This window comes from Streptosporangium vulgare, assembly GCF_042428775.1.
Taxonomy (GTDB): domain Bacteria; phylum Actinomycetota; class Actinomycetes; order Streptosporangiales; family Streptosporangiaceae; genus Streptosporangium; species Streptosporangium vulgare.
Genome location: NZ_JBHMBS010000038.1, coordinates 1 through 56682, shown reverse-complemented (window position 1 = coordinate 56682; position 56682 = coordinate 1). Strand labels below are relative to the sequence as shown.

50 protein-coding genes and 5 pseudogenes are annotated in these 56682 nt (G+C 70.9%); 19 read left to right on the top strand and 36 right to left on the bottom strand.

Features of this window, described 5'->3' with window-relative positions:
- The first annotated feature begins 324 nt into the window (after positions 1-324).
- Positions 325-1199, top strand: a protein-coding gene (locus ACFFRH_RS40420) for an IS5 family transposase (RefSeq protein WP_386163040.1) whose coding sequence is annotated in 2 segments (ribosomal slippage) — positions 325-715 and positions 715-1199 — 876 coding nt in all. Because the reading frame shifts where the segments join, the coding sequence is not laid out codon by codon here.
- Between the two features lie 24 nt (positions 1200-1223).
- Here the strand turns inward: ACFFRH_RS40420 and ACFFRH_RS40415 are convergent.
- Together ACFFRH_RS40415 and ACFFRH_RS40410 are read right to left on the bottom strand one after the other, a co-directional pair.
- Entirely contained in the window at positions 1224-1679 is a 456-nt protein-coding gene (locus tag ACFFRH_RS40415; protein WP_037937626.1) for a GNAT family N-acetyltransferase, read from the bottom strand.
- A gap of 189 nt (positions 1680-1868) precedes the next feature.
- Entirely contained in the window at positions 1869-2681 is an 813-nt protein-coding gene (locus tag ACFFRH_RS40410) for a hypothetical protein (RefSeq protein WP_386163036.1), read from the bottom strand.
- 220 nt (positions 2682-2901) lie between these two features.
- Between ACFFRH_RS40410 and ACFFRH_RS40405 the strand changes: the two are divergent.
- The 4 genes and pseudogenes from ACFFRH_RS40405 to ACFFRH_RS40390 form a co-directional block, all read left to right on the top strand.
- Positions 2902-3141 (top strand): annotated as a pseudogene (locus ACFFRH_RS40405) (hypothetical protein); the annotation flags it as partial.
- 218 nt (positions 3142-3359) lie between these two features.
- Entirely contained in the window at positions 3360-4235 is an 876-nt protein-coding gene (locus ACFFRH_RS40400) for a DUF4158 domain-containing protein (RefSeq protein WP_386163034.1), read from the top strand.
- Positions 4174-5115: pseudogene (locus ACFFRH_RS40395) on the top strand (Tn3 family transposase); the annotation flags it as partial. The gene ACFFRH_RS40400 and the pseudogene ACFFRH_RS40395, both read left to right, overlap by 62 nt.
- A 61-nt stretch (positions 5116-5176) precedes the next feature.
- A complete protein-coding gene (locus ACFFRH_RS40390) occupies positions 5177-5494 on the top strand; it encodes a Tn3 family transposase (RefSeq protein ID WP_386163076.1) in 318 nt (105 codons plus the stop codon).
- Here ACFFRH_RS40390 and ACFFRH_RS40385 read toward each other — a convergent pair.
- Together ACFFRH_RS40385 and ACFFRH_RS40380 are read right to left on the bottom strand one after the other, a co-directional pair.
- The gene (locus ACFFRH_RS40385; RefSeq protein ID WP_386163031.1) at positions 5481-6416 is read right to left on the bottom strand and encodes an alpha/beta hydrolase family protein; all 936 of its coding nucleotides are present in this window, start codon (positions 6414-6416) and stop codon (positions 5481-5483) included. The two genes, ACFFRH_RS40390 and ACFFRH_RS40385, sit on opposite strands and share 14 nt — an antisense overlap.
- Positions 6417-6431: 15 nt before the next feature.
- Positions 6432-7514: an amidohydrolase family protein gene (locus ACFFRH_RS40380; RefSeq protein WP_344746082.1), complete on the bottom strand. Its 1083-nt coding sequence runs from the start codon at positions 7512-7514 to the stop codon at positions 6432-6434.
- 150 nt (positions 7515-7664) lie between these two features.
- Here ACFFRH_RS40380 and ACFFRH_RS40375 point away from each other — a divergent pair, with 150 nt between their 5' ends.
- Together ACFFRH_RS40375 and ACFFRH_RS40370 are read left to right on the top strand one after the other, a co-directional pair.
- Complete coding sequence (locus tag ACFFRH_RS40375) at positions 7665-8045, top strand: MerR family transcriptional regulator (protein ID WP_386163027.1); 381 nt, start codon at positions 7665-7667, stop codon at positions 8043-8045.
- Positions 8046-8220: 175 nt separating this feature from the next.
- Complete coding sequence (locus ACFFRH_RS40370) at positions 8221-8727, top strand: recombinase family protein (protein WP_344746084.1); 507 nt, start codon at positions 8221-8223, stop codon at positions 8725-8727.
- A gap of 51 nt (positions 8728-8778) precedes the next feature.
- Here the strand turns inward: ACFFRH_RS40370 and ACFFRH_RS40365 are convergent, their stop codons facing one another.
- Positions 8779-10074: an MFS transporter gene (locus ACFFRH_RS40365; RefSeq protein ID WP_344746085.1), complete on the bottom strand. Its 1296-nt coding sequence runs from the start codon at positions 10072-10074 to the stop codon at positions 8779-8781.
- A 77-nt stretch (positions 10075-10151) separates the two neighbouring features.
- On the opposite strand from ACFFRH_RS40365, the gene ACFFRH_RS40360 reads away from it, so the two are divergent.
- Entirely contained in the window at positions 10152-10622 is a 471-nt protein-coding gene (locus ACFFRH_RS40360) for a winged helix-turn-helix transcriptional regulator (protein WP_344746086.1), read from the top strand.
- A 351-nt stretch (positions 10623-10973) separates the two neighbouring features.
- Here the strand turns inward: ACFFRH_RS40360 and ACFFRH_RS40355 are convergent, their stop codons facing one another.
- Positions 10974-12056 carry a protein kinase family protein gene (locus ACFFRH_RS40355; RefSeq protein WP_344746087.1) on the bottom strand — a complete coding sequence of 361 codons (1083 nt, stop codon included), beginning with the start codon at positions 12054-12056 and terminating at the stop codon, positions 10974-10976.
- 187 nt (positions 12057-12243) lie between these two features.
- On the opposite strand from ACFFRH_RS40355, the pseudogene ACFFRH_RS44785 reads away from it, so the two are divergent.
- Positions 12244-12372: pseudogene (locus ACFFRH_RS44785) on the top strand (zinc finger domain-containing protein); the annotation flags it as partial.
- On the opposite strand, the gene ACFFRH_RS40350 reads toward ACFFRH_RS44785, so the two are convergent.
- Complete coding sequence (locus ACFFRH_RS40350) at positions 12354-12608, bottom strand: FAD-dependent monooxygenase (protein WP_344746088.1); 255 nt, start codon at positions 12606-12608, stop codon at positions 12354-12356. The pseudogene ACFFRH_RS44785 and the gene ACFFRH_RS40350 overlap by 19 nt on opposite strands.
- Complete coding sequence (locus tag ACFFRH_RS40345; RefSeq protein WP_344746073.1) at positions 12605-13468, bottom strand: SDR family oxidoreductase; 864 nt, start codon at positions 13466-13468, stop codon at positions 12605-12607. The genes ACFFRH_RS40350 and ACFFRH_RS40345 overlap by 4 nt, the downstream gene beginning before the upstream one ends.
- A gap of 95 nt (positions 13469-13563) precedes the next feature.
- Here ACFFRH_RS40345 and ACFFRH_RS40340 point away from each other — a divergent pair, with 95 nt between their 5' ends.
- Together ACFFRH_RS40340 and ACFFRH_RS40335 are read left to right on the top strand one after the other, a co-directional pair.
- A complete protein-coding gene (locus tag ACFFRH_RS40340; protein ID WP_386163021.1) occupies positions 13564-14520 on the top strand; it encodes an Lrp/AsnC family transcriptional regulator in 957 nt (318 codons plus the stop codon).
- A gap of 134 nt (positions 14521-14654) precedes the next feature.
- Positions 14655-14945, top strand: a complete 291-nt coding sequence (locus ACFFRH_RS40335) for a helix-turn-helix domain-containing protein (RefSeq protein ID WP_344746071.1) — start codon at positions 14655-14657, stop codon at positions 14943-14945.
- A gap of 518 nt (positions 14946-15463) precedes the next feature.
- Here ACFFRH_RS40335 and ACFFRH_RS40330 read toward each other — a convergent pair.
- From ACFFRH_RS40330 to ACFFRH_RS40255, 15 genes and pseudogenes are all read right to left on the bottom strand, one after another.
- A pseudogene (locus ACFFRH_RS40330) lies at positions 15464-16209 on the bottom strand (SDR family NAD(P)-dependent oxidoreductase).
- Entirely contained in the window at positions 16206-16583 is a 378-nt protein-coding gene (locus ACFFRH_RS40325; RefSeq protein WP_344746070.1) for a GntR family transcriptional regulator, read from the bottom strand. The pseudogene ACFFRH_RS40330 and the gene ACFFRH_RS40325 overlap by 4 nt, the downstream one beginning before the upstream one ends.
- Positions 16580-17386: a hypothetical protein gene (locus ACFFRH_RS40320; protein ID WP_344746069.1), complete on the bottom strand. Its 807-nt coding sequence runs from the start codon at positions 17384-17386 to the stop codon at positions 16580-16582. The genes ACFFRH_RS40325 and ACFFRH_RS40320 overlap by 4 nt, the downstream gene beginning before the upstream one ends.
- A gap of 549 nt (positions 17387-17935) precedes the next feature.
- A complete protein-coding gene (locus ACFFRH_RS40315; RefSeq protein ID WP_386163016.1) occupies positions 17936-18058 on the bottom strand; it encodes a hypothetical protein in 123 nt (40 codons plus the stop codon).
- 514 nt (positions 18059-18572) lie between these two features.
- Positions 18573-18767, bottom strand: a complete 195-nt coding sequence (locus tag ACFFRH_RS40305) for a hypothetical protein (RefSeq protein ID WP_344746067.1) — start codon at positions 18765-18767, stop codon at positions 18573-18575.
- A 232-nt stretch (positions 18768-18999) separates the two neighbouring features.
- Positions 19000-19236, bottom strand: coding sequence for a transposase domain-containing protein (locus tag ACFFRH_RS40300; RefSeq protein ID WP_344746065.1), 237 nt, complete (start codon positions 19234-19236; stop codon positions 19000-19002).
- 178 nt (positions 19237-19414) lie between these two features.
- Positions 19415-20992 carry an aldehyde dehydrogenase (NADP(+)) gene (locus ACFFRH_RS40295; protein ID WP_344746064.1) on the bottom strand — a complete coding sequence of 526 codons (1578 nt, stop codon included), beginning with the start codon at positions 20990-20992 and terminating at the stop codon, positions 19415-19417.
- A 62-nt stretch (positions 20993-21054) separates the two neighbouring features.
- Positions 21055-22785: a dihydroxy-acid dehydratase gene (locus ACFFRH_RS40290; protein WP_344746063.1), complete on the bottom strand. Its 1731-nt coding sequence runs from the start codon at positions 22783-22785 to the stop codon at positions 21055-21057.
- A gap of 57 nt (positions 22786-22842) precedes the next feature.
- Entirely contained in the window at positions 22843-23766 is a 924-nt protein-coding gene (locus tag ACFFRH_RS40285) for a hypothetical protein (RefSeq protein ID WP_386163011.1), read from the bottom strand.
- Positions 23767-23827: 61 nt separating this feature from the next.
- Positions 23828-24067, bottom strand: a complete 240-nt coding sequence (locus ACFFRH_RS40280) for a hypothetical protein (protein ID WP_386163008.1) — start codon at positions 24065-24067, stop codon at positions 23828-23830.
- The gene (locus ACFFRH_RS40275) at positions 24064-25842 is read right to left on the bottom strand and encodes a hydantoinase B/oxoprolinase family protein (RefSeq protein ID WP_386163005.1); all 1779 of its coding nucleotides are present in this window, start codon (positions 25840-25842) and stop codon (positions 24064-24066) included. The genes ACFFRH_RS40280 and ACFFRH_RS40275 overlap by 4 nt, the downstream gene beginning before the upstream one ends.
- A complete protein-coding gene (locus tag ACFFRH_RS40270) occupies positions 25839-27977 on the bottom strand; it encodes a hydantoinase/oxoprolinase family protein (RefSeq protein WP_386163002.1) in 2139 nt (712 codons plus the stop codon). The genes ACFFRH_RS40275 and ACFFRH_RS40270 overlap by 4 nt, the downstream gene beginning before the upstream one ends.
- Positions 27974-29515 (bottom strand): sugar ABC transporter ATP-binding protein, encoded by a 1542-nt coding sequence (locus ACFFRH_RS40265; RefSeq protein ID WP_344746101.1) that lies wholly within the window; start codon positions 29513-29515, stop codon positions 27974-27976. The genes ACFFRH_RS40270 and ACFFRH_RS40265 overlap by 4 nt, the downstream gene beginning before the upstream one ends.
- 5 nt (positions 29516-29520) lie before the next feature.
- Positions 29521-30588, bottom strand: coding sequence for an ABC transporter permease (locus ACFFRH_RS40260; RefSeq protein WP_344746055.1), 1068 nt, complete (start codon positions 30586-30588; stop codon positions 29521-29523).
- Positions 30589-30660: 72 nt separating this feature from the next.
- Positions 30661-31674, bottom strand: coding sequence for a sugar ABC transporter substrate-binding protein (locus ACFFRH_RS40255; protein WP_344746054.1), 1014 nt, complete (start codon positions 31672-31674; stop codon positions 30661-30663).
- Between the two features lie 269 nt (positions 31675-31943).
- Here ACFFRH_RS40255 and ACFFRH_RS40250 point away from each other — a divergent pair, with 269 nt between their 5' ends.
- Entirely contained in the window at positions 31944-32735 is a 792-nt protein-coding gene (locus ACFFRH_RS40250; RefSeq protein ID WP_344746053.1) for an IclR family transcriptional regulator, read from the top strand.
- Between the two features lie 134 nt (positions 32736-32869).
- Here the strand turns inward: ACFFRH_RS40250 and sigJ are convergent, their stop codons facing one another.
- From sigJ to ACFFRH_RS40235, 3 genes are all read right to left on the bottom strand, one after another.
- Positions 32870-33763, bottom strand: a complete 894-nt coding sequence (gene sigJ, locus ACFFRH_RS40245) for an RNA polymerase sigma factor SigJ (protein ID WP_344746052.1) — start codon at positions 33761-33763, stop codon at positions 32870-32872.
- The gene (locus tag ACFFRH_RS40240) at positions 33760-34959 is read right to left on the bottom strand and encodes an NAD(P)/FAD-dependent oxidoreductase (protein WP_344746051.1); all 1200 of its coding nucleotides are present in this window, start codon (positions 34957-34959) and stop codon (positions 33760-33762) included. Before ACFFRH_RS40240 ends, sigJ begins: the two co-directional genes overlap by 4 nt.
- Before the next feature lie 283 nt (positions 34960-35242).
- Positions 35243-35845, bottom strand: coding sequence for a TetR/AcrR family transcriptional regulator (locus ACFFRH_RS40235; RefSeq protein WP_344746050.1), 603 nt, complete (start codon positions 35843-35845; stop codon positions 35243-35245).
- Between the two features lie 104 nt (positions 35846-35949).
- On the opposite strand from ACFFRH_RS40235, the gene ACFFRH_RS40230 reads away from it, so the two are divergent.
- A complete protein-coding gene (locus tag ACFFRH_RS40230) occupies positions 35950-36888 on the top strand; it encodes an NADP-dependent oxidoreductase (RefSeq protein ID WP_344746049.1) in 939 nt (312 codons plus the stop codon).
- Between the two features lie 90 nt (positions 36889-36978).
- On the opposite strand, the gene ACFFRH_RS40225 is transcribed toward ACFFRH_RS40230, so the two are convergent.
- The 3 genes from ACFFRH_RS40225 to ACFFRH_RS40215 form a co-directional block, all read right to left on the bottom strand.
- Positions 36979-38124 carry an RNA polymerase sigma factor gene (locus ACFFRH_RS40225; RefSeq protein WP_344744723.1) on the bottom strand — a complete coding sequence of 382 codons (1146 nt, stop codon included), beginning with the start codon at positions 38122-38124 and terminating at the stop codon, positions 36979-36981.
- Positions 38121-38528: a YciI family protein gene (locus ACFFRH_RS40220; RefSeq protein WP_344744722.1), complete on the bottom strand. Its 408-nt coding sequence runs from the start codon at positions 38526-38528 to the stop codon at positions 38121-38123. Before ACFFRH_RS40220 ends, ACFFRH_RS40225 begins: the two co-directional genes overlap by 4 nt.
- A gap of 228 nt (positions 38529-38756) precedes the next feature.
- A complete protein-coding gene (locus tag ACFFRH_RS40215; RefSeq protein ID WP_386162993.1) occupies positions 38757-40025 on the bottom strand; it encodes an FAD-dependent oxidoreductase in 1269 nt (422 codons plus the stop codon).
- A gap of 53 nt (positions 40026-40078) precedes the next feature.
- On the opposite strand from ACFFRH_RS40215, the gene ACFFRH_RS40210 reads away from it, so the two are divergent.
- Positions 40079-40771 carry a TetR/AcrR family transcriptional regulator gene (locus tag ACFFRH_RS40210; protein ID WP_386162990.1) on the top strand — a complete coding sequence of 231 codons (693 nt, stop codon included), beginning with the start codon at positions 40079-40081 and terminating at the stop codon, positions 40769-40771.
- 203 nt (positions 40772-40974) lie between these two features.
- Here the strand turns inward: ACFFRH_RS40210 and ACFFRH_RS40205 are convergent, their stop codons facing one another.
- Entirely contained in the window at positions 40975-41658 is a 684-nt protein-coding gene (locus ACFFRH_RS40205; RefSeq protein WP_386162987.1) for a TioE family transcriptional regulator, read from the bottom strand.
- Between the two features lie 90 nt (positions 41659-41748).
- On the opposite strand from ACFFRH_RS40205, the gene ACFFRH_RS40200 reads away from it, so the two are divergent.
- Positions 41749-42906 (top strand): erythromycin esterase family protein, encoded by a 1158-nt coding sequence (locus ACFFRH_RS40200; RefSeq protein ID WP_344744719.1) that lies wholly within the window; start codon positions 41749-41751, stop codon positions 42904-42906.
- A 146-nt stretch (positions 42907-43052) separates the two neighbouring features.
- Here the strand turns inward: ACFFRH_RS40200 and ACFFRH_RS40195 are convergent.
- The 3 genes and pseudogenes from ACFFRH_RS40195 to chrA form a co-directional block, all read right to left on the bottom strand.
- Positions 43053-43205 (bottom strand): annotated as a pseudogene (locus ACFFRH_RS40195) (VOC family protein); the annotation flags it as partial.
- A gap of 31 nt (positions 43206-43236) precedes the next feature.
- The gene (locus tag ACFFRH_RS40190; RefSeq protein ID WP_386162983.1) at positions 43237-43680 is read right to left on the bottom strand and encodes an HIT family protein; all 444 of its coding nucleotides are present in this window, start codon (positions 43678-43680) and stop codon (positions 43237-43239) included.
- 11 nt (positions 43681-43691) lie between these two features.
- Complete coding sequence (chrA, locus tag ACFFRH_RS40185; protein ID WP_386162980.1) at positions 43692-44882, bottom strand: chromate efflux transporter; 1191 nt, start codon at positions 44880-44882, stop codon at positions 43692-43694.
- 121 nt (positions 44883-45003) lie between these two features.
- Here chrA and ACFFRH_RS40180 point away from each other — a divergent pair, with 121 nt between their 5' ends.
- The 3 genes from ACFFRH_RS40180 to ACFFRH_RS40170 all read left to right on the top strand — a co-directional run bounded on the left by ACFFRH_RS40180 (position 45004) and on the right by ACFFRH_RS40170 (position 48517).
- Complete coding sequence (locus ACFFRH_RS40180; RefSeq protein WP_386162977.1) at positions 45004-45780, top strand: arsenate reductase/protein-tyrosine-phosphatase family protein; 777 nt, start codon at positions 45004-45006, stop codon at positions 45778-45780.
- Positions 45777-46169: a VOC family protein gene (locus ACFFRH_RS40175; protein ID WP_344744716.1), complete on the top strand. Its 393-nt coding sequence runs from the start codon at positions 45777-45779 to the stop codon at positions 46167-46169. The genes ACFFRH_RS40180 and ACFFRH_RS40175 overlap by 4 nt, the downstream gene beginning before the upstream one ends.
- Positions 46170-47158: 989 nt before the next feature.
- A complete protein-coding gene (locus ACFFRH_RS40170; protein ID WP_344744714.1) occupies positions 47159-48517 on the top strand; it encodes a S1 family peptidase in 1359 nt (452 codons plus the stop codon).
- 144 nt (positions 48518-48661) lie between these two features.
- On the opposite strand, the gene ACFFRH_RS40165 is transcribed toward ACFFRH_RS40170, so the two are convergent.
- The 3 genes from ACFFRH_RS40165 to ACFFRH_RS40155 form a co-directional block, all read right to left on the bottom strand.
- A complete protein-coding gene (locus tag ACFFRH_RS40165; RefSeq protein WP_344744713.1) occupies positions 48662-51487 on the bottom strand; it encodes a helix-turn-helix transcriptional regulator in 2826 nt (941 codons plus the stop codon).
- Between the two features lie 707 nt (positions 51488-52194).
- Positions 52195-52494, bottom strand: coding sequence for a hypothetical protein (locus ACFFRH_RS40160; RefSeq protein WP_386162972.1), 300 nt, complete (start codon positions 52492-52494; stop codon positions 52195-52197).
- Positions 52488-52631 carry a hypothetical protein gene (locus ACFFRH_RS40155; RefSeq protein WP_386162969.1) on the bottom strand — a complete coding sequence of 48 codons (144 nt, stop codon included), beginning with the start codon at positions 52629-52631 and terminating at the stop codon, positions 52488-52490. Before ACFFRH_RS40155 ends, ACFFRH_RS40160 begins: the two co-directional genes overlap by 7 nt.
- 671 nt (positions 52632-53302) lie before the next feature.
- Between ACFFRH_RS40155 and ACFFRH_RS40150 the strand changes: the two genes are divergently transcribed.
- On the top strand, positions 53303-56682 hold a 3380-nt coding region (locus ACFFRH_RS40150; protein WP_386162966.1), incomplete at its 3' end, for a type I polyketide synthase.

Sequence of the window (56682 nt, the reverse complement as noted above, 5' to 3'; positions counted from 1 at the left end):
AATCGTCGTCAAGATCGACTCTCTAGCGCCAGAATCCGGTCCGATCCCCCCGGAGGCCAACCGGGCGTGCTCACGGGCGTGACGGGCCGGCTCGGCCGCGCGAGCGGCACGCTACCCCGCGGAGGCCTTGGCGTCCGGGAGCAGCGCCGCGGAACGGGGGAGCCGTACTTCCTCGCGCGCCTGCGCGTAAGGGTGTCGCGAAAGTCGCGAAACACCCCAACCCGCACTAACTCTAAGTGCCTGATTACTCTCGTATCGTCACGAGGTGACGATACCTTAGGGCGTGTATCGGAAGAGACCTTGAGCGTGAGATGATCTTGGTTCGTGGCGCGTGGGGATCTGACGGACGCACAGTGGGCCCGATTGGAGCCGCTGCCGCCCAGGGGCGGGAAGCCGGGCCGGCCGCCGACATGGACAAAGCGGCAGCTGATTGACGGCATACGGCGGCGGACCCGGACCGGGACGCCGTGGCGGGATGTCCCGGAGCGGTATGGGCCGTGGGGCCGGGTGTACGACCTGTTCCGGCGGTGGCAGCGGGACGGCACCTGGAAGCGGATCTTCACCGATCTGCAGGCCCAGGCCGACGCGAAGAACCTGATCACCTGGGACATCAACGTCGACTCCACCGTCTGTCGGGCCCACCAGCACGCCGCCGGGGCGCGGAAAAGGGGGATCTACAGAAGGAGCCGCCCGGCGGCGTCGCCACCGAGCCGGACGACCACGGCCTCGGGCGCTCGCGAGGCGGCCTGACCCCCAAGCTGCATCTGGTCGCCGAGCAGGGACAGAAGCCGATGTCGATCGTCATCGCAGCCGGACGGCGCGGGGACTCCCCGCAGTTCGAGCCCGTCTTGGAGGCGATCTGCGTGCCCCGTATCGGACCGGGCAGGCCCCGCACCCGGCCCGACCGCGTGCGGGCCGACAAGGCGTACGCCTCCTGTAAGAATCGTGCCTACCTGCGCAAGCGCGGGATCCGCTACACCATCCCGGACAAGGCCGACCAGGTCCGCAACCGCAAGAAGCTCGGCTCCCGCGGTGGTCGGCCGCCGAAGTTCGACAAGACCGACTACAAAGAGCGCCACGCGGTGGAGTGCGGGATCAACCGCCTCAAGCGCCACCGCGCGGTCGCCACCCGCTACGAGAAACTCGCCGTCCGCTACGAAGCGACCGTCCTCGTCGCAGCCATCAACGAGTGGCTGTGACGCGGTGTGCCGTGGTTGTAGCGGTCACGCAGGCGCGGCATAGCAGTGCACGGTCACTGTCTGAGCCGGACTCCACCGCTGGTCGACCGTGGCCAGCAAGCGCCAGCCCAGACGTTCGTACAAAGCGGCTGCCGCCGTGTCAGTGGCCACGACGTCGAGAACCGGGTACAGATCACGCTCCTGTGCCTCCCTCACGACCTCGGCCATCAGCAGGGCGCCAATTCCGTATCCACGAGCCGTGGGGGAGACGAACAGACGGCTGACCACCGCAGTGGACTGAATAGGCTTGCCCTCGAGACGGCTCCAGTGGATCGGTGCCACGTCCCCGGCCCCGCCACAGGACAGACCGATGTGTCCGACGACGCGCCCGTCCAGTTCGGCCACCCAGGACGCGAACTGGGAGGGCTCCATCAGCCACTCGCTGGGCCGGTCCGGCCAGTTCACCGGATAGCCGTCACCGTCATGGACTTGAGCGAGCACCCGGACGCACTCATCGATGTCAGACGCATCACGCGGCCTGACAACGCAAGCCGCCGGAGATCCATCAGCCGTGGAAACAGTCAGTCGAATCACCGAAGCATCGAAGCACACACGGGCGCCTGCATTGCCACTCCCGACCAGCACTTCCGATACACGCCCTAGATCGCACCCCGATTTTCGAAACAGAACCTAGCGGTTTGGAGCCTTGGGCAGGAAGGGGCCGTCGGCTCCCTTCAGCTTCGTGGTCACCGTGGCGGCCGCAGGGGCTTTGATGGAGACGTTGCGTCCCCAGCCCGTGTAGCGGATCTCCACACGCTTCTTGTTGCCAAAGGAGCTGTAGGTGGTCAAGCGGTGGGGCAGGCCTGAGGCGCTCACGACCAGCTTCCAGCGCACGACCGCCTTGTCGTTGACGCCCCACCATATGGTGCTGCGTGCCCAGGGCGAGAGCTTGATGAGCTCCTTGAGGGTGATCTCCCCAGCGTAGGTACTGCCGCTGCGCTTGGATTTGGCGAGCATCATCTTCAAGGTGCCCGGGTCGGCGGCGTTGATGAGCTCACCCAGCATGGCCGAGCGGCCAGAGGTCCATCCGGGTGACTGCTTCCACCAGACCTTGCCCTTCGGCATGAGCGTTTCGACGATGAACCCCCGGACGTAGGAGGTCCTGCCGATCCTGATGGTCTGCTCGGGATCCCTCATGAAGGAGAGGTCCTCTTTGTCATCGGTATCGAAGGAGTCTTTGGGAGGTTCGTCCTCGACGTTGAGTCTCGCCGTGATGTCGGAGGCAACGATCCCGCCCCTGCCGTACTGCAGCAGCCCCTTGCGTTCGAAGAACGATTTGTCACCGGCTCGCGTGGCGTCTCGTTCGGTGTAGGAGACACCCCGCCCCTGGGCGAGCTGCTTGGCCAGCGCCTTAACCGGATCCGCGGGGGCGGCCTGAACGGGGGTGGCGGTCATCACGGTAGCGAGCACCGTGGTGAACGCGACCGCAAGCGTTTTCTTCATGTGACGAGATCTTGGTCTACGCCGATCACGCCCATGTTTCGATTCCACACGTGATCAGCCAGAGTCCGGTCGCTGGTCGCCAGTCGGCCTTGGGGGAGAATCGGGGGTTGAGGAACATCGGAACTGTGATTCCTGGCCTGCGGCCCGGTTGGGCCTGCCACGCTCGATGCCGCACTTGGTGTGACCCGTATGAGACAGGGTCTGTGGGGCTGCCGCCCACCGGGGCCAGGGCCTCGGCCGGCGACTCGCGAGGGCCGGACGACACCTCCTCGGCGCCGGGCAGGCGGTGTGGGCACAGATAGCACCCGGCAACGCCGCCAGCGTACGAGCCTTCCTGAGCGCGGGTTTCCTTCCGGCCGGCGCCGAGGCCCTGCTCACCCGTCAACCAACAACGAGCACTTCCCCGGACGCGCCGGACCACCGCGCCGACGGCGTGGCAGGCGGTGCGCTCCGGGCCTGAGCGCGAGCCGTCAGCAGGTGGGTCGAAGGCGCGAGTGCTGCGCCAGGAAGCAGTCGGTGATGATGTCGGTTCCCGTGAAGCGTCCGATCAGAGCCAGGGCCGAGCCGATGCTCTCCCTGCCTCGGGGAACATCGGTACAGCGGTTGGCGCTGAGATTGATCATGGTCGGCTGGCACACCGGCTAGGGGCTCCGCTGGGGTTCGCGGAAAGATCGCCGGGTGGGTCCCGGTACTGGCTACGGTCCGCTCGTGCCGGTGGAGTTTCTGACTGATGAGCGGGCCGAGGCGTACGGGAAGTTCGCCGAGGAGCCGACCCGCCCCGATCTGGAGCGGTTCTTCTTCCTGGACGACGTCGACCGCGATCTGATCGCGCTGCGACGCTCCACGCACCACCAGCTCGGCTTCGCGCTCCGGATGTGCACGGTGCGCTACATCGGCCGGTTCCTCCCGGACGACCCGCTCGACGCGCCGTGGCCGGTGGTCGAGCACCTGGCGGCGCAGCTCGGCATCGAGGACCCGTCGGTGGTGAAGCGGTACACCGAGCGGCCGAAGACGGCGTACGAGCACGCGTGGGAGATCCGGGACGCCTACGAGTACCAGGACGGACCGGATGGCGGCGCTGGCCCGGTACGCGCTGGGGTCGAAGGCGCCGCTGCTGGAGCGGGCGGCGGAGCCCAAGCGCACGGCGATGCTCACTGCGGTGATGCGGCACCTGGAGGCGAAGGCGATCGACGAGGCCCTGGACCTGTTCCAGGTCCTGATGGCCACCCGGCTGCCGAACGCGGCGAAGCGGAAGACGGAGAAGGAGCGGCTGTCCACGCTGCCGCAGTTGGAGAAGGCGTCGCGCACGCTCGCGCGGGCGGCGAAGGTGCTGTTCGAGGAACTGGAGCTGGTCGGGGAGCAGGAGGCGGACCTGGACGTGGCCGCGCTGTGGGCGGCGCTGGAGGAAGTCGCCCCGCGCGCCGCCGTGATGACCGCGGCGGCCACGGTGGTCTCGCTGGTGCCCGAGGACGAGGGATCGGCCGAGATCGCCATGCGGGCCGCGCTCGCGACCCGGTACGCCACGGTCCGTCCGTTCCTGTCGCTGCTGGGTGAGTCGAAGGTCCTGGACGCGGCGAGCGCCGGCAAGCGGGTCCTGGCCGGGGTCCGCGGCCTTCCGGCGCTGGCTCGGCGGAAGGTGGGCGTCAAGCCGCTGCTGCCGCGCGAGGTGGACGACAAGCTCGTGCCGCCCGCGTGGCGCAAGGCGGTGTACGCCAACCCCGACCTGCCGCAGGGCGCGGTGGACCGGGACGCGTACGTGGTGTGCGTGCTGGAGCAGCTGCACCGGGCCCTGAACAACCGGGACGTCTTCGCAGCCCCGTCGCACCGCTGGTCCAACCCGCGGGCCCGCCTGCTGGACGGGCCCGACCGGGACGCGGTCGAGGAGGACGTGCCGGCCGGGCTGAGCCTGGACGTGCCCGTCACCGAGCATCTGGCGGAGCTGGTGCGGGGCCTGGACGCCGGGTGGAAGCAGCTCGCCGAACGCCTGGAGGAGGCGGGGCCGGCGGCGAAGGTCTCCATCGAGGTCCAGGACGACGGGCGGGTGAAGCCGAACGTCGACAAGCTCGGCGCGCTCGGCGAGCCGAAGTCCCTGACCTGGCTGCGTAAGCGGGTCGAGAAGATGCTCCCGAAGATCGACCTGCCGGACCTGCTGTTCGAGGTGAACGCCTGGACCGGGTTCCTTGACGCGTTCGTGCACCTCGGCGACGGCACCACCCGGATGAAGGACCTGTCCACCTCGGTGGTCGCGCTGCTGGTGTCGGAGGCGTGCAACATCGGCCTGGCCCCGGTGGTGAACCCCGGCTACGAGGCCCTGACCCGGGCCCGGCTCGTGCACGTCGACCAGTACTACCTGCGCGCCGACACCATCGCCGCGGCGAACGCGCGGCTGATCGCCGCCCAGGCCGAGGTGCCCATCGTGCGATTCTGGGGCGAGGGGCTGCTCGCCTCGGTGGACGGGCCGCGGTTCGTCGTCCCCGTCCGCACCATCAACCACCATCAACGCGGCGCCGTCGCCGAAGTACTTCGGGTTCAAGCGGGGCATCACATGGCTCAACGCCGTCAACGACCAGGTCGCGGGCATCGGGCAGATGGTGGTCCCCGGCACCCCGCGCGACTCCCTGCACATCCTGGACGCGCTGCTGAACCTGGACGGCGGGGTGAAGCCGGAGATGGTGGCGACCGACAACGCCTCGTACTCCGACATGGTGTTCGGCCTGTTCAAGATCCTCGGCTACAACTTCAGCCCCCGGTCCCGCGACCTGGACGACCAGAGGTTCTGGCGGGCCACCATTGGCGGGGTCACTTGGTTTTGAGGTGCCCCAGCGGGTGGTCCGTGAGGACCGCTCGGGCGTTGTTCCAGTCAGTGTGGTCGATTCCGGTGATGTGACGCAGGTAGGCGAGGGTGACCTGCTGGACGAGGGCGACACGGTCGGGGTTCTCGTCCGTGGTCTCGGCTGCCTGGTAGCCGGAGATGCCGCCGAGGAAGTGCTCGCCGTCGTGGACGGTCAGGAGGCTCTTGTTGCCGCGGCTGAGGGTGTAGGGGTCGGTCGTCCAGGCCGGGCCTCGGGTGGTGAGCGGGAGGTCGTCCTTGTCGCCGGCGACGACGAGGCCGGGGGCGGTGATGTGGGAGAAGTCCTGTTCGCGCAGCCAGGGAAGGTTGTCGCGGGCGAAGGGGGTCAGTTCGTCGCCGCCCTTGCCCGCGGTGGCCAGTTGGATGCTGGCCATGACCCGGGCATCGGACAGGTCCTCGGCGGCGCCGGTGTCCGGGTCCGTGACGCGCAGGCCCACCAGGATGCCGGCGGTCTGGCCGCCGAAGGAGTGCCCGGCCGCAACGATGTGGCTGTGGTCGATGCGGCCTTCCAGCCCCGGCACGCTCGCCTCCAAGGTGGTGAGCTCGTCGAGGATGCGCCGCATGTCCTGGACGCGGTAGCGCCACATCCGGGGTCGGCGGGGGTCGTCGGCGGGGAGGGCGAGCCGCTTGGAGTCCAGGTGGGTGGCCTGGACGACGACGAAGCCGCCGGCGGCCCAGTGATCGACCAGCGGGGCGTAGCCGTCCAGGTTGGAGCCGAAGCCGTGGGCGAAGAGCACGACGGGCAGGCTTGTGCCGGTGGTGGGGGCGGTGACACGGACGTGCAGGTCCTCGCTGCGCCATGGTGCGCTCAGCACGAGCGGCTTGACGGACACCGTCGCGGTGGGGGCAGGGCCGGTGAGGCCGGTGGTGTGGTGCGTGGTCATGCGTGTGTCTGCCTTTCAGGAGGTAGCGGGCCGGGGGAGGCGGAGGATGCGTTCGGCGTTGAGGTGGCCGAGCTTGTCCCGGCCCCGCTCGTCGAGCGGGGCGTGGTCGACGAAGGCGCGGGCGCCGCCCGGCCCGCCGAACGCGCCGCGGGAGTCGACGCCGCCGAGACCCCGGTGCTCTTGGCCGTCGCCTGTTGTGGGGGCGCCGTAGGGGGAGTCGGCTCCGAACATGATCCGGTCGGGGCCCAGCACGTCCACGGCCGCGCTGAGCATGCGGTGGCTGTAGAGGCCGCCGGCGGTGACAGCGAGGTTGCCGGTGATGTAGTCCAGGACGCGGCGCTGCAGGTGCGGGGCAGCGGTGCTGAGCAGATCGGCACGGTCGGCGAAGGGGACGAGCATCTCGCCCCAGTGGCCGAGGATGATCTGCAGGTCCGGGTGCCGGTCCAGGGTCCCGGCGAGGATCAGGCGCAGAGTCGCCAGACCGGCCTCGGAGTGCCATCCCCATCCTCCGGTGGACAGCAGCAGGCCCGTCATCTCGTCGAAGCCGCTGTAGGCGGTGTCGATGAGCTTTCGGGGCGGCATGGCCGGGTGAATGTACAGCGGCACACCGAGGTGGGCGGCGGCTTCGAAGACGGGCCGGAAGCTGGCGTGGTCGAGAAAGATCTCGCCCGTTCGCGGGAACAGCATCGCCCCGACATGTCCCAGGCCGGTGACCGCTCGCTCGAGTTCCGCGGCGGCGGCCTGGGGATCGGACGTGGGCAGCGTGGCGAAAGCCGCGAAACGGTCGGGTCGGCGGCGCACCGCGTCAGCCAGTACGTCATTGGCCTCCCGGGCGAGCGGGACGGCGACCTGCGGCGGCAGGGGCTGGGTCCCGGGCGTCGTGATGGACAGGACCTCCATGGCCACGCCGCTGGCGTCCATGCGGGCCTGGCGTTCCTCGCCGACGTCGAGCAGGCGCAGGTTCACCTCCCCCCGGCTGCTCATCTTGTTGACGGTCGCGTCACCGCCCCACCGTAAAAGGGCGCGGCGCAGTTCCGGGGTCCAGGCGTGCTCCTCGACGCCGATCACCCGCCGGGCCGTTGCGGTGTCCTCACTCATGGATATTCCGTCCGTTCGTCGTTTACCTCATCCCGACAAGGGATCTGACAGGCTCATTCGCCCACTAACGGGCGCATGAGCTACCGTAAAACTTGACGTTGACGTGAAGGGCAAATGCGTGTGACGCAGAACACGCGAGAAGGGGCAGATGTGCGGATCGGGGAACTCGCCCAACGCACGGGAGTCACCACCCGGGCCCTGCGGTACTACGAGGAACAGAACCTGCTCACCGCAGAGCGCAGCGGCAGCGGCCAGCGCCACTACGCGGAAACCGCCGTCGACCGGATACACCTCATCCGCCAGCTGTACGCCGCCGGACTGAGCAGCAAGGCCATCGCCGAGCTGACGCCCTGCGTCATCGACGGCAAGGCCACCCCTGAACTCCTCCAGCGCCTGGCCGCGGAACGCGACCACCTTGACCGGCGCATCGTGGATCTCACCCAGACCCGGGACAGGCTCGACTCCGTCATCGACGGCGCCTCATCCAACATGCACACAGGCGCCCCCTGCTCACGGGAGGCGAGTGCATAGACCTGCGCCAGACCCGTCGGAAAAGGATCGAATGACGACAGGCGCCGCGGACGTCCGATGAACCCGGATGTTCCGGGGCCTGACGACGGCGCAGATCCAATCAGATCCGATGAAAGCTGATGACAGGGTTTGCTGACAGCCAGGGTCGAATGCGATCACCACCACGGGGAGCGGCATGACCAACCTGGTCTACAAGCGGGTGTCGACCGACCAGCAGTCGACTGCCCGTCAGAACCTCGTTCTGGACGAGGCCGGGATCGAGGACCCGGTCGCGTTCGAGGAAGCCACGGGCACCTCCAGCCGCCTCCACCCGCTTCAGCGGCCGAGGTTCGCCGAGCTGCTCGTGTACGCGCGGCCGGGCGACACCGTGCACGTCTCCGAGATGTTCCGCCTGGTGGGTGGCACCGGGCGCATCCTCGATGTGCTCGACGTCCTGCACCAGGGCCGGCTCGCCCTGCGCATCCACGACGGTGCGTTCTCCGCGATGGACCTCACGGCCCGCCACCCGCGCACCGGGGAGCTGCTGTCCACGGTGAAGTTCATGGTCCAGACCCTCGCCGCGGCCGGCGAACTCCAGCGCGATCTTCAACGGGAGCTGACATACGACGGACTGCGGGCCGCCGAGGCGAAGGGCAACAAGGGCGGCCGCCGCCCTTACGTAAAGCCGCACGCCAGGCCTTGACCCCGAGATACAGCAGGTAGCCGGCCCCGACGACCTTGACCACGGTGAACGTCACGGCTGAGGTCGCCAGCAGAGCCGTGATGCCGCTCGCCGTGGCCGGCACCCAGACGAATAGGGGTCCGGGGTGCTGTGTCGAGTGAACGCCCACAGCACGAGCCCGAGGCAGCTGAACGCGGCACCCAGTGCGCATACGGCGCCCCATCCGGCCACCGTGTAGAGGGAGGTCGCGGCGATGGCGCCGGTGGCGCTGCCGATCGAGTAGAAGACCATGTATCCGCCGATCAGCCGGCTGCCCGCGTCCGGGTGCAGCGCGTAGATCAAGGTCTGGTTGGTGACATGGACCGCCTGCACGGCGAGGTCGAGAAGGATCACCCCGACGACCAGGGCCCAGAGCGAGCTGCGGGTGAAGGCCAAAGGTAGCCACGAGGCGGCGAGCAGTGCCAGGGCGATGCCGGTGGTCCGTCGGGAGAGGCCGCGGTCGTTCAGGCGGCCCGCCACGGTCGCGGCCAGGGCGCCGGCGACACCGATCAGCCCCAGCGCCCCGATCGCGCTGTGGGACAGGAAGTACGGGGCCTCGCTGAGCGGCAGCGCGACGCTGCTCCACAGGGTGCTGAAGGCGGCGAAGATCAGCAGACCGAACAGGGCCCGGAGCCGCAGCAGTCGTTCCCGTGCGAACAGGGTGATCGTGGAGCGCAGGAGCTGTCCGTAGCGCAGGGTTGTCGGCGGAGCGTCACTGTGGCGCGGCAGCACTCGGTACATGACCAGGGCGAGCAGAGCGGTGAGCGACGCCGAGGCGAGGTAGGCGGAGCGCCAGCCCGCGAGATCGGCCATGAGGCCGGATGCGGTGCGGGCGAGCAGGATTCCGATGACCACGCCGCTGGTTACCAGACCGACGACCCGTCCGCGCCCGGCGGGAGGGGCCAGTGATGCCGCGAAGGCCACCAGCGTCTGCGTGACGACCGCGAGAAGCCCTATCGCGGCCATGCCCGCGAGCAGGATCGCCGCCGTGTGGGCGGCGGCTACCACGGCCAGCGCCACCACCAGGAGCAGCAACTGGGCCACGATGAGTCGTCTGCGGTCGGCCACGTCGCCCAGCGGCACGAGGAAGAAGAGCCCCAGCCCGTATCCGACATGCGTGAGGGTGACCACGCTGCCGACAAGTGCCGGGCTCATGGCCAGGTCGTGGCCCATGGTTACCAGGAGCGGCTGGGAGAAGTAGACGTTGGCCACCGCGGCCCCGCAGGCGACGGCGAACAGCATGACGACGCCACGGGACAGGACGAACGCGGAACCTTCCCCGCTTCGGGCCTCGGTCCGTCGTGTCACAGCCTCACCGTTGTCGAGCATCGGCGCTCCTCCGCACATCTGGTTTCATCTTGCCACCAATGGTGACGGTAACTTTTTTGGTAGCATGTTGCAACCGCGTGAGAGAGAGGGACGTCATGGTGACCAGGACGCGCTTCGACGACAGCGAATGTCCCGTCGCCCGGTCGGTGGACGCGATCGGCGACTGGTGGTCCCTGCTGATCGTGCGGGACGCCTTCGATGGAAGCCGGCGCTTCGGGGAGTTCCAGCGCAGCCTCGGCGTGGCGAAGAACATCCTCACCGCGCGTCTGCGCGCCCTGGTCGCTGGCGGTGTCCTCGAATCCGTCCCCGCCTCGGACGGCAGCGCCTACCGCGAGTACGTACTGACTCCGAAGGGCAAAGCGCTCTTCCCCGTCATCGTGGCACTGCGGCAGTGGGGCGAACAGAATTTCTTCGCCCCCGGCGAACCACACTCACAGTTGGTCGACCGCCGGCAGGGACATCGCCTCCGCGTACTGGAAGTGCTGTCCGCGGACGGGCGACGGCTGAACCCCGACGACACCACCGTCCACAAGATCTCCACCCAGTGATCTGAGCCGGCGACCCGGTGCCGACACGCCGCTCTGCCGATGATTCCAAGGCCGGGTGGGATGAACGGCACAAAGGGTTGCGGCGCGTGCCGACCATCATTGTCGACGTCATGCCGAAGGCCGAGATCCTCGACCCGCAGGGCAAGGCGGGTCACCGGCGCGCTCGCGCGCCCCGTAGAAGAATCAGCGGGGTGAGACATGTGACACAGAACTTAAATTATCTGTCACACGGGGCTGCTTCGGGTGAAGGCAGACGTGCGAGACCGCAGGCCATCGCCGAGAGGCCCGTCGGTAGGCAGCGGCCGTGGCAGCCGATGCCGTACTGCCGGACAGCCGAGGCGAGGGCGTGGATCAGCTCGGGGTTGTGGCGCCAGCGCCCAACTGCCGCTCGATCTCCGCGGCCGGGAACGGCGTCTGCTTGCTCTCGGTGAACAGACGACGAAAGAAGGAGTCCAGGACGACGGTAGGGCGTGCGTGCCGGTCGATGATGGCCGTGATCTCGGGCGGGATGTCGCCAGGTCGCCGGCCTGCGATCCAGTCGTGCAGGAAGACTTCACGTTCCGTGTCACCGCGCACGCCGTCGAGCAAGTGGTATTGGAGCAGGTGGCTCGCGGTGTAACAGTGGTCGTACGCGAGGTGGTCCGAGAGGAAGTCGGACTCGTCCGCCGAAAGGTCGAAGCGGGAGCTCAGAGCGAGTCCGAAGTCAGCGAAGTAGAGCTGGCGGCCATCGGTCAGGATGTTGGCGAAGTGAGCATCGAAGTGGACGAGTCCGCGAGAACTCATGAAGGCGGCTCCGCTCGTCAGAGCTTCCTCCACCCAGCGGAAGGGCGAGCCGTCCCCGCCTTCCGGTACGGCGGTTTTGCGGTGGTCGGCCAGCCATCCGGCGAGTGTGTGCGGCACGTGCTCCAGAAAGAGCACCAGGCTGCACGAGGACCGGCCGATGGCCTCCAGCCGGTCACGAACGGCGGGTGATCCCTCCCAGTGCGCGACGGCCCCCTCCAGGCCCCCGAACTCGTCGGTGAATCCTTCGGGAGGAGAGTCAGGCAGAACCCGCCAGTGGTACATCAGGGGGAATCCCGCATACTCGTCGCTGAGAACCCAGTTCGTGGTCATGGTGTGCACGGCAAGCTCCCGCCAGGCACCGAACCCGGCCGAGCCCACCCCGTACTGGTAGAACATCGGCAGTCCGAAGACGTTCGCCGTCGACCGCGCGTTCTCCGGGCGTAATTCGGTGTCCGTCAAAGGGATCCGCTTGACGAAGACGCGCGCTCCGTTGATGTCCAGCTCTGCCGACCTGCCGCCGATGCCCGACCCGAGCGGGGTGGCGGCTGCCACGACCTCCCCGAGCCGGTGGTCGCTCAGCAAGGACAGTTGAGTGCTCACGGTCCCGTAACCAGCCAGGCGCGCGGCGCGCAGCAAATCCTGGCCCGGCATCGACGGCTCCTCGGTGCCCGAACCAGGGCTTCGGCAATCCCACGTACGGCATCGACCTTACGCTGAAAAGGTCAGCCACTCTCATAAACGACCCTTTCTCGGAGCAAGACCAAGAACAGTCGGCGGAAGCGGTCCGGGTCGCGGATTCACCGTCACAACTCGTTCTCACTCAAAAGTTGAACCAGGCATGTGCTGGGAAATGTCTGTGACAGCATCCGGGGTCATGACGGGCCCTCAGACCGCACTCACGTCCGAAGCAGACGACGTCGAGCGCCACCCCTGCCCACGCTGTAACGCTCAGCCAGGCTCACCCTGCCGCTCGCGCTCCGGCGCGGGCTTGTGGGCGGTGGCCCAGAATGCCGCTCGCCGCTGCGGGGCCATCACGCTGGTCAGCGCGTCGATGCCCACGTCGCTCAGGTGCAGGCGGTAGCCCTGGCGCCTGATGAGGGGCGACTGGGCCCGCTCGTAGACGGCCACGTCGATCCCGGCCCTGCCCAGCCCGTTGGCCAGGGCCAGCCCGCCGAGGCCGGCCCCGATGACGATCACCTTCATCGCTGCTCGCCGCCGAAGTTCGCGGCGTGCTCGGCGGCCCAGGCCGACAGCGTCGTGGCGGGCGCCCCGGTGATGTCGGGGATCGCGGAGGTGACCTCCGGAAGCGGGGCGGCGGCCATCTTGGCGTAGCCGGCGAGCAACTCCTCGACGAAGCCGTCGGGGAAGTCGGGGTCGGCCAGCAGCCGGGCGCGCTCCTGCTCCAGCGTCAGCTCCTGCCAGCGCAACGGGCGGCCGATGGCCTCGCCGATCAGCCGCACCTGCTCGGCCTGGGGCAGCACCTCGGGCCCGGTGAGCGTGTAGCGGCGGCCTTCGTGCCCGGGTTCGGTCAGCGCGTGGACGGCCACCGCCGCGATGTCGTCCTCGTGGATCGGTGTCATCGCCAGCGAGCCGAAGGACCCGCGGACGATGTCGCCCGCCTTGATCTGGTCGCTCCACCACAGGGTGTTGGTCATGAAGGTGCTGGGGCTCAGCACCGTCCACTCCATGCCGGATTGCTCGATCAGCCGCTCGACGGTGGCGTGCCAGCGGGCGACCGGGTTGGGCTGCTCTTTGGGCGCGACTCCGGGCAGGGCGCCGCCGCCGGTCATGAAGACGACGTGGCGGACGCGGCGCTTGAGCGCGTCGACGATGGGGCGGGCGGGTTCGGCGGAGTGGAAGGGCCACATGAGGAAGGCGGCATCGACGTCGTCGAGGGCGCCGGGCGCGTCGAGGTCCGGGGTGATCACTTCGACGCTGCGGGGCAGCTTCGCGCCCTCAGGGGTGCGGCTCGTCGCTCGTACGGCGGCGCCACTCCAGGCCAGCCGCTCGGCCACCCTTCTGCTCACGTTGCCCGTTGCGCCGAAAACCAGGTAAGTGCTCATGCATCAAGAATCCTGTGGCCCCGGCAGCCACGCACCTCACGTGTCACTTTGTGGCGATAAGTAGCGTGTAATCATGATCCATGGAGAAAACTAGCGTGCTGGATGAAATGGACTACGCCCTCGTGCACGCGCTCCAGATCGACGGCCGCGCCTCCTTCCGGACGATCGCCGACGTCCTCGACGTCTCCGAACACACCGTCGCCCGCCGCTACCGGAAGTTGCGCGCGCAGGGCGTCCTGCGTGTGGTCGGGTGGCTCGACGGCCGGCGCTTCGGCCGAACCTCGTGGTCGGTGCGGCTCGTGTGCACGCCGGACGCGGCCGGCCAGGTGGCCGAGGCCCTCGCCCGCCGCGACGACACCGTCTGGGTCCGTCTGCTGTCCGGCGGCACGGAGATCGCCTGCGGCGTCCAGGCGGGCGGCGACCTGGACGGCGACGCCCTGCTGCTGAAGAAGCTGCCGCGCACCCCGCGCATCGTCGCCATGTCGGCGCACGCGACCCTGCACATGTTCGCCGGCTGGCGCAGCCGGGTCGCGGTGCTCACCGACGAGCAGGCCGAGCGGATCCGGCCCGCCTCGCCGTACGAGAAGCCGCCGGAGGAAAGGGGCGTGTCGCTGAGCGCCCAGGACCACGCGATGCTGCGGGTGCTGACCCAGGACGGGCGGGCCGGGTACGGCGAGCTGGCGGCGGCCAGCGGATGGTCGCACACAACCGTGCGGCGCCGCCTCGACGAGCTGCGCTCCAGCGACACGCTCAGGTTCGACGTCGAAAGCCCCCCACAAGCCCTGGGCTACCACGCCGAGGCCTGGCTGTGGATGAAGGTCGAGCCGTCGGCCCTGGCCTCCGTCGGCGAAGCCATGGCCGCCCATCCAGAGGCCGACGTGGTGGCGGCCACCACCGGCCCCACCAACCTCATGGCCGGGGTGACCTGCCGTGACACCCGCGATCTCTACCGCTATCTCACCGAGCGGGTGGCGCCGCTCCAGGGCGTGCGCGAACTGGAGACCGCGCCCGTGATCCGCACGGTCAAGCGGGTGGGCACCCTCCTGTCCTGAAACTCAGCCCACGCCTGGCCAAATGCCTCACTCGTTGCCGTACGAGCCCCCAGCAGAGCAGATCTTGTACGGAATCGATCGTTCGCGATACACAAAGATCAATCTGGCGTTCCCGCAGGTCGCCGCTGTAACGCATGCCATGTACGCGCCTACGTAACGCGCAGCCCCCTTCGCGTTGCACTTCGATCACGAGAATCGGGGTAGCGCGCGGAGTTCGAGCACGCCCTGATGTCGGAGCGGACGATGGACGGGCTGGAGGCCGTACCGGCGGGCAGAAACCCAAGCTCGGCCCCCGCCAGGTCCGGCTCGCCCGCGAGATGTACGACTCCGGCGACTACACCGTCCAGCAGATCGCCGACGAGTTCGGCGTCACCCGCCCCACCATCTACCGCCACCTCACCGCCACGGCCACCGGCTCGAAATGAGTTGCGGCCAGCGCCGCGGGGAGTGGCCGGGAGACCACCCGGCCGTCTGTGCGCTCACGGGAGCGGCAATCGGGTGCGGTGCCCCGCACTGACCTGGGCTAACGCGCTCGCGTGTACCTGGTGACAGCTTCCTTGTTTCTGTTGCTTGCAACGGTGTTCTCAACGCGCCTGGAGCGAGCACCGACGAGTCCAAGTAGAACCCCACCTCCCGGCCCAAGCACCACTGATACCCCTCAAGCGCCACTCACGCCGATTACTGAGAGTTACTTTGGGGTTCATCGCACCGACCCGAGCAGAGGGCCGGGTACGGGTGGCGAGGTCCAGGCAGAAGGCCCGGGCGAGGGCGTCGAGGTCCGCGCCCTTGATCCAGATGGCGCTGAATCCCAGCTCCCACAGGTCCGGCTCAGCGTCGAGCCCTTCGGTGAAGAGGGTCTCGTGCGGGTAGGCCGGTGACCGCATGGGCGCCTCCGACAGCACCCTGGCTCCGACGCCGTGACACGCTGAACCGCCCGGGTGGGTCAGCGGGCGACGTAGCCGCCGTCGACGGGCAGGGCGACGCCGATGACGAAGCTCGCGCCCGGGCTGCACAGCCACAGGACCGCCTGGGCGATCTCCTCGGCGGTGCCGAGCCGGTTGATGGGCTGGTTGGCCTCGGCCTCCGCCAGATCGAGTTCACCTTTGGCGATCATGTCGGTGACCATCGGGGTGTCGATGGTGCCCGGGCAGACGGCGTTGATGCGCACGCCGCGGGGGCGTATTCGAGGGCGGCGCTGGTGGTCAGGCCGATGACGCCGTGTTTGGAGGCGTGGTAGGAGGCCCGTCCTGGGATGCCGACCAGGCCGCCGAGGGAGGAGCAGTTGACGATGGCGCCGCTGCCCTGGGTGCGCATGTGCCGCAGTTCGTGTTTCATGCTCGCCCAGACGCCGCGCAGGTTGACGGCGTTGACGCGGTCGAAGACCTCGACGGCCTCGTCGGCGGCGTCGCTGGGCGGGATCTGGATGCCGGCGTTGTTGTAGGCCATGTCGAGGCGGCCGAAGATGGCAACGGTGCGGTCGACGGCGGCGGCGACCTGGTTCTCGTCGGTGACGTCGCAGGTGAGGGCGAGGACGTGGTGGCCCGCGTCGGTGAGCTCTTTCGCCGCTGTGTTCAGGGCGGTCTCGTTGACGTCGGTGAGGGCGACGGCGGCCCCGGACTCGGCGAAGGCGCGTGCGGTGGCCAGTCCGGCCCCGGACTCCTGTGACCCCCGCGGCCGGGTCGCGGTCATGACGAGGCCGGTGCCGCCGCACCGGCCGCCAGAGCCGCCTGCACGATGCGGAGCGCTTCGGCCGCGTCGAGGCCGACGCTGGCGATCACGGCGGCGTAGTCGGCGGCGGCCTGGCGGGCCCGTTCCCGGCCTTCCTCGCCGGCGGCCGACACGAACGAGCCCGCCCGCCCGCGCGTCTCGATCAGCCCCGCCTCCTCCAGCTCCCGGTAGGCCCGGCCGACCGTGTTGACGGCCAGACCGAGGTCGGCCGCCAGGTGGCGGATGGTCGGCAACCGGGCGCCCACGGCCAGCGTGCGCTCCTGGATCTGCCGGGCGAGCTGGGAGCGCAGCTGCTCGAACGGCGGTACCGGCGAGGCCGCATCGATGATGATCATCGGACGCTCATGGCCCGCCGGGCCACCGTCGCGCACGACGGCGTCCTGGCCTGGAGCGCGATGAGCGCGGCCAGGCTCAGGACGATGTAGGCGACCGCGGCGGCGCCCCACCAGCCGGGCGCGGTGCCGAACAGCACCACCGGCAGCGACCACTGCACGTTCGGCGTGGTGAGCTCGCGGGCGTCTTCGACGCGCATGATGACGTCGGCGGTCAGCGACTCCTCGTCCTCCGCCACGACCGGGAAGCTGAGCAGGTGGCGTAGCTGCATGGCGGTGATGGCCGTCGCGCCGAGCAGGCCGATCAGCACGACGACGGCGAGCTGCCGCACGACGGGGTCGGGAACGGCCAGGGCGCTTGCGGCCAGCACCGCCGCACCGGCGAACGTGGCGGCCGCGAAGACGGCGTACGGCCGACCGAGCACGGTCCGCCAGCCGGGCTGGATCGGATGGGCGGCCCTGCGCGACAGTGTCGCGCCCGCCCGCTGGTCGACGCGTCGCACCCACCGGGCGAGCAGGGACTGTGCCAGCAGTAGCCCGGCCACCGACGCGGCCAGGGCCAGCAGCGGGCGATACGGCGGGAGGTCGCCGAAAGCGGAAGTGGCGACGAGGGCGCTCACGATGATCAGCGCGGCCAGGATGACGTAGGTGGCCAGGCGGGCGCGTCTGCGGACCGCCAGCCGGCTGGCGAGCAGCGGGGTCGGGTGGGTGTCGGCCAGGTCGTGGTGGGTCAGCCACTCGCCTGCCATGCGCAGATCGGTCGTGCGTGTCGGCGGATCGGTGTCCGGTGACGGTTCGCGGGTCATGGCGCCTCCTTTGTCGCAAGCTTTGTAGCAAGATGATGCGTCATAGGTTGCGACAAAGTCAACGCCCGTGGACCCTCGTCGTTCCGGTGGCGCGAGCCCCGGCGTGGTGGCGGCCGTCGCCGTGGACCGTCAGGCCGGTGTCGGCCCGCCGCCGGTCGCGAGGCGGCCCGTGCGCGATGCCGCCCGCGTGGGTCCAGCGGCGAAGCACCTCCCGCGCCCCGTTCGAAGGCCTGCTGCCGGGGGCGGGCTCCTTGCCGTCGGTGCTCTGCCCCCGCCGTCCCTGGCTGATCTGTGCTGGTCACGTTCGCCGCCGGCTCAGGGATCAGAGTGATTGGGAACGGAATCCGGCGTCAACGATCGCCGTGCCGGTCAGCGCAGTGCGCACACAGTCGGCGGCATGAACGCGTTTACCACCGTAGGAGCACAAAGTCGGTGGACAACGCGTACCCCACGGTCATCGTTGGCGGCATGCAACAGGAGGAGATCTGGGATATCGATGCCGCCCAGCGCTATGACACACCGGGCGAGGGCATGTTCGCGCCCGAGGTCTTAGGGCCAGCCGTGGAGCGCCTCGCAGAGCTCGCTGGCGACGGACAGGTGCTCGAGTTCGCCCTTGGAACCGGCCGCGTGGCCGTGCCGCTCGCCGAGCGGGGGTGCCCGTCGCCGCAACATGGACCAGTACGCCATCGCGCCGGAAGCCGTCGCCCGCGCCGTCGCCTTCGCCATCGAACAGCCGCGTGACGTGGAGATCGGCGAGATCGTCATCCGCCCGGCGACCCAGAACTGAGCCGGTCACCCGCGTCCGGGGCGACGCCCTCCGATACGCGCCCCGGCCAGACGCCGCGCAAGCCCGCCTCCCGCGCGCCCGCGCTGTCCGTGGGCGGGTTGCCGCCCATCATCCAGCCGCCCTCGTCCGGGCCGGGCCCGCACCACCGGGCCGCGATGACGAACGGCTCCGCCGCTTGCGCACCCTCTCGGCCCCAAGTTGAACACGTCGTTGCCCTCATCGGCGCGGTCGACCAGGATCGCCCAGGCCCGCCAGGCGTCGGCGTAGAAGGCCAGGCGGCACTCGGCGCACCGCCAGGCGGCCACGGGGAGCTCCAGGCGCTCGGAGGTGGTGCGGCGGCAGGAGGCCCTCCCCTCCTACGGGAGGGGATCCACGGGGGAACGTCCCCGGCGCCGATGGTCATGGGGTCTGGGTCTCCTCGTGGCGTTGTCGGGCGGCCATCAGCTCGACCGGCCGGGCACGGTCGGCGGTGTAGTCGATGTCGGGCAGGTGCTCGGGCTCGGGCTCGCTGGCCCAGCGCGCAGGAGCCGGGACGGGCAGGGCGTGGCGGTCCAGGACCTCGCGCCGGAAGATCTCCTCCGGCTCGACCAGCACGGGCGATGGCGGCTGAGCGGCGATCTGCCCGCCCGGGATCCCAGCCCCACCCGTCGCTGCAGGCGCTTCACGGCGTTCTGGGAGCCCCGGGCTTGAGAGGCGTCGACCGGGAGGTGCGTCATGGTGGCTACGGCTGCGCGGCTCCTCGGCGCAGCGCCCACCCTGCGGCGCAGGTCGCGTGACGCCTTCGCGGCCGGTGGGACGACCGCGGGCAACCCGGCCAGGGCACCGGTCATCTGTCCCAGACAAGCCGGTAGCCGACTTCCGGAAACAGGCACATCGCCAGCAGGAAATAGCCCCCGCCCCGGAAGGGAAGCTCCCGGAGCCGCCGCTGGACCCGGCCCGTCTCCGCCGGCACCGCGTCCACCAACTCGAACGGCACGACCTGCGTGAGCTCTCCCAGATGCCCCGGCGCGAACACCCCCGCGGCCACCCGCACCACCCGGGAGATGACGGAGTGATCCCGCAACGGGACTCCACTCTTCAGATGATCTTCGCCGAACATCCGATCTGCGAGAGGCCCGTTGCCCGTCTCAGCCGGTTGACGAGAACCAAATCCCCTTAACTACCTGGCCTTGATCGATCACGACATCACACAGGCCCTGATGCGGCGTCTCCTACCGGATGAACCGCCAAGTCCCTCCTCCTCACCCGGCCGCCGGCTCGGGCCCCGTGCCGGCGGCGGGAGTCCACTCGGAGTCGACCAGGCGGGGGAGACCGAGCGGATTGAGCTCCCGCAGCGCTGCCGGCAGGACGGCGTCGGGCGTGTTCTGGTACGACACCGGTCGCAGGAATCGACGGATCGCCGCGGGCCCCACCGAGGTGTGGGCGGCCGAACTCGTGGCGGGGTACGGGCCGCCGTGGTGCATGGCCTCGGTCACCGCGACCCCCGTGGGGTAGTCGTTCCAGACGACCCTCCCGGCCCTGTCGGCGGCGAGGGCGACCACAGGGGCGAGGGCGTCCTCCGGTTCGGCGTGGATGGTGAACGTCAGGCTGCCCGGCAGGAGGTCCAACATCGACAGGAGCTCGGCCGGTGCACCGAACCGGACCACGACGGACGCGGGGCCGAAATGCTCCTCCCGGAGGTGCGGACCGGCGAAGAAGGCGTCGGCGTCCGCGATGACCAGGGTGTTCTCCACCTCGACGGCCGACAGCCGGTGGCCCCCGGCCGCGAGACGCACTCCCGGTGTCGCGCACGCCTCCTCGAGCGCGGAGGTCAGCGACCCGGCCATGCCCGCGCTCAGCATCGGCCCGCGGCCGCCGGCGAGCAGCTCCCGGCGGAGCGCGGCCACCAGCGCGTCGCCGGGCTCTCCCTCGGGAACGAAGAGGAGGCCGGGGCTGGTGCACATCTGGCCGGCGCGGGTCAGCAGCGATCCGGCCAGCTCGGTCGCGATCCGCGCGCCGCGAGCCCGCAACGCGGATTCGAAGATCACCAATGGGTTCACGCTGCCCATCTCCGCGTAGACCGGGATCGGTTCCGGGCGGGCCGCGGCGAGGTCGTGGAGCGCCCGGCCGCCGCCCGTCGATCCGGTGAAGCCCACGGCCTTGATCCCCGGCTCGGTGACCAGCCGGCGGGCGACCGCGTGGGAATCTCCCTGGAGCAGGGAGAACGTGCCATGGGGTGCGGCCACATCGCGCAGGGCGGCGTGGACGACCTCCGCGCACAGCGTCGAGGTGACCGGGTGCAGCGGGTGGCCCTTGACGACGACCGGGCACCCGGCGGCCAGAGCCGACGCCGTGTCGCCGCCGGCCACCCCGAAGGCGAGGGGGAAGTTGCTGGCCTCGAACACCGCGACGGGACCGATCGGCACGTTCGTCCGGCGCAGGTCGGGGCGAGGCGGGCGGGCACCGGGATCCGCGTGGTCGATCGTCGCCTCGAGGTGGCGACCGCTGAGCACCAGGCGGGAGAACATCCGGAGCTGGCCGACGGTGCGTACGGACTCTCCCTCCAGGGCGGGCACGGCGAGGCCCGTCTCCAGGTGGGCCGCGGCGACGATCTCCTGGCTCCGGTGCTCGAACGTGTCGGCGACGGCGTCCAGCAGGGCCGCCAGCCGGGACGGCGGCCAGGTCCGCAGGACCCGGTACGCCTCCGTGGCGGCCGTCACGGAGGCCGTGACCTGGGCCGCGGTGGTCTCGGGAATCGAAGGACCCTTCTCGCCCGTGAGGGGAGACGTCGCACGGAAGGTCGTCGGCCCGGCCGTCTGGCCGGGGGCATGAGAAGGCATCGGCGCTGTTTCCTCGGGAGTGCGATTCGGACGAGGCCGCGCGAAGGCGGCCTCGTAGATCTTCAAGAACGCCCTACGACGGGTTCCACGAAGCGGCGGTGTTCAGGGGTCGGCGCCTGGAGGAAGTCGAGATCACATCCTTCGGGCGCCTGGGTCACGTGGTCCTGGTAGAGGCGCGGCCAGCCGCGCAGATGCGGGGTGCGGAAGGGTTCGGCGAGCCGGCGGCGCGCCTCGAACTCCGGCTCGGAGACATCGACCCGGAGCAGGCCGGCCTCCACGTCGAGTTCGATCATGTCCCCGTCCTGGACCAGCCCGAGGGGTCCTCCGGCCGCCGCCTCGGGTGCCACGTGGAGCACGCAGGTCCCGAAACTCGTCCCGCTCATCCGCCCGTCGCTGATCCGCACCATGTCCTTGACCCCGGCCGCCGCCAGGCGCGCGGGAATCGGGATCATCCCCCATTCCGGCATGCCGGGCACGCCCTTGGGGCCGCAACCGGTCAGCACGAGGACGGTGTCCGCGCTGAGCGGCAGGTCGGGGTCGTCCAGCCGTCGCCGCAGATCGTGCCACCCCCGGAAGACGAGGGCGGGGCCACGGTGGCGGAACAGTTCGGGGCTCGCGGCGGAGGTCTTCAGGACGGCCCCGTCCGGGGCGAGGTTGCCCCGCAGCACGGCGATGCCGCCGCGTTCCCGGACCGGGGAGTCCAGGCTTCTGATCGCGCCGCGCGGGGATCCTCCGGTGGCGGCGACGTAGTCGCTCAGCGGGCCTCCGGTGACCGTCGTCGTCCGAAGGTCGAGATGGCCGGCGATCTCGGCGAGCAGGGCGGGCAGCCCGCCGGCCCGGTCGAAGGCGTCCATCAGGTATCGCCCCGACGGCGACACGTCGGCGAGGACGGGTACCCGAAGGCCCAGTTCCTGGAACCGTTCGAGGGGGATTCGCAGTCCCAGCCGGCCGGCAATCGCGCAGAGATGGATGACGGCGTTGGTCGACCCGCCGATCGCGGCGAGCACCGTGACCGCGTTGTCGAAGGCGGCCGAGGTCATGATCGCCGAAGGGCGGAGTCCCTCCTCCACCATGGCCACGACACGGCGACCGGCCTGTTCCGCCCCCACCCGGGCGCGCGGGTCGCCGGTCGGGATCGACGCCGTTCCGGGCAGGGACATGCCGATGGACTCGGCGAGCAGCGCCATCGTCGACGCCGTCCCCATCGTGTTGCAGGCGCCGGGACCGCAACCGAGGCAGCGTTCCAGCGCGGCCCAGTCCTGCGGGCTCAGCAGGCCGTTGCGGTACTCCTCCCAGAGCCGCCACAGGTCCGTCCCCGCGCCGATCTGCCTTCCCCGGAAGGTCGCGACCGGCCGGGACCCGCCGGCGACCTGGATCGCCGGGAGGTCCGCGCTCGCGGCGGCCATGAGCTGGGCAGGGATCGTCTTGTCGCAGTTGCCCAGCAGGACCACCCCGTCGATCGGGTGGGCCCGCAGGGTCTCCTCGACGTCCATGGCCATGAGGTTGCGGTACAGCATGGCGCTGGGCTTCATGAGGTCCTCGCCCAGGCTGATGGTGGGGAACTCCAGGGGAATCCCCCCGGCGGACCGCACCCCTTCCTTCACCGCCTCGGCGAGGTCGCGGAGTCCCTCGTTGCAGGGGTTGAGGTCGCTGACGGACTGCGCGATGCCGATGACCGGCCGGGGGTCGCCGGGCGAGACGGCGATCCCCAGCGACCCGAGGGCGGCCCGGTGCTCGACGGCGACCTCGTCGTCACCCTCGAACCACGCGGCGCTGCGCAATGACGGCGTCACGGCCGGGACCACCGCCTCCGGTCGTCCCGCACCCCTCGTCCACGGTCGGCGCGCACGCTAGACCACCCGGCGGGGAACGCCGAGCCCCGCCGCGTGAGGTCCGGACTGGACCGCGTCGGCACCGGAGCGGGCCAGCCATTCCAGGGCGACCGCCGCCCGATGGACCTTGGCGCGAACGTTGCGGACCGCGTCCTCGAGGACCTGCTCCCCGCACGGGTAGACGTCCCGGGCGTTGCGCAGGCCGAACTTCGCGTACAGCGGTGCCCCGATCGCGACCAGGTCGGCGATCTCATGACCCCGGACGACGCCCCCGAGGCCGTCGGACGACTCGAGATAGAGGTCGAGGGGGAGGTCGGTGACCGCCCGCATCTCGGCCAGGTCGGCGTAGGTCAGGTCCGAGGGGACGTTGACCGTGGACGCCCCGAGGTCCGCGAGCACCCGCAGCGCAGCCGGGTTGGAGGGGGCGAGGGAGACGCTGATCTTCCACACGCACTCCTCGGGGAGCTCACCGGTCCGCTGGAGGTCGCGCAGGGCGACGAGCAGTCCGATGTCGGCGATGAGGAAGCTCCGGATGCCCGCGTCCACGGCGCGGACGACGTCCTCGACCCCGTACATGAGCTGCCGCAGCCCGCGCAGCTGCCCGCCGCGGCCCATCCCCTCGGGGGTGCGCGCGTTGGCGCCGACGTCGAAGGACTCGCGCGGCCCCACGAACAACGACACCTCAAGGCCGTTCTCGGCGCCCATCGCGGCCATGTCGCGCAGCTCGGACACGGTGAGCAGCATGGCTCCCGATCCCTGCGAGACGCGGTTCACCACGACGTCGTGCTCGGCGGCGGCGGACAGGACCGCCTCGAGGACCGCCGGGCCCTCGACGCTGGGTATCTCGATGCGGAAGCCGGCGCCGTCCGGAAAGCGACCACCGCTCGAAGGGACGCCGTGCCGGTACGGCAGTCGGTAGGTCTGGTTCAGTAGCGCTGGCATTTTTCTCCTCGATGAGAACGCCAAGGTTGGGAGGGAAGACGGACGGCCGGTGGGACGGGTCTCACTCGCGCGCGTCGCGCGCGGCCGCCAGGCCGGCCGGTAGGGTGCGGTCGATCGGCGGGTAGTCGGCCCGCAGGCGCTTGAGGCGGTACCACAGTGCCTCGTCCCCCTGCCGGCAGGCCCGCAGGGTGGCGTCGCCGTCGGTGAACCGCCAGTACGTGTGGATCAGGAGGTTTCCACACACGTCGCAGTAGTCGACGGAGGTGTCCTGCCAGCTCTTGGTCAGATCCTGCCAGCTCATGCGGGTGTCCCTTCACGGAGACGGGCGGTGGCCACGGGGTCGACGTCGCCGGCGGCGTCCAGGCGGACCCTGTACACCGACTCCGCGTCCTCGGGGCTCACGTAGCCCTCACGGACGTCCTGTGCGACGAGCTCGGGGAGGCGCTCGGACGCCGGGCCGTAACCGGCGCCCGAGGGGGAGGTCAGGCGTACCCGGTCGCCCCGGTGCAGGCGGACGTTGGTGAACTTGGTCGGGCTCACCAGCCCGAAGTGCTGCTGGAAGCTGACGAACTCGTCGCTTCCCGCCGGGCTGATGTCGATCCTGGTGCGGCTGCCGTCGGACCCGCCGAACAGGCCCCACGGCTCCTGGTTGGCCCGGTCGGACAGCGCGCTCACCGAGATGGTGTCCGCGGCGACCTCCAGCACCCGGACCACACCCGCGCCGCCGCGCAGCCTGCCGGCCCCGACCTCGTCGCGCGCGAGCCGGTAGCTCTCGTGGATCCAGGGCCAGCGCAGCTCGAAGATCTCGACGGGCGTGTTGCGGCAGTTGGCGTGGGGAGGCATGGTCGCGTTGTTGCCGTCGGTGCTCATCCGGCCGCCCCAGCCGGTCGCCTCGAAGTGATAGTGGGCGTAGTAGTCGCCCGTCCGGGGGTCGGTGCCGCCGAACAGGAAGTTGAGCGAGGTGTTGCCGCTGGACGCGGCGGCCCGCTCCGGCAGGAGGGGACCGAGGACCTGACCCATGATCATCTCCATGACCCGGGGCTGGTACTCGGTCTGGCCGCCGACGCAGGCACCCGGCAGCTGGACGCAGCAGATGGTGCCGGGCTTGGTGACGATCCGCACCGGGCGGTTGAGCCCCGCGTTGACCGGCAGGTCGGTTCCGATCATGTACAGGAGCGCGTTCAGCGACGCGGACATGGTCACGACGTAGGGCGCGTTGATGGGCCCGGTCGCCTGGGGATCCGAGCGGGAGTAGTCGAAGACGATCTCGTCACCGTCGACGATCAGGCTGAGGCGGATCGCGTACGGGGTCGCGGTGATGCCGTCGTCGTCGAACCATTCCATCCCGTGGTAGACGCCGTCGGGCAGCGCCCGGATGTTCTCCCGAAGCGCCGCCTCGGTGTAGTCCTGGATGCCGCTGAACACGCCGGTCACCAGATCGGTGCCACGCTCCTCCATCAGTTGCTCCAGGCGCCGCCGGCCCACCTGGAGTGACCCGTACATCGCGTGGAGGTCGCCCCAGGAGTCGTTGGGCGTCCGGTGGTTGGCGAGCATGATCCGCCAGATGTCCCGGACGGGCTCGCCGCCCCGGTAGAACAGGACCGGGGGGAGCCGGAGCCCTTCCTGGTAGACGTCGGTGGCGGTGGCGGCGAAGGACCCGGGCGCCATCCCGCCGATCTCGGCCATGTGGGCGATGTTGCCGATGAAGGCGACGAGCTCTCCGTCGACGAACATCGGCATGACCATCATGTGCTCGGGCATGTGCGACCCGCCCCGGTAGGGGTCGTTGTGGATGTAGACGTCGCCCTCGGCGAAGTTCTCCGCGCCGACCTCTCGCACGATCCAGGTCGCCGCGTACAGTGACGCCCCGAGCATCGAGGGGTTCAGGCCCGCGTTGGCGACGAGGTTGCCGTCCCGGTCGAGGATGAGCGTGGAGAAGTCCAGCCCCTCCGAGAAGATCGGCGAGTAGGCGGTCCTCATCATGGACACGGCCATCTCGTCGCAGGTGTTGACCAGCTGGCGATGGACCAGGGTCAGGGTGATCTTGTCAACGTCCGTGCCCGTCCGTGTGCTCACGTGTCCGCTCCCGTGTCGAGGTTCTCCCCGAGACCCTTGACGGCCTCGATGATCAGGCAGTACGTCCCGTCCACTTCCATGCGGTACCCGGGAGGGACGAAGGTGGTGGAGTTGGGTTCCTCCACGATCGCCGGCCCGTTCAGCGTGTAGCCCGGCTGGAGCTCCTCGCGGTCGACGACCGCGGTGTCGGCCCAGACGCCCTCGCCGACCTGGACCCTCCTGGTGGAGATCCGCGGGTTCGGAGTGGTGCGCGTGTAGGGGACGAACCGCACCTCTCCTCCCGCGAGGAGGGCGGTCGCGCCGACGTAGACGCTCTGGACGGCCTGCTCGGGAAGGTCGTAGCCGTACACGCGGGCGTGCGAGGCGTGGAACATCTCCACCAGGCGCCGGTCCAGATCCGGGTCGTCCGGAGAGGCCGGGAGCAGCGACTCGTAGGAGCGGTCCAGGTGGCCCCGGTAGGTCCGGATCTCCTGCTCGTAGTTCTGCCCCACGTACCGGCAGCTGACGTAGGTGGTGACGACGATGTCGCCGGTCGCGTCTGCGCGGCGCTGCGCGGCCAGTTCCGCGTGCGCCTCGCGCGCGAGGCGGGCGAGGATGCCGGCCAGATCCGTCGCCTCCGGGGCGTCGAGCCGGCGGACGGCGGTCATCCTGCGGTCCACGCGCTGGTCGGAGATGATCGTTCCGAATGCCGACACCAGACCGGGCGTCGGCGGCACGATGACCCGCCGCATCCGCATGTGCCGGGCGATGGCCGCCGCGTGGAGCGGGCCGGCACCGCCGAAGGCGACCAGGTCGAACTCGCGGTAGTCGTGCCCCCGGTCGACGGTGACCAGCCGGACCGCGCCGGCCATGTTCTCCACGGCCAGGGTGAGGACCGCCTCGGCGGCGGCGTCGACTCCCAGCTCCAGGGAGTCCGCCAGTTCGGCGACCGCCGTCCCGGCGCGCTCCGCGTCCAGGGTGAGCTCTCCGCCGAGGAAGTGATCGGGATGCAGCCGTCCCATGACGAGGTTGGCGTCGGTCACCGTCGGCTGGGTGCCGCCCCGGCCGTAGCAGACCGGGCCGGGATCGGCCCCGGCGCTGGCCGGTCCCACGTGCAGCAGTCCGTCGTTGCCCACGTAGGCCAGCGAGCTTCCGCCCGCGCCGATCGTCGAGACGTCGATGATCGGTACGGCGATGGGCACGCCCCACTCCACCTCGAACAGCCCGGTGTACTGGAGCTGGCCGTCCACGACCACTCCGACGTCCGCGCTGGTCCCGCCCATGTCGAGGGTGACGGCCTTCTCCGACCCGACCGCTCGCGCCCAGTAGCCGCCGCCCATCATGCCGCCGGCCAGCCCGGACAGGACGAGCTCGATGGGACGGTCGGCGGAGTGCTCCAGCGGCACCTGGCCGCCGTTGGACTTCATGAGGGCGTGCCATCCGGACATGGCCCGCTCGTTCAGGCCCGTCGCGAGGGTGTGCGCGAACCGCTGGACGATGGGGCTCACGTAGGCGTCCATCGCGGTGGTCGCCGTGCGCTCGTACTCGCGCCACACGGGGGCCACCTCAGCGGACAGCGAGACCGCCACCTGCGGGAACGCCGCACGCAGCTTCGCCGCCAGGGCCCGCTCGTGGTCGGGGTTGAGGTAGCTGTTGAGCAGGGAGACCGCGATGGCGGCGTCCTCGTGCCCGGCCAGCAGGCCGCCGACGGTCTCGATGACCCGGCCGACCTCCTCGTCCGCCAGCGCGAGGCGGACCGTCCCGTCGGCGAGCACCCGCTCCTTGACCCCGACCGTGTTCCGGCGGGAGGCGTAGGGCTCCGCCTTGACCCACTGGAGGTCGTACCGGCCGGGCCGGTCGATGCGCTGGATGTAGAGAACGTCCTCGAAACCGGCCGTGGTCAGCAGGATGACGGGGGCGCCGCGGCGCATGATGACCGCGTTGGTGGCGATCGTGGTGCCGAGGACGAAGTCGTCGAGGTCGCGGGTGAGGTCCAGGCCGGTGCGCTCCAGGGCGGCGAACACGGCGTCCGAGGGGCGCCGCGGAGTGGAGCTGACCTTCCGCAGCAGCAGCTGTCCCTGGTCGGACAGGGCGACGAGGTCGGTGAACGTCCCACCGGTGTCCATCCCGACGCGCCAGCGGGGCGAGGTCGTCACGATGATTTCTCCGTTCTCTCGGACGGGCCGACGAGGGTCGTCAGGCCGGTCGAGGGCTGGTCCTGGGGCGTGTCGACGCCTTCGAGCAGCGCGAGGGCGTGCGCGAAGGCGTCGACGGTGTCGTAGTCGCGGACCGCCAGCTCCTGGACGATCCGGCCGCCTTCCAGGACCATCACCCGGTTGGCGACCTCGAAGACCTCGGGGGCCTCGGTACAGAACACGACGACGGCGCGGCCGTCGGCGGCGAATTCGTTGAGCATGGCGTAGATCTCGGCCTTGCTGCCGATGTCCACGCCGCGGGTGGGTTCCTCGATGACCAGCACGTCGGGCATGGTGGCCATCGCGGCGGCGATGGCCACCTTCTGCTGGTTCCCGCCGCTGAGCGCCGACAGGTTCTGGGCGGGTCCGGAGGTGCGGACCCCGTACCGCTCGATCATCTGACGGGACCGGGACTGGATCTCCCGTCGGCGCAGGCGTGCGAACGGCCCGCAGATCTCGCGCCGTCCGAGACGGAGGACGAGGTTCTCACCCACGGACATGTGCTGGAACAGCATCTCCTGGCGGTCCGCCGAGAGATAGGAGGTCCTCGCCCGCAGGGCCTTGGTGCCGTGCGCGCCGTCCAGGCGTGCCGTGCCGGTCGCGGGACGATGCCCGCCCAGGGAGGCCACCAGCTCACGCCCGCCGGACCCCTCCACACCGACGACCGCCAGCACGTCTCCCCGGCGGAGCGCGAGGTCCAGCGGGCGGAACGACCCGGCCCCGTCACTCCAACCGGTCACGGCCAGCACCTCCGCGGCGGAGGTCTCGCCGTCGCCGGGCCGGGAGGTCGCGCGGCGCTCGGTACGCACCGCCTGGCCTGCGACGAGTTCGACGGCGATCGCGGTCTCCGTGAGCGCGTCCCCGGTCAGGGTCGCCGCGGGCAGGCCGTCCCTGATCACCACGACACGGTCGCAGTGCGCGACCATCTCGGACAGGCGGTGGGAGATGAAGACCACGATGTAGCCCTGGTCCGCCAGGCCGTGCATGAAGGCGAAGAGCGCGTGGGACTCCTCGTCGGTGAGGGCGGAGTTCGGCTCGTCGAAGAGGAAGAACCGGGCCGACCTGACCAGGGCGCGAGCGATCTCCGTCCGCTGCCGCACCGCGAGCGTGCAACGTTCCAGCGGCTGGTCGGCGAGGTGGGCCACGCCGAGCGACCGCAGGATGCGCCGCTGCTCCTCTCCCGCCGCCGGGGCTCGCCAGCGGGAGCCCTCGTTCCCCACGAGCAGGTTCTCCTCAAGGGTGAGGTTGGTCCACACCTGGGGTTCCTGGTGGACGATGGCGATCGGGTCCGAGAGGTCTCCCGGCTGCCAGGGGCGTCCGTCGACGAGGATCTCGCCGGAGTCCATCGACTCCTCCCCGCAGAGGATCTTCGTCAGGGTGCTCTTACCGGCGCCGTTGGGCCCGGCGATGCCGAGGATCTCGCCACCGCGCAGGGTGAGGTCGACTCCGGCCAGCGCCTGCGTGCCTCCGAACCGCTTGCGTACCCCCCGGATCTCCATGGTGGTCACGAGGCCGCCCCCGCAACCGCGAGTCCTCGCCGGCGGCTTCCGAGGTCACTCGTCACCCGGTCGAGGATCACCGCTCCGATGGTCACGAAGCCCACGAAGAGCAACTGGGCGAAGGCTCCGATGCCGAGCAGGGCGAGACCGTTGGCCAGTACGGCGAGCAGCATCGCTCCCAGGAGGGTTCCCCAGATGGTCCCGCGCCCGCCCATGAGGCTCGCGCCGCCGATCACCACGGCCGCGATCACCTGGAGGTTGAGCTGGCCGGCGGAGTTCGGCCCGACCGAGCCGACGTAGGAGAAGTCCAGGATGCCGGCGATGGCCGCCATCAGGGCGCTGATCACGAATACCGCCATCCGGTAGCGCCGGATCGGCAGACGCGCGATCGCCGCGGCCTTGGGGTTGCCCCCGATCGCCAGGAGGCGGAACCCGGCGATGCTCCGGTGGCGGAGGAACCAGAAGACGCCGAAGAAGAGCGCGAGCCACAGCACCTGGATCGGGATGCCGAACGGAAGCCGCGTGCCGCCGAGAGCCTGGAAGAACTGCAGCTCCCATGACGGCGGGGGCGGCGTGTTGTACGCGGGGTTGAAGGTGGAGGCGTTGCTGATCAGCAGTTCCGTGCCGGAGGCGAGGCTGAGCAGCCCGAGGGTCGCGATGAATGAGTGGATCTTGAGGTAGGCGGTCAGGAACCCGCTCAGCGCGCCGGCGAACAGGCCGATGAGCAACGCCCCCGCCAGGGCGGGGAGGAACGGAAGCGTGAAGGGGAGGCTTCCGCCGCCCAGCCACAGCACCGCCAGGGAGGTCGAGACCAGGCCGTAGATCGCGCCCACGGCGAGGTCGATCTCACCCAGCAGGATGACGAGCAGCTGGGCGAAGGCGATGATGCCGAGTGAGGACATCGAGCGCAACAGGGTCAGCAGGTTGTCGCCGCTGAGGAACGTCGACCGTTGTGACTGGAAGAACAGGCAGATCAGAATGATCGCGAGCACCAGCCCGAGGGTTCGCAGGCGCTCCAAGGGCAGCGCCGCGCGTTGGGCGGGCGGGCTAGCGACGTCGGATGTGGCTGACATGTGACACCTCCTGGCACTCGATGCGCATTGGGTGGTTCGTCGGCATGACGACTGTTTCGACGAGACGCACGTCTACGGCGTCGTGGCGTCGGCGAGGCGCTTGCGTGCTTCCGCGGTGGTCATGAGCCCGGAGCCGCCGTCCTTGGTGATCACGATCGGGTCCAGGTACTGCAGGGGCTCCGCGGGCACCTTTCCGCTGGTCAGGTAGTCCACGCACGCCGAGACGGGCGCCTCGGCCTGGTTGTCGAAGCCCTGGTCGATGGTGACCAGCGTCCGGCCCGCGTCGATCGAGTCGAGGATCGGACCGCTGACGTTGAAGCCGGAGGTCCACACCTTGCCTGCCAGGTTCTTGCTCTTGATGATGTCGCCGACTCCCTCGACCCCCTGGTCGGTGTGGAAGAACAGGTTGACGTCGTTGTGGGCCTGCAGGAACGGGCCGACGCTGTTGAGCACTTCCTGGGTGGTGAAGTTGTCGCCGGTGGGGATGCCGCTCTTGGGATCGTTGAAGAAGCGGGTGTCGGGGAAGACCGAGGTGAACCCGGCGACGAAGCCGGTCATGCGGGCCTGTGCCCACGGCCCGGCCGGCTGGCCGCTGCCCAGGGCGACGGTGTCGAGCCGATACCCCTTGGCCTTGACGATGGCGGCGGTGGTCTTGCCGTTGATCTCACCGGACTGCTGCTCGTTCAGGGCGTAGAACGCGAACCGCTTCGAGTTGGGGACGTCGTTGTTCAGGGTGAAGACCGGGACGCCCGCCTGGACGTACTTGTCGATGATGCCCACGTACTGGTCGGGGAGGGGGGACTGAAGGCCCAGGCAGTCCACCTGGTTGCCGCTGAGCAGCGTCTCCAGCTCGGCCAGTTGCGCCGAGGTGTTGGTGGTGACTGGGCCGGTGAGCCGGCACGCGATCCCCAGCCGGGCCTTTTCCTTCTCGCAGCCGCGCTGCATGCCGATGCGCATCTGCGCGCCCTGGATCGGCAGCGCGGTGCCCTGGATGTCGATGACGATGTTCGCCTGCTCGCCCTTCTTGATCTTCTCGGCGATGCGCGGCGCGAGCTTGAACCCACCCCAGGGGAACGTGTGCGACATCGCCTCGGCAGGCACCTCGATCCCCGTGGAGGTCGGCGTTTCCGGGCTCTGACAACCTGCGGTCACGAGGACGGCCGTGAGGCCGGCGACGCCTAACGACCAGGAGCGATAGCGGAGCATACGTTCCACCCTAAATCTTGTTCGGTATCACCAAACGGGGTTATGTGATACGAAACTATGGCATTCGGAAATTACGGACGTCAAGGATGTACATGGCACTTTAGATGAGGAGCTTGACGTCTGCGTTCGGTGATACCGATAATCGTTCGGTGACTCCAAACACCGACAATGCCGACAAGTACCGCGTGAAGAGCCTGGACCACGCCATCGACGTCGTGGAGGCGCTCGCGGACGGCGGGCGCGACGGCCTCGCCGTCACCGAGGTCGCGACCGCCGTCGGCATGTCCAAGAGCAGCGCCTACTCCATCCTGCAGACACTGCTGAGACGCGGATTCGTGGCCAGCCAGGGGAGCGGCCCGACCCGGAGGTACCGCCTCGGCCTGAGTTTCGCCTACCTGGGAGACCGGGTGACCTCCCAGACCGGGCTCCGCGAGGTCGCGATGCCCTATCTGGAGGAGCTGACCCGAACCGCCGGCCTGACCTCACGTCTCGCCATCTTCGATGAGGGGTACGCCGTGGCCATCGGACGGGTCGACGGCCCCGGCACGATCCGCATCGCCCCGTTCCTCGGCCGCCGCGAGCTGCCGCACGCCACCGCGATCGGCAAGGCGATGCTCGCCACCCTCGGCGACGACGAGATCCAGGGGATCATCAAGACGACCGGCCTGCCGGCGCGTGGCCCCAACACCATCGTCGAGGTCGAGACCCTGCTACGAGACCTCCGCCGCACCGCCGAACGGGGCTACGCGGTCGACGACGAGGAGGACACGGCCGGAGTCGTGTGCATCGGTGCGAGCGTGCTCGACCGCACGGGCACCTGCGTCGGCGCGATCAGCGTGACGGCGCTCAAGCACGAGATGCGTGCCGACGCCGTCGCCGAGATCGGCGTCCTCGTCCGCCGCTACGCCGACACCATCACCGCCGAACTGGGGGGCCGCTAGGAGCTGTTCGGGGTTCGGACCAGGTGAGGCCCGGTGGCGGGCCGGCCGCGGCCGGTAGCACTCGGATGCGGCGGCGACTTCGCTCGCGCCAGACATGCGCGACCGCGACCCGTCGCGCCGCGGCTTGCCGACCCCTACCGGCTGATCTGACGTGGAACCGTCAGTGCGAGGAGTTTGTCCGGGTTGCGGATGACGTAGAAGTTGGTGATCCTCCCGTCGCCGACCTCGAACAGGCAGACGCCCACCAGGTGGTCGCCGTCGTAGGCGGCCATCGCGGGCGCGTTGTTGCAGTTGACCGTCTCGATCCGCGAGTCCGGCAGCCGCCCGGCGCGGAGGAGTTCCACGACGAGCACGGCCACCTTCTCCGCGCCCACCACCGGCCGGCGCGCCGCGGTGGCCTTGCCGCCGCTGTCGGCTGTCCAGGTGGCGTCCGGCGCGAGCAACGACAGCAGCCCCACCATGTCACCGGTGGTGGCCGCGGTCATGAACCGCTCGGTGATCCGCGTCGTCGTCGCGGCGTCGGAGGGCTCGAAACGCCTACGCCGCGCCCGGACGTGCCCGCGGGCACGGTGCGCCATCTGGCGCACCGTCACCGCGGACCTGCCCACCGCCGCGGCGATCTCGTCGTAGTCGAACCCGAACACCTCGCGCAGCACGAACACCGCTCGCTCATGGGGGGTCAGCGTCTCGAGCAGCACCAGCATCGCCATCGACACCGACTCGGCGAGCACCACATCGGCCGACGCGTCGTTCTCCTCCAGCAGCAGCGGCTCGGGCAGCCACGAGCCGACGTACTCCTCGCGACGGCGCGTGCTCGCCCGCAAGGCGTTGAGCGCCTGACGGGTCACCAGCCGCGCCAGGTACGACTTGGTGTCGCGCACCGTCGCGAGATCCACCCTGGCCCACCGCAGATAGCTGTCCTGCAGCACGTCGTCGGACTCGCTCGCCGAGCCGAGTATCTCGTACACGATGGTGAACAGCAGAGGCCGCAACACGGTGAACCGCTCGGCGTGCTCGTCGGAGCTCACGGGGAGGTGGCCGCCCGCGCCGAGGAGGACGGCTGTCCGGGGCGCGGCCCGCCCTTGGGCCAGCCCATGGAACCCGGCTTGCCCGCCTCCAGACGGATCCTCCTCGACACCACGAACCTGCAGGTCAATTCCTTGATTATCGCGCCCATGCGGCCGGGAACGTAGATGTTCACCGCGACGTCGTCCTTACCGGCGATCTGCCTGATGCCGGCGTGCCGGCCGAGGCTGACGCACGCGCCCGTGAAGGCCAGGTCGATCACCGCCGGTCCGGTCCCCGCGATGCGGCTCAGCACGGTGTCGGCGGCCCGCGCCCCGAGCGGCCCCGCGGCGTAGCCGCTCATCCGCAGCGGCCGGCCCGACGGTGCGGCGGCGTCGCCGGCCCCGACGACGCGGTCGTCGTCGACGCTGGTCAGCGTCTCGTCGGTGAGCAGCCGGCCGAGCGCGTCGGTGCGCAGCCCGCTCGCCGCCGCCAGCTCCGGCAGGCCGAAACCGGCCGTCCAGATGGTCAGTGCGCTCGGACGCACCACACCGCCGGCGGAACCGTCGGCCAGGACGACCGCATCCGGCCGGACCTCGGTCACCGTGCCGCCCTCGACCACGGCGACACCATGGCGGGTCAGCCATTTGGCGACGTATCGGCGCCCTCCCGCGCTCAGGTAGGGCGCCAGGGCCCGGCCGCACACCAACGTGACCCTGCGCCCTTGTTCGGCCAGTTCGGCGGCCGTCTCGACGCCGGTCAGCCCGCCGCCGACCACGGTGACCGAAGCCTTGAGGGGCAACTCCTCCAGCCTGGCGCGCAGCCGCTGCGCGGACTCCAACTCCGCGATGGGCCAGCCGAATTCGGCCGCGCCCGGCACCGAGGGGACCGCGCCGGTGCTGCCGACGGCGTAGACGACGTAGTCGTAGTCCAGCGCGCGGCCCGACGCCAGCCGCACGACGCGGGCGGCGGCGTCGATGCGCGTCGCGCTGTCGACGACCAGCCGGATCCCCTCGCCCAGCAGCGTGCCGTAGTCGATCGTGGCGTCGCCGGTACGGGCCACGAACTGGTGCAGCCGGATGCGTTCGACGAACTCCGGGCGCGGATTGACCAGGGTGATGTCGACGTCGTCACGCATCCGCAGACGGTTGGCCGCCAGCGTTCCGGCGTAACCGCCACCGATGACCACGACCCTGTGGGATGTGTTGTGTTCGGTCATGCCCTCAGGACACCGGGGATCGCGGAGACGTGACAGGACACGACGTGACGTGCGTCACTCCACCCAAGAGCGCGGAACACGCGCTCGCGGCAGAGCCTTCGGCCCATCCCGGCCGTGACGCAGAACCCAGATCATCTGTCACATGGGCCGCCATCGGGTCGACCCCCTCACCGCGGCCACCACCGGCGTCGGCTGTGCCGGGACCCTCGCCCGGCCGGCCACCGTCACAGGCCCGCGCCGTCCGGTCGCCGCGCCGACCGCCGAGCCGGGGAGATCCTCGCCCTCAACGTCGAGGACCTCGGCCTGCCGCGGTGACCGTCCGGTGATCGGGCGAGTGCAGCCCCGCCAGAAGCAGGTCCAGCAGGGTGCGGATCGCCTCGGGCCGCCGGGTGGCCTGCAGGGGGCGCAGTGAGGAGATCGCCATCAGGACGACGCGGACGTCCGCGAGGGAGGTCTCCGGCCGCAGGACCCGCTGCCGGTGCGCGCGGGCGACGAGTTGTTCCAGTGCCGCGGCGTGGGCCCGCCGGTCGTCGCGGAAGGCGTCGCCCGCCGCGTGTGAGCCCAGCAGGGCCTCGTTGAGGCCGGGGGACCGGATCTGGTGCTCCGCGAACCGGCGGATGACCCCGCTGAGCGCGACCCAGGCGTCCGGCTCCGCCTGCGCGGCCCGCATGTCGGCCCGGCAGGCCGCCACGTGCCCGGCGAGGGCCGCGCCGATCAGGTCCGTACGGGTGGGGAAGTGCCGGTACAGCGTCGCGATGCCCAGACCCGCGCGCCGCGCGATCTCGCGCATGGGGAGGTCCACGCCCTCCGCGGCGAAGGCCTCGCGGGCGGTCGCGACGATGTGCTCATGGTTGCCGGCCGCGTCGGCCCTGGTTTTCCGAGTCACTTCTCTCCGCGCCCCTCTCGTTTTCCGCTGGAGCGGAACAGGTGCTCCGGAACGATGTTTACCTCATTCGAAGCGCCCGGAGACTCCGGGCGGGAGAGGTGACCATGTTCGCCGTGCAATTCGAGCGGTTCGGCCCGCCCGAGGTCCTCACCCTGGGCACCGCGCCCGAGCCTCGTCCCGGCCCTCACCAGGTCCGTATCGCCGTCAAGGCCGCGGCGGTCTCGCCCGTCGATCTCGCCCTGCGCGAAGGCTCGTCCCCGACGGGCGAGAACCTCGCCCTGCCGCACATTCCCGGCGTCGACGCCGCCGGAGTGATCGACGAGATAGGCGACGAGGTGACGGGCTACGCCATCGGCGACGAGGTCTTCGGCGCGGTCGACGTGGCACGGCTGGGCGGTGCGAGCGCGCAGTACGCGGTCCTGGACTTCTGGGCGCGCAAGCCGCACGGCATGACGTGGGCCGAAGCCGGCGCGGCGGGCACCGGCGTCGAGACCGCGACCCGCGCCCTCGACCTGCTCGGCATCCGAGACGGCACGACACTGCTGGTCGACGGCGCGGCCGGCGGCGTCGGCAGCATCGTCGTGCAGCTCGCGGCGGCACGCGGCGCCCGCGTGATCGGCACCGCGCGCCCCGACAGCCACCGGTTCCTCAGGGAACTGGGGGTGGAACCCGTGGACTACGGGCGCGGCCTGCCCGCCCGGGTCCGCGCGCTGAGCGCCACTCCGGTGGACCGGGCACTCGACGTCGCGGGGGCCGGGTCGCTGAGTGAACTGATCGAACTGACCGGCACCGCCGACAGCGTCGTCACCCTGGCCGACTTCGGGGCATCGGCGTACGGGGTCCGGCTGTCCCTGGGCCGCTTCGGCGGCCAGCCCGACGGCGTCCACGGACTCACGTCAGCCGCGGCACTCGCCGACCGGGGCCGATTCCGCGTTCCGGTCCGGGAGATCTACCCGGCCCATCAGGCGGCGCGGGCACACGAGACGGCCGCGCGACCGCCCCGGCGGGGAAAGGTCGTCCTCGACCTGACGCGTACCGGTTAGGGCGCGACCGGCACGACCAGGCGCTCTGGCGGATTCGGAGCGGTGTCGGACCGGATTCGGAGCGGCGTCGGAGCGGTGAACGCCCGCCGCTCAACCGCGCAGCCGCGCGTTGAGCCGTGCGGCCTGCCGCGTGAGGTGGTCGCGTTCGGGGAGGCTGGGCGCCGATCGGGCGGCTTGGCTGTAGAGCCGGGCCGCGGTCACCGGGTCGCCGTCACGCTCGTGCAGGTACGCCGCGACGGCGTCGTGGCGGGGCAGGGCGGGGTCGAGCTCCGCCAGGGCGGCCAGGCCGGCCCGCGGGCCGTCGGCCTCGCCGACCGCGACGGCCCGGTTGAGGCGGGCCACCGGGCTGCCGGTGAGGCGCACCAGTTCGTCGTACCACTCGACGATCTGCACCCAGTCGGTCTCCTCGGTCGTCCGGGCGTCGGCGTGCAGCGCGGCGATGGCGGCCTGGGCCTGGAACTCGCCCAGGCGGTCGCGGATGAGCGCCGCCTGGAGCACCTCTACGCCCTCGGCGATCAGGCGGGTGTCCCACAGGCCGCGGTCCTGCTCGGCGAGAGGCACGAGCCTGCCGCCGGGGCCGGTCCTTGCCGGACGCCGCGCGTGGTGCAGCAGCATGAGCGCGAGCAGGCCCGCGACCTCCTCGTGGTCGGTCGTGGCCGCCACCCGGCGAGTGAGCCGGATCGCCTCGGCGGCGAGGTCGACGTCGCCGGAGTAACCCTCGTTGAAGACCAGGTAGAGGACGCGCAGCACCGTGGCGACGTCACCGGGCTGGTTGAACCGGACGCCCGAGACGGTCCGCTTGGCCCGGCTGATCCGCTGGGCCATGGTCGCCTCCGGCACGAGGTAGGCCCGCGCGATCTGGCGCGTGGTCAGGCCGCCGACCGCGCGCAGCGTGAGCGCGACGGCCGAGGCCGGTGTCAGGGACGGGTGCGCGCACAGGAAGTACAGCTGGAGCGTGTCGTCCACCGCCTTGCCCGGGCCGGGCACGGGCTCGTCCTCGACGCGTACCTCGCGGTGCCGCCGGGAGACGTCGGCGCGGGCGGCGTCGAGGAACTTGCGCCAGGCCACGGTGACCAGCCAGCCCTTGGGGTCGCGCGGCGGGTCGTCCGGCCACACGCGCACGGCCTCGACCAGGGCGTCCTGCACGGCGTCCTCGGCCGCCGCGAAGTCGGCTCCGCGGCGGACGAGGGCACCTATCACCGCGGGCACCAGCTCCCGCAGCAGCGACTCGTTCACTCGGTGGCCGTGGGCTGCTCGGCGTAGAAGGGGCGCACCTCGAGCCACTCGTGGATCGGCTTGCCGCCCGCCCCCGGAGCCGCGGACAGCTCGCCGGCCAGTTCGAGCGCGCGCTCGTAGGTCTCGACGTCGATCACCATCCAGCCGGCGATGAGGTCCTTGGTCTCCGCGAACGGGCCGTCGGTGACCGGCGGCCGCCCCTCTCCGTCGTAGCGGACGAACGTGCCCTCAGGGGAGAGCGCCTGGCCGTCGACGAACTCGCCGGTGCCCTCCAGCCGGGCGGCGAAGTCACGCATGTACTGCACGTGGGCCGAGACCTCCTCCGGCTCCCACTGGTCCATCGGCACGTCGTTGACCGCCGCCGGCGCGCCCCGGTAGTGCTTGAGCAGCAGGTACTTGGCCATCGTGTTCTCCTTGGTGAGGTACGGCCCGCTGTGGCCGTGTTCACCGCGGGGACGGAGCCGTGCGCGGGTTCTCGACATCCCGCCGCGACTTTTTCCGGCGGATTTCGAAGACTCCCCGCGCCGGGCCGCCACAGGTGGGCGCGGGCAGCAGTTTAGCGTCCGAGACGCGGACGACGCGGTGGCGCGGAACGGCGGTGAACGGGGTGGCACCTCTCTCGCGCTCGGCGGTCAGGACGGCTGGACTTCGTCGAAGAGGGCGAGGGCCTCGGAGGGATCCGGGCTCACGAGGCGTTCCAGACCGGCCGTCGTGATCTCCGCCCACCTTCCGGCCCGTGCCCACATCTGTTCCTCGAAGGAGCGGACGGCTTCGTCCAGATCGCCGGGGGTGGCGGCGAAGGCGACGGCCTCGGCGAGTTCGGCGCCCTCCAGCATCGCGAGGTTCGCGCCCACCCCCAGCGGGGGCATCAGGTGGGCGGCGTCGCCCAGTAGCGTCACCCCGGGGACGTGGGCCCAGGTGTGGGACACGGGCAGGACGTGGAGGGGGCGGTGGGCGAAAGAGGTGCCGTGGCGGAGGAGGTCGAGGGCGGGAGCGGCCCAGCCGTCGAACAGAGCCAGCAGACCTGATCGCACGGCCTCGGCGTCGGCCAGGTCCAGGCCCGCGTCCGACTCTGTGTCTGTGCCCGTCTCCAGGCCCGTGTCCACGTCCAGGCCCGTGTCCACGTCCAGGGCCGTGTCCGTGTCCGTGTCCGTGTCCGCGGCCAGGCTCGCGCGCCGGTTCAGGCCCAGATGCCGCTCCAGGTTCGTGTGCCAGTCCAGCGGCGCGCGGAACTGGGCGTACACCTTGACGTGGCCGCCACTGTTGCGCTGGGCGACGAGGGCGCGGTTCACGCCGTACACGGCAACGGAACCGTCGCCGATCAGCCGGGCGAGGTCGGGGTGGCGGGTGTCAACGTCGTCCAGGGAGGTCTCGACCAGGGTGACGCCGGTGTAGTGCGGCGTCGCGGACGAGAGTGCCCGGCGGACCCGGGACCAGGCGCCGTCCGCGCCGATCACGAGGTCGAACGTCTCCTCCCGCCCGTCCGCGAAACGGACCAGCACGCCGTCGCGGGTCCCCGGCACCACCTCCGTCACGCCCCGGCCCCACCGAACGTCGAGGGGGCCGAGCAGCAGGTCACGGAGTTGCCCCCGGTCGATCTCGGGATTGGCCCGGTCGCCCGGACGGGGCCGCCAGTCGCGCAGGACGGTCCCGTCCGTGTCCAGGATGCGCATGGCCTGTCCCTCGGGGCGCGACAGCGCCCGGAAGCCCGCCAGCAGCCCCGCCTTGCCCAGCGCGAGCTGGCCCATCCCCTCGTGCAGGTCGAGCGTGCCGCCCGGGGGACGGGCGTCGGGGGCGGGATCGCGTTCGAGGACGGTGACGGGGTGACCGTGGCGGTGCAGGACGCGGGCGAAGGTGAGGCCCGCGGGGCCGCCCCCGACCACGGCGATACGATGTCTCATGTCGATACACTGTATTTTACTATTACGATGTATCGCAACAGTACGATGTAACCATGACTGTGTGGGACCGGCCGGAGCCGCCGACTCGCCCCGTGCCGCTCGACCGGGAGCGGATCGTCGCCGCCGCCGTCGCGCTGGCCGACGAGGGCGGGCTGGAGGCGGTGTCGTTGCGCAAGGTCGCCGCCCGGCTGGACGCCGGCCCGATGCGGCTGTACGGATACATCTCCACCAAGGAGGAGCTGTTCGACCTCATGGTGGACGAGGTTCACGCCGAGATCCTCCCCGAGGAGCCGCCCGGCGACTGGCGGGAGGCGCTGCGCGTCCTCGCCCACCGCACCAGGCAGGCCACCCTCCGGCACGAATGGCTGGCCGACCTGCTCGGCGGCCGTCCGGCCCTGGGCCCGAACGCCCTCGCCGTGACCGAGACCACGCTGGCCGCCCTCGACGGCCTCGCCGACCTCGACACCGTCGTGCGTGCCGTGGAGACCGTCAGCGCCTACTTCACCGGCGCGATCAGGCGCGAGATCGCGAACCTGCGCGCCGAGCGCGCCACGGGCCTGTCCGAACGCGACTGGCAGCGCGCCTCCGGCCCGCATGTGATGAGGATGCTGGCCACGGGCCGCTTCCCGTCGCTGGCCAAGTTCGTGCACGACGGCACGGAGGTGGACGCCGAGGTGTCCTTCGCGGTCGGCCTGGACTGGGTCCTCGACGCCGTGGCCGCCAAACTCGCCCGGCCCCCGGCGTGACGCCGGGGATTTCCAGGTAACCCCACGACCGGGGCGGCCACCACGCCGCCCATCGGGCGTCCGCCCTCCCCGTCCACGACATCCGCGCGTTCTTCGCGGCCAGGACCCCCGGGGCGCCCGGGTGCGAGGGGACAGCACGTCGTGACCGGACGCGACGGCGTTCCGCGGCCATCGCCGTCTCCCGAGGTGGAGGTGACTCGGCCTCAGGGTTCGCGGGCGTGGAGGTACGCGTCCAGGTCGGCGGCGCCCTTGAGCATGGCGCGGCCCCGGGCGGACAGACGGGCCCGCCAGTCGCGCAGGGTCGACTCCAGCGGGGCGACGCCTCCGGCGGAGCGGACCTGGGCGATCAGCGGGGCGATCTGCTCCAGCAGGTAGCCGCCCCGCCTGAGCTGGTGGGCCAGCCGGACGTCCCGCACGTCGGCCGCGCTGTAGATCCGGTAGCCCGTCCGAGGATCGCGGCGCGGGCGCACCAGCCCGGCGTTCTCCCATTTGCGCAGGGTGGCGGAGCGGATGCCGAGCCTCCTGGCCAGCGGGCCGATGAACGTGTCGCCGCGCTCCTGCGGCACGGGCGCCAGATCGCGGAGCGCGGCCTCGACCGCCTGGAGGGTGCGGCGGTCGTCGAGGAGCTGGCCGTGGCTCTCGTCGATGAGCAGCAGCGCGTCGTCGACGGCGCCCCGGTTGACCGCCCGCATGATCGCCGTGGCCGTGCGGTGACCGTGGCCGGGCACGAGGGCGAGGAACGCGGCCAGGGCCTGCGCGTGCAGCGGCGTGTAGGTGCGGTAGCCGTGGACGGTGCGTTCGGCGGCGGGCAGGATGCCGTCGTCCTCGTAGTTTCTGACCGCCTGGGTGGACAGGCCGTGCTCGCGCGCCAGGTCCACTGGTCTCATGGATGCACCACCGATTGAGGGTTTGTCGCGACGGAAGCGGAAATTTTCCGGGAAAGTTTACACCGAATGTTCAACGATACCGTTGAAGGCATGGATATCAAGGACATGGGCGGGCCGCTCGACGGCGCGGGCATCTCGGCGTTCCTCAGGTCGCTTCCCGCCGAGCCCCTGCTGCTCGGCCTGGGCGAGGCCAGGCACTTCGTGGGGGAGCTGGGCGAGGTGCGCAACGAGATCTTCCGGCATCTGGTCGAGCGGGAGGGCTACCGGGCGTTCGCCATCGAGAGCGACTGTCTCATGGGCCTCGTGGTCGACGACCACGTCACGACGGGCGCGGGCACGCTCGACGACGTCATGGAACGCGGCTTCAGCCACGGCTTCGGCGCGTTCCCGGCCAACCGCGAGCTCGTACGCTGGATGCGGGCGTACAACGAGGAGCATGACGAGAAGATCCGGTTCTTCGGGTTCGACGGCCCCCTGGAGTACTGGGCGGCGAGCCCGCGCCAGGCGCTCACCGCCCTCCACGCCCTCCTCGACGGCCCGCTGCCCTGCACCGGGGAGACCCTCGACACGCTGCTGGGCCCGGACGAGCGGTGGGCGAACGAGGCCGCGGCGATGGATCCGTCCCAGTCGATCGGCCGGTCCGCCGACGCCCAGCGGCTGCGGCTGATCGCCGACGACCTGGTGGCGCTGCTCGACACGCAGGTGCCGCGGCTGAGCGCGGAGGACAGGGAGCGGGCGGCACTGTACGGGCGCACCGCCACCGGCCTGCTCCGCTACCACTACTGGATGGCCGACGCGTCCCCGGCGCGGTGGGCCCGGCTGTCGGCCCTGCGGGACGCGATGATGGCCGCCAACCTGCGTGCCGTCGCCGAGCGCGGCCCGGCCCTGGTCTTCGCCCACAACCTCCACCTGCAGCGGAACAAGAGCCTCATGCCGTTCGGCGACCAGCTGCTGGAGTGGTGGAGCGCGGGGGCGATCGCCGGGGCGCACCTGGGCGACCGGTACGCCTTCCTGGCCTCGGCCCTCGGCACGGTCGGCGACGACACCCCGCCCCCGGACACCGTCGAGGGCATCCTGTCCACGCTCCCGTGGGACCACTCGCTCATCGACACCCGCCGCCTGGCCGAGGCCGTCACGAAGTCCGCCCCGCGCGTCTCCCACGACTTCCGCTATTTCCCGCTTGACCCGGCCCAGCTCGGCACGATCGACGGTCTCGTCTTCCTCGGACAGGCCGTCAGGCTGGACTGACAGGCGCGTGCGTGCCGGGTGTACCGGGTGTGTACCGGCACGCACGCGATCGGCCACGCCCTCCACGCCCGCCCCGCCCCCTGGGTTCTCGCCGCCCGGATCGGCCGGGCCCGGCCACCCGAGCCCATGACACATGCGCACAAGGCTCACGTGTCGGGGTGTCGTCGCGGCTCCGTGTCAGGGCGGGCGAGGACGCAGGACTCGTGGCCCTCCGGATCGGCGAGGCACGTCCACGGGACGTCGCCCTGGCCCACGTCGGCGGGCGTCGCGCCGGGAGCCTTCAGGCGCGCGGCCAGCTCCGCCTGCTGGGCCGCGGAGGTGGTGGCGAGCTCAAAAGGCGCTCCTTGCGCGCAGGTTCCGGCGCACCGCGTCGGCGGCTAGCTCGGCGTCGGCGGCTTCGCTGCGCTGGGGCGCGTTGAGGAAGTCCGTACCGCGCAAGGGGTGGGAGGCGGGGCGGGGGTAGAGCCAGGCGTGGAAGTGCTGGACGCGGTCGCGGGTGGAGACCAGGTGGACGCGCTCGGCGTCGGTGGTGGCCCGCACGGCGGTGTCGAGCGTGTGGAGCAGGCCGCCGAAGGACGCCGCCTCCTCGGGTGTCATCTCGGCGAAGTCGGTGTAGTGTCGCGTGGAGACGATCTTCATGGTTCCCGGTCTGGAGGACTCGGCGGGGCCGTGGTGGACGAGCCAGGAGTCGTCGCGGTAGACCCACCCGCCTGGCGGTTCGTCGGCAGCGGTGCTCAGCCGGCAGTAGGGGCAGGTGGGCGCGGCGTCGTTCATCGGGAAGTCCTTCAGGTCAGCAAGGTATGGGTCAGGCCGATGGCGGCGCCGGCGGCGATGTACCAGGCGTTGTTGAGCCTGGTCTTCCACAACAGCGCCAAAGTGGCTAGGGCGATCGCGGTGGTGAGGGGGTCGACGATCGCGGTTCGACCGAGTTGGAGGGAGACGCCGGCCATGAGGGCCAGGGCGGCGACGTTGAGGCCGTCGAGCAGGGCGGAGGTCCAGGCGCTGGAGCGGAGTTTGTCGGTGAGCTTGGTGAGCAGGCCGACGAAGACGAAGGACGGCAGGAAGATGGCGACGGTGGCCAGGAAAGCTCCGATGGGGCCGGCGACGAGATAGCCGATGAAGGTGGCGGTAGTGAACACCGGGCCCGGGGTGACCTGGCCGATGGAGACGGCGTCGATGAGCTGCGGGTCGGTGATCCAGCCGAGCCGCTCGACGAAGTCGCCGCGCAAAAAGGCCAGCAGGACGTAGCCGCTGCCGTACAGCACCGATCCGATCTTCAGCATGGTGAGGAACAGCTGCGCCAGCTGGCCGCCGGTGGGATCGGGGAGGAGCGGCGAGCCCAGGCCGAGCAACGGTAGCGCGAGCATCCCGTGCGCGGACTCCTGGCGGTGGCGGAACACGCGTGCTGCCGCCGTGAGCAGCGCGCCGGCGGCCATCACGAGCAGCTCGTTGATCCCGATCAGGTAGGCGGCCAGGGCGGCGACGGCCAGCAGCGCGAACCACACGTTCTTGATCACCGTGCCGAGAAGGCCGAGCAAGGCGTGGGCGATGATCGCGATCACCGCCGGGACGATGCCATACAGGAGGCCCGCGACGGCGGGTGTCGTCCCGTAGGTGACATAGGCCCAGGCCAGAGCTGCGACGATCAGTGCGGCCGGGAGGATGAAGCAGAGACCGGCGGCCAGCAGGCCGCGTCGGCGGGCGCGGTCGAAGCCCAGATGAATGGCCAGCTCGGTGGAGTTGGGGCCGGGAATGAGGTTGGTCGCGCCCATCAGGTCGACGAACCGCTCGTCGCTGACCCAGCCGCGGCGGCGTACCAGCTCGTCACGCATCATCGCGGTGTGCGCGGCCGGGCCGCCGAAGGCGATGGTACCGAGCTTGAGGAACAGCAGGGCCACCTCCCGCACCGTGGACCAGGAGGCATTGCCTCCTTCGGGTTCGTCGGCCGGATCGCCGACGGCCTGTTCGTCTGCCACCGTCGCTCTTTCCCCTTGGTCATGCGGATCACCCGGTGGGAGGGCCCCACACCAGGGCCCAGGCGACAGCCCGCAAGCAGGCCGAGCACACCCGCCAAGCCATATGCATCAAATGTATTTGATGTATTATCACAAGGTGATGACACCGGCTCAACCCGTCCCGGCCTTCGTACGGCTGGCCTGTCATCCGCTGCGGTGGCGGCTGCTGACCGAGCTGGCGGCGAGCGACTACCGGGTCCGTGAACTGGTGGTTCTGGTGGATCACCCGCAGAACCTGGTCTCCTACCATCTGCGGTTGCTGCGCGACGGCGGCCTGGTCAGCAGCCGGCGCAGCAGCGCCGACGCCCGCGACAGCTACTACCACCTGGACCTGGACCGCTGCGCCCACGCCCTGGCCGCCACCGGCCTCGCGCTGCACCCCGCGCTCCGCCTCACCCCGGCACCACCCCAGCCACCCCCGGCGCCCGCCCGCCCGCCCGCCGTCCTGTTCACCTGCACCGGCAACAGCGCCCGCTCACCGATCGCCGAAGCCCTGCTGCGCCACCGTGGCGGCGGCCACCTCGAGGTCGCCAGCGCGGGCAGCCACCCCCGGCCACGGCTGCACCCCGACGCCGTCCGGGCCCTGCGCGAGGGCTACGGCATCGACCTCGAGGAGCAGCGCCCCCGGCACCTGGAGACCCTGACCGGGCGTCACTTCGACCACGTCATCAGCCTGTGCGACAAGGTCCGTGAGCTCTGCCCCGACTTCGGCGACCACTCCCGGCGCATCCACTGGAGCATCCCCGACCCAGCCGCCGAGCAAGCCGGATATACCGCCTTCGCTCGCACCGTGGCGGAGATCGACACCCGTGTCCGCTACCTGCTACCTGTCCTCACACCGAGAGAGGCCCAGCCATGACCACACCTGACTCGCTCGCCGCCGTCCGCTACCTCGTCGACGACGTGACCGCGGCCGTCGGCTTCTACACCACCCACCTTGGCTTCACCTTGCGCCTGGACGCCACGCCGGCCTTCGCCGACGTGGTACGCGGACCGCTGCGGCTGCTGCTGTCCGGACCTGCCAGCTCCGGCGCCCGCGCCACACCCCCAGGCACCCCCTCCGGACGCAACCGCATCCACCTCATCGTCGACGACCTTGACGCCGAGATCGACCGGCTCCGTAACGCCGGCCTGTCCTTTCGCGGCGAGGTGGTCGCCGGCCCCGGCGGACGTCAGACTCTGCTCACCGACCCCGCCGGCAACCTCATCGAACTCTTCGAACCCGCCCACACGCCAGCCCGAGCCTGACCGGCGCCCACCGTGACCGCGTCCTGGCCAACAGGCCGGTGAGGAGGATTGGTACAGGAGTTAGCGGTAGCGGACTGAGCCCGGTGCCGGTTCGGTGACGAGCCCGGTCAGGTCGGCTGGTCGGGCAGGAGGCCGGCCAGCGCGGTGCGCACGGCGGCCCGGCTCCCCCGTGGGTGCGAGGGCCGCGATGGGAGGTTGCCTCCTCGTGGAACGCCGTCCGCACATCCTCGCGCCGGGCGCCGTCCAGCGCGGGAGGCCGGCCGCGGTAGCGCCCCTCGGCCTCGGTCGCGGCGACCCCCTCGGCGGTGAGTTCGTTCTGCAGGTCGCGCTGGAACTGGCCGACGGCGGTGAGCACGTTGATGATCAGCGCGGTGGTGGCGTCTGTTCGCGGCGAGGTCGTGGAAATTCGACAGGGGCCCGGACAGGACGCGCAGGGCGATGCCGCGCGCGGCGTACCAGTTGCGGACGTTGTGGATGTCGACGAGGTCGCGGCATCGCCGGAACAGCTCCGAGACCGTCGGCACATCACCCGGGTGCGCCGCGGCGGCGACCTTCGCGAACGCGGGCCGCTCCAGCGCGGGAATCTTCGAGATGGTGGCCGGGTCCTCAAACAGCAGCACCCCGTCGGCCGGACGGAACCCCTTGGCGACACCTCCGGTCCGCACGAGGAGGTCGACCGCGGTGAGGATGTGGCGCTGCTCGGTTTCTTGCGCGGCCAGGTGAGCATTCCAGACCTCTCGCCGCGACGGGCAGCAGGGCCGCAGCGTTGCGCTCAGGGCCGCGTCGGCGTAGTAGCACCGGTTCGTCCACCCCGGCCCGCTCGACGAGCTCAGCCGGCCGTACCCGCGCTTCAGCGAATCCCTGCCCGATATGCCGCATTCGATAGGGATTTCCCTGATTACTCGGGGGTGGGACCAACATCATCGTTGCTCCTGGAAGCGCCCCGGCAGCGGGCCGGGCGCGCCGATCGAGCAACTGGAGGACGACGGATGCGACTCGCATCAGGCGTGAGAACCGGGCGGGCCACAAGCGGTTCCCGGCGCGCCACGCCGCGCACGGCCGCGGCTGGTCTCCTGGTCATCGGGAGCCTGCTGGCTCTGCCGGCACTGCCCGCGCACGCCGACCCGCCCCCCGTCAGTGTCACCCCTGACGTGGCCGCGGAGACCTCCCCACCTGATGACGGCGCCCTCATCACCCCCGAGGAGGCTCTGGAGCGGGATTCCACGGCCGTCGCGGGCCTGGCGAAGGTCTCGGTCTCCGAGGCCAAGCGGCGGCTGGCCATCCAGCAGAGGGTCACGAAACTCGTGGAGTCGCTGCCCGAGGACGTCCGGGCGCAGTCGTACGCCGGAGGTCGGCTCGACTTCACCGCGAGCAGGCCGGCCACCCTCTACTTCAAGGGCAGGGTTCCGGAGTCGGTGCAGGCGGGCGTCATTCCCGAGGTCGAGTTGACCGGCGGGATGAAGTACTCGTTCGACGAGATGGTCGCCCGGCAGAACGCGCTGCACGCGGCGGCCAAAGACCTGGGCTTCACGCAAATCCGCTCGGACTTCGACCTGGTGACGCAGCGCATCGGACTCACACTCGCACTTCAGCGAGAACAGCCGGATCTGCGTGGGCGGACACTGCGCGACAAGCTGACCGCCCGCGTGGCCGGAGGCCGACTCGCCCTGCGGGATTCCGACTTCTCCATCAAGGAACTCGCTTCCGGGACCAGGCTGGCCGTTCCCAGCACCGGGTACGGAGGGTCGATCCTCCGCAGCGGTGGCGCCTACGCGTGCACCTCGGCCTTCGTCGTCCGGCGTACCAGCGACCAGGCCGAGGGCGTGCTCACCGCCGCGCACTGCGAGGGCATCAACCAGATGGATCAGAACAACTCCGCCGGCGGGGTCGTCTCGACCTTCTCCGCGCCGTTCGTCAGTGAGCACATCGGCGCCAACGGAGAGGTGGAGTGGCACACCACCACGGGCCACGACGACGTCCCCGAGTTCTGGGACACCTTCAGCACACGACGCACCGTGACGTCCCGCATCGGCAGTTCCGGTTACATGTCGGGGGCCTACGTCTGCCACTTCGGGCGGACCAGCGGAACCACCTGCGGCGTGATCAACAATCCGAGCGTGAGCATCAACTTCCCGTGGGGCGGCTGCGGGGGCTGCACGAAGACCGCTTCGAACATGGTGCGCGTCTCGGGGGCGGCCAGCCTGCCGGGCGACAGCGGAGGCCCCTGGTACGTGCTCAACCAGGCGTTAGGCGTTCATCACGGGTATGACCCGGTCAGCCTCGACGTGTTCTTCAGCCCGATCGAGCGGGCGGAGAACCAGTTCGGCGTGAAGGTGCAGTTCGGCTAGCCCCAGGTCTCCCGATCCCCTGTGCCGGAGCACTTGTCCGGGCCCGGGGGAGGTCGTGGCCGGAGTTTCCCAAACGGAGGAGACCCCGGCCACGACCGCGTGAACGTCCGCCCACCGCCCCCGGTCTGCTGGGGGAGCATCGGCTCAGCCGGTGCGGGGGCGGTCGGCGGCGGCCTCGGGTCGTATGCCGAGCCCCGCCAGCTCGCTGCGGTTGCGCACGCCGAGCTTGCGGTAGATGCGGGTGAGGTTGGCCTCGACGGTCTTGGCGCTGATGAACATCCGGCCGGCCACCTCACGGTTGGTCAGGCCGGACGCGACCAGCCGGTGGATCTCCTGCTCGGTGGGCGTCAGCTGGCGATCGGGCACCCGGCGCTGCCCGCACCTGCGCAGTTCGGCCGCCGCCTGCGCGGACCACAGCGGCGCACCCAGTTCGTCGAAGGTCTGCTCGGCCTGGGTCAGCACGTCCCTGGCCGGGATCTTCTGCTTGCTCGCCCGCAGGACCTTGCCATACACCAGCAGGGCGCGCCCGCGTTCGAAGGGCATCGGCAGGGCGGCGCATGCGTCCAAGGCCCGCTGCGCGGCGCGGGCCGCCCGGTCCAGGTCGCCCTCGGCCGCGGCGACGACCGCCTCGCTACGGGGCAGGATCGCCAGCAGCCAGGGACGCGGCGCGACCTCGGCCCGGTTCCGCAGCCGCGCGAGCAGCTTGCGCACCCGCGCCGTCCGGCCGGTGGCGGCCGCGACCTCGATCTGGTCGCCGTGGAACATGTAGCGCGCCGGTTCCTTGATCTTCATGGCGCCGACCAGTTCGTCCGCCTGGCTCAGGTGGTGGTCGGCCCGCTCGAGATCCGCCGCGGACAGCGCGGCGAAGCCGAGGACCTGCCGCAGCAGGGCGGCCACGTACGGGTCGCCGGACTCCCCGGCCTGCTCCAACGCGTTCCGGGCGGCGGCCTCGGCCTCGCCGACGCGACCGAGATGCGCGTCGACCAGGGCCAGGGCGTACCGGCCGAAGCCGAGCCAGCGCCGTTGGCCGGTCAGTTCGATCACCTCGATGGACCGCTGCGCCTCCTGACGGGCCCGCGGCCAGTCCCCCAGCCAGCAGTCGATCTCTGCGAGGTGCATCAGCGCGTGCCCGACCGCGGGTTCGTCACCGGACTCGGTGGCCAGGCTGAGCTCGACCGCGAAGCGCTTACGCGCCTCAGACGGGTCCACGCATTTGGCCCAGGCCCCCAGGCTCTGCCGGCTCCACGCCTCGGCCCAGTGCCGCGACGGCTGCGCCGGCAGCAGGCGGGCGGCGCGCTCGAGATCGCGATGGGCGATGCCCAGGCCGTTGGTGAGCCGATACATCGCTCGTACGGACAAGGCGCACGACAGCAACACGGGCTCCGGACACGCCCCCGGCCGCTGAAGCACCTCGACGGCGGCCTCAGCGGCGGCCAGTTGCTCGGCCGCGTCGTGGGTGCTGAACCAGGCCCGGCGTAGGTGCAGCTCCGCCTGCAGGTCCGGGTGGCCGGTCGCGCCGACCAGCGCGCGCCGGCACAGCCGGCCCGCCTCGACCGTGCCGCCCTCGTAGAAGACGACCTCGGCGAGTCGTAGCAGCGCCCGGGACCGCAGTGGGTCCGGCGGCCGGGCCGCCACGACCGCCTCCAGCACGCGACGGGCACGGGCGGCGTCGCCGGCGGCGAGCAGGCACCGCGCCTCGGCGACCGTCCGCCGATGGGCACCGTCCACATCGGCCGGCGGGGTACGGGCCGCCGCCAGGTTCCACAGTTCCGCGGCGGCCGCCGGACTTCCCCGGTGCCAGGCGCCGGCGGCCCCCTGTTCCAGCAGTGCCGCGACCTTCTCGTCCGGCCCGTCTTCGCACAGCGCCAGGTGCCGGCCCTGCTGTTCGACATCGGAGACCACCTCGGCCAGCCGCCGTCGCACCCGCCGGTGACGCTCGGACGAGGTCACCGCGCGGACGGCGGAGGCCAGCAGCGGGTGGGTGAAACCGATCCGGCCCTGCCGGACCTCGATCACGCCGGACTCCTCCGCCACCGTCAGGGAGGACAGCCGCCCTTGCGGCACCCCCATCGCCGCCCGCACCGTCACGACCGTCGGGTGCGCCAGCAGGGCGACATGCAGCAGCACGTCGACGACGGGTTCGCCCAGCGCACGTATCCGCTCACCCATCAGCTTCGCCACCGATTCGGGAACGGGAAGCGGTTCACCGGGCCCGGGGCGGGCGCCGGTGCGGTGAAGGGACCGTACGATCTCCAGGGCGTACAGCGGGTTGCCTCCCGAGGCCTGGTGGAGGCAGCGAAGCGCCGGCATGCTCCACTCCTCACCGGTGTGCCGCAGCAGCATCCGGCGCAGCGTGCCCAGGCCGAGGGATCCCAGCCACATTATGCCGACGCGGGAGGCGGGCAGCGCCTGAGCCAGCCCCAGGGGCGCGGCGGCCGGCGGCCTGGCCCGCATCGCCACGAGCAGGCCCACGGGCTCCTCCGTCAGGCGGCGCGCCACGTAGGCGATCGTCTGTGCGCTGGCCTCGTCCAGCCACTGCACGTCGTCGATCGCCAGCAGCACGGGACCCTTCCGGGCCAGGGCCCGCACCGCCGACAGCGCGGCGGCGCCGAGGGCACGCGCGGCCAGCGGCGGCCCCTCGGCCTCCGTCCGATGGAGGAGCGCCACCTCCAGAGCCTGGGCCTGGAGTGGCGGAAGCATGTCGCCCGCGTCCTCAAGCACGCCATGAAGCAGGTCGGCCAGCGCGCTGAGCGTCAGTGTGGTCTCGGCCTCGGCGGGCCGGCAGGACAGGACGCGGTGACCGAGGGTACCGGCGCGGGTGACGCCATGGTTCCACACCGTGGTCTTGCCGATGCCCGCGTCGCCGGCCAAGACGAGGGCCGCGGCGCCGCCGGGCAGCGAGGTCAGGAAACGGTCGAGGGTGGCCAGTTCGCGGGCGCGGCCTTCCACCTCGGACAGCGCGTACCCCATCATCCCGATCCCCCCGAATGCCTCATGCGATTCCGGCAGGGCCCTGCGAGCCCTTCCGCTTGCACCGTCCGATCCCGGCCGACCGGCCGTGCGGGCCGGAGCGGCGGCCGCCCCGCCGTCACTCGGGCAGGACGTGTCCCCGCGTCATCGCGAGATGTGCGGCTTCGAGCCGCCGACCGGCTTCCACACCGAACTCGTCATCGAGGTGCGCCCTATCCGGGTGTGTGCGTGACGCCGCTGAGAGCCTGACTCGCCTATGACGAAAAACTCGCCGGGCGGTCTCTCTTTTCGTCGACGGTCATCCGGAATTCATGAGTCCCCGGGCCATGGCCGAGGTGGGGAATGTGCAGGACTTGCCGGAGAGCCATGTCACCGCCGGGGTCAGGAGGGCCGACACGCATGACGGCACTTTAACCACGGCCATGCGCCCGCAACTATGACCATGAAGGCATGGAACTCCTATAGCTCCGGTGAGCCGCCACTCAGACTCCTGTCGGCATCGAAGTCGCGCGAGAGGTGATCTCCCAGCACCCCGGCCCTGGAAGGTCGTCTTCCAGGACTCGAATACGGCGGCCGTTGCGTTCTGGCGGCGTGTCGCCACCGAGATCGCCGGTGACGCGTGGACGGAGGAACGCCGGCCAGTCCCGAACCGGCCTGATGTTCCCCCGGATGTGTGGATTTCCTTCGCCACCGCCTGAGTGGGGTATTTAGCAGGAACTCGCCTCGCCCTGCGATCGGCGTTCGGCCTCGTGATGGGTTCCGAGCAGGTCCGGCACGTCCGCGGCCTGCTCACCCGGCCGGAGAGCACCGTCTCCTCCATCGCCTGGTTGCCCGGCGTCAGCTGCTCGGCGGTGGCTTCCGGTGTGCCCATCAGCACTTCCATCCATCTCAGCCGACAACCGCCCCGACAACAGCGCGTGCAGCCGGTCGTTCTCCGCCTTGCGGACCTCGCCGACCAACCGGGGCAGCACGGTGATGCCCGGTAGCAGGATCCGCTCCTTCAGCATGTGCGCCCGCGCCCGATCGAACAGCGCCCGCCGGAGGCCCACACCCGCGCCGCCTGCTCCAGCTCGGCCATCGACGGCTCTGCGGGGAAGCGGCCGTAGCGAGCCACCTGCTCATCGGAGAGGAATTCGAAAGGCATGACCCAGGAACGCAGGGCCCTCGACCAGGCCGAACACCGCTCGTCACCGAACCGAAACGAAGATCAACTATCTAGCGCCGATTCCTGCACTCACCCTCCTCGGAGGCCAGAACCACGGTGCACCAACGGCCCGCGCTCCGACTGCCCGTGATCGGGTGCGGGTGGTGTCCCGTGCTTCACCCTGGCAGGTTGGTTGTCCGCTTTTCATGGCCGCGATGGCATTTTTTACTCCTTTCGCCATCCTTGACTAGATTGACCTTTTATGGTGACAGATGGCAGCTTAAATGGCTCGACATGGACTTCTGGGTAATTCGGTATGTCAATACATGCGCGTTCGCTCGGCGCGAAACCAGAGCCTCCCCACCTCCCTGTCAACCTTCCAGTCAACTCCGGGACCCGCGCTGACCATCGGCCACATCGGAGGAGGAGCGCGGGGTCAGGCTCCTCGCGATCACCACATCGAGTGGCGAGTCATGGCGCCCCATAACAAGTAACAGGACAGACACTTAATCGCTCATCCGGCGACGTACTATGCGTGTTGTAGATCATCTTTCACTAAAGGGGACCTTGGTGATTTACGCCGCTGACGTGGCATGACGGCACGTTCACGCGGGACGGCGGGGCCTGACCCGCCACGGGGGCGGGTGTTCTCACGGGGGTGAGGTGTACGAATGAGCGAGCCCGGTGCGCGGAGCGGTCACGACGCCATCGCGATCATCGGACTTTCCTGCCGGTTCCCCATGGCCGGGAGTCCCGCGGAGTTCTGGACCCTCCTGAAGGACGGCGTGGACGCCGTCACCGGGCCGCCCGACGGCCGCCCCGGTCAGGCCGACCGGCGCGGCGGGTTCATCGAGCGGATCGACCACTTCGACCCGGCCTTCTTCGGCGTCTCGCCGAGGGAGGCGGCCTTCATGGACCCTCGGCAGCGGCTGATGCTGGAGCTCGGCTGGGAGGCGCTGGAGGAGGCCAGGATCGTGCCGGCGAGCCTGCGCGGCAGCCGCACGGGAGTCTTCGCGGGCGCGATCTGGGACGACTACGCGGCCCTCGCGGGCGGGCGGGACGCGTCCGCGCTCACGCCCCACGCCATGACCGGGCTGCATCGCGGTGTCATCGCCAACCGCCTCTCCTACACGCTCGGCCTGCGCGGTCCGAGCCTCACCGTCGACACGGCGCAGTCGTCCTCGCTGGTGGCCGTGCACCTGGCCTGCGAGAGCCTGCTGGCCGGCGAGTCCGTCCTCGCCCTGGCCGGGGGCGTCAACCTGATGGCCGGCCCCGACAGCGCCGAGGTCTCCGCTGCCTTCGGCGGGCTGTCGCCCCGGGGCCGGTGCGCGACCTTCGACGCCCGCGCCGACGGGTACGTGCGCGGCGAGGGCGGTGCCGTCCTCGTGCTCAAACCTCTGGCCGCGGCCCTCGCGGACGGCGACCGGATCCACTGCGTCATCCGCGCCACCGCGACCGGCAACGACGGCGGCGGCCGTACGCTCACCACTCCCGAGGCGGCGGCCCAGGAAGAGGTCGTCCGGCGCGCCCACGCCCGCGCCGGGGTGCGCCCCGAGGAGGTCCAGTACGTCGAGCTGCACGGCAGCGGCACCCCGGTCGGCGACCCGGTCGAGGCACGGGCCCTCGGCGCGGCCTTCGCGGCGGGACCGGGGGTGCCCGGGGCACCGGGAACGCCGGAAACATCGGGACCGCCGGAGACGGCGGGGACGGCGGGGACGGCGGGGACGGCGGGGACGCTGCTGCGGGTCGGCTCGGTGAAGACGAACATCGGTCACCTGGAAGGCGCGGGCGGCATCGCCGGGCTGGTGAAGGCGGCGCTGTGCGTCGCCCACGGCGAGCTGGTGCCGAGCCTGCACTTCGAGACGCCCAACCCGGACATCCCGCTGGAGGAGCTGCGCCTGCGGGTGCAGACCGAGACCGGCCCGTGGCCCGCCCCGGACCGCCCGCGGGTGGCCGGCGTGAGCTCCTTCGGCATGGGCGGCACCAACTGCCACGTCATCCTCGCCGAGGCCCCGCGCCTGGTCTCCGCACGGCCCGCGCCCTCCCCGGCCTCCACCGTCTCGGCGGGCTCCACCGTCTTCCCGGGCTCTGCGGGCTCCGTGGCTTCCACGGACACGGACCCCGTGGACTCCCCGGACTCCGGCACCTCCTCACGCTCCGCCGCTCTTTCGGACACCGCTCTTTCGGACACCGCTCTTTCGGACACCGCTCTTTCGGACACCGCTCTTTCGGACACCGCCGGGTCCTCCGTGAGCCCCACCGGCGCGGAGCCCGCGGTACGCGGGGACCGTCCCGGCGTCTGGCCGGTCTCGGCCCGCGGCGAAGAAGCGCTCCGGGCGCAGGCGGGCCTGCTGCTGGACCGGCTGGAGCGCGACCCGGGACTCGACCTCGCCGACCTCGGACATTCGCTCGCCACCACCAGGACCGCCTTCGAGCGCCGTGCGGCGGTCGTCGCGCCGGACCGCGAGACACTGCTGCGCGCCCTGGCCGGGCTGAGGCGCGGCGAACCCGCGCCCGGCCTCGTCCGGCGGGCCGGTACGGCGGGTGCCGGACGGGTCGCGTTCGTCTTCCCCGGCCAGGGCTCGCAGTGGACCGGGATGGCGGCCCGGCTCATGGAGACCGCCCCGGTTTTCCGGGACCGGCTCGCCGACTGCTCCCGGGCGTTCGCGCCCCACCTGGGCTTCTCCCTCATCGACCGGCTGGCCGACGGCGAGCCCCTGACGGGCGACGACGTCGTCCAGCCCGCGCTGTTCGCCCAGATGGTCTCGCTGGCCGCCCTCTGGCGCTCCCACGGGGTACGGCCCGCCGCCGTCGTGGGCCACAGCCAGGGCGAGGTCGCCGCCGCGTACGTGGCGGGCGCGCTGTCGCTGGACGACGCCGCGCGCCTGGTCGCACTGCGCGGCCGGGCGATGTCCGCGATCGCCGGGCGCGGAGGCATGCTGTCGGTGGCCCTGCCCGCCGACGAGGTCCGGGCACGGCTGGCCCGCGCGTCCGGGCGGCTCGCGGTCGCCGCGGTGAACGGCCCGGCCTCGGTCGTGGTCTCCGGAGACCTGGACGCGCTCGGCGAGCTGCGGGCCGCCTGCGAGGCGGACGGCGTCAGAGCCCGCCGGGTCGCGGTCGACTACGCCTCGCACTGCGAACACGTCGACGCGGTGCGCGAGCGGCTGCTCGGCGAGCTGTCCTACCTCCGGCCGGGAGGGTCGCGCGTCGCGTTCTACTCCACCGTCACGGCCGGGCCGCTGGACACCCACCGGCTGGACGCCTCCTACTGGTACCGCAACCTGCGGCGACAGGTCCGCTTCGAGGAGACGGTCCGCGCCCTGGAGGCCGCGGGCCACGACCTCTTCGTCGAGGTGAGCCCGCACCCGCTGCTCACCGGGGCCGTCCGGGACACCCTCGGGGCCGGGAGCGCGGTCGTCGGCACCCTCCGCCGCGACGAGGGCGGCATGGACCGCTTCCTGACCTCACTCGCCGAGGCACAGGTCGCGGGCGCCTCCGTCGACTGGGAAACGATCTTCCCTGGCGGGCGGCCGGTGGACCTGCCGACGTATCCGTTCGAGCGGCGCCCCTACTGGCTGGACACGCGGACCGGACCGGCACCGTCCCGCGCCGCCACCTTGTCTCTACCGGCCGCCCACGACACTTCCTCCGAGCCGGTACGGGAGGAAACACCGTCGGCCGGACGGGACCTCACGGGCGTGGTGCGCGCGCAGGTGGCCGCGATCATGGGCCACTACACGGCCGACGCCGTGGAGATGGACCGGACCTTCAAGGACCTCGGCTTCGACTCCGCCATGTCGGTCGAGCTGTGCGACCGGCTCGCCGCAGCCACCGGACGGCCGGTGCCGGGCACCGCCGTCTTCGACCACCCCACCCCCTCGGCCCTCACCGCCCACCTGGGCTCGGCACCGGCCGCCCCCACGACCCCGGCCCCGGCCGTCGCGGCGCCCTCCACCGATCCGGTGGTGATCGTGGGGATGGCGTGTCGTTTTCCGGGTGGGGTGGTGTCTCCGGAGGGTTTGTGGGATGTGGTGGTGTCGGGGCGGGATGT

Excerpts from the sequence above, each read along its gene's own strand:
- ACFFRH_RS40410 (WP_386163036.1), bottom strand. The coding sequence starts at position 2,681 with ATGAAGAAAACGCTTGCGGTCGCGTTCACCACGGTGCTCGCTACCGTG.
- ACFFRH_RS40385 (WP_386163031.1), bottom strand. The coding sequence starts at position 6,416 with ATGACCACGCACCACACCACCGGCCTCACCGGCCCTGCCCCCACCGCG.
- ACFFRH_RS40380 (WP_344746082.1), bottom strand. The coding sequence starts at position 7,514 with ATGAGTGAGGACACCGCAACGGCCCGGCGGGTGATCGGCGTCGAGGAG.
- ACFFRH_RS40370 (WP_344746084.1), top strand. The coding sequence starts at position 8,221 with ATGACCAACCTGGTCTACAAGCGGGTGTCGACCGACCAGCAGTCGACT.
- ACFFRH_RS40365 (WP_344746085.1), bottom strand. The coding sequence starts at position 10,074 with ATGCTCGACAACGGTGAGGCTGTGACACGACGGACCGAGGCCCGAAGC.
- ACFFRH_RS40355 (WP_344746087.1), bottom strand. The coding sequence starts at position 12,056 with ATGCCGGGCCAGGATTTGCTGCGCGCCGCGCGCCTGGCTGGTTACGGG.
- ACFFRH_RS40350 (WP_344746088.1), bottom strand. The coding sequence starts at position 12,608 with ATGAAGGTGATCGTCATCGGGGCCGGCCTCGGCGGGCTGGCCCTGGCC.
- ACFFRH_RS40345 (WP_344746073.1), bottom strand. The coding sequence starts at position 13,468 with ATGAGCACTTACCTGGTTTTCGGCGCAACGGGCAACGTGAGCAGAAGG.
- ACFFRH_RS40335 (WP_344746071.1), top strand. The coding sequence starts at position 14,655 with ATGCCATGTACGCGCCTACGTAACGCGCAGCCCCCTTCGCGTTGCACT.
- ACFFRH_RS40325 (WP_344746070.1), bottom strand. The coding sequence starts at position 16,583 with ATGATCATCATCGATGCGGCCTCGCCGGTACCGCCGTTCGAGCAGCTG.
- ACFFRH_RS40320 (WP_344746069.1), bottom strand. The coding sequence starts at position 17,386 with ATGACCCGCGAACCGTCACCGGACACCGATCCGCCGACACGCACGACC.
- ACFFRH_RS40315 (WP_386163016.1), bottom strand. The coding sequence starts at position 18,058 with ATGTTGCGGCGACGGGCACCCCCGCTCGGCGAGCGGCACGGCCACGCG.
- ACFFRH_RS40295 (WP_344746064.1), bottom strand. The coding sequence starts at position 20,992 with ATGCCTTCTCATGCCCCCGGCCAGACGGCCGGGCCGACGACCTTCCGT.
- ACFFRH_RS40285 (WP_386163011.1), bottom strand. The coding sequence starts at position 23,766 with ATGCCAGCGCTACTGAACCAGACCTACCGACTGCCGTACCGGCACGGC.
- ACFFRH_RS40280 (WP_386163008.1), bottom strand. The coding sequence starts at position 24,067 with ATGAGCTGGCAGGATCTGACCAAGAGCTGGCAGGACACCTCCGTCGAC.
- ACFFRH_RS40265 (WP_344746101.1), bottom strand. The coding sequence starts at position 29,515 with ATGGAGATCCGGGGGGTACGCAAGCGGTTCGGAGGCACGCAGGCGCTG.
- ACFFRH_RS40260 (WP_344746055.1), bottom strand. The coding sequence starts at position 30,588 with ATGTCAGCCACATCCGACGTCGCTAGCCCGCCCGCCCAACGCGCGGCG.
- ACFFRH_RS40255 (WP_344746054.1), bottom strand. The coding sequence starts at position 31,674 with ATGTCGCACACGTTCCCCTGGGGTGGGTTCAAGCTCGCGCCGCGCATC.
- ACFFRH_RS40240 (WP_344746051.1), bottom strand. The coding sequence starts at position 34,959 with ATGACCGAACACAACACATCCCACAGGGTCGTGGTCATCGGTGGCGGT.
- ACFFRH_RS40230 (WP_344746049.1), top strand. The coding sequence starts at position 35,950 with ATGTTCGCCGTGCAATTCGAGCGGTTCGGCCCGCCCGAGGTCCTCACC.
- ACFFRH_RS40220 (WP_344744722.1), bottom strand. The coding sequence starts at position 38,528 with ATGGCCAAGTACCTGCTGCTCAAGCACTACCGGGGCGCGCCGGCGGCG.
- ACFFRH_RS40215 (WP_386162993.1), bottom strand. The coding sequence starts at position 40,025 with ATGAGACATCGTATCGCCGTGGTCGGGGGCGGCCCCGCGGGCCTCACC.
- ACFFRH_RS40210 (WP_386162990.1), top strand. The coding sequence starts at position 40,079 with ATGACTGTGTGGGACCGGCCGGAGCCGCCGACTCGCCCCGTGCCGCTC.
- ACFFRH_RS40205 (WP_386162987.1), bottom strand. The coding sequence starts at position 41,658 with ATGAGACCAGTGGACCTGGCGCGCGAGCACGGCCTGTCCACCCAGGCG.
- ACFFRH_RS40200 (WP_344744719.1), top strand. The coding sequence starts at position 41,749 with ATGGATATCAAGGACATGGGCGGGCCGCTCGACGGCGCGGGCATCTCG.
- ACFFRH_RS40190 (WP_386162983.1), bottom strand. The coding sequence starts at position 43,680 with ATGAACGACGCCGCGCCCACCTGCCCCTACTGCCGGCTGAGCACCGCT.
- ACFFRH_RS40180 (WP_386162977.1), top strand. The coding sequence starts at position 45,004 with ATGTATTATCACAAGGTGATGACACCGGCTCAACCCGTCCCGGCCTTC.
- ACFFRH_RS40175 (WP_344744716.1), top strand. The coding sequence starts at position 45,777 with ATGACCACACCTGACTCGCTCGCCGCCGTCCGCTACCTCGTCGACGAC.
- ACFFRH_RS40170 (WP_344744714.1), top strand. The coding sequence starts at position 47,159 with ATGCGACTCGCATCAGGCGTGAGAACCGGGCGGGCCACAAGCGGTTCC.
- ACFFRH_RS40165 (WP_344744713.1), bottom strand. The coding sequence starts at position 51,487 with ATGGGGTACGCGCTGTCCGAGGTGGAAGGCCGCGCCCGCGAACTGGCC.
- ACFFRH_RS40160 (WP_386162972.1), bottom strand. The coding sequence starts at position 52,494 with ATGCTGAAGGAGCGGATCCTGCTACCGGGCATCACCGTGCTGCCCCGG.
- ACFFRH_RS40155 (WP_386162969.1), bottom strand. The coding sequence starts at position 52,631 with ATGCCTTTCGAATTCCTCTCCGATGAGCAGGTGGCTCGCTACGGCCGC.